Origin of the sequence: Candidatus Methanoperedens sp. BLZ2, assembly GCF_002487355.1 — an archaeon.
Lineage (GTDB): Archaea > Halobacteriota > Methanosarcinia > Methanosarcinales > Methanoperedenaceae > Methanoperedens.
In genome coordinates this window covers 1-42,752 of record NZ_NTMG01000051.1, presented here as the reverse complement: position 1 = coordinate 42,752, position 42,752 = coordinate 1, and the positions used below count along the sequence as shown (strand labels likewise).

Below are 42,752 nucleotides of genomic sequence, written 5' to 3'. Positions count from 1 at the left end.
AAATATGAAGGGATATTCATAAGGATAGTTTCAGCAAAAAAGATTACACTCCCTAATTAAGCACTCCAGATCTTGCCCTTCCTGATTTATGGCATCGATAAATTGTGATGATCTTCAAGCATAAAACAAGAAAGCCCTCCTTCCAGCATAATTTCAAAGTAATTGCGTTATTAAGGATTATTGTGCTGGTTTCTTTGGGTTTGATTTTGATGAATATACCAAACAGTTCTGCTGTGGAGAACTTTGTTCTAACTCTACATTCGCTTTTTTCGTACCTATGGTAGTAATCTGAGACAATGGGAAACGGTCATAAACTCTTATTTTCAATCCGGGTTTAACTTATTTTTGAATTCCTTTATCCACTCAGGATGATAACATCCTTTGAATTCAAACCCAAGCGCTTTTAGTTCATCATTCTGGGCATCTGACCCAAATACTTTATATGATTCGACTGGTGCAGGTAAAACACCAAGCACCGATGCCTTAGAAACAAGAGCATCCAGGTCTTCATCATTGAGCAAACCTTCCCAGTTCAATGATATCGGGGTGACCCACAGAAATTTAGAGCCGTCATCTCTTTCAGCTGCCGAAACTATGAAACCTATTACTGGTTCTTTTATTATTGTTGTTACAATATTCGATATGTCATCTTTGTGTTCCGGTTCATTAGCCGTCCGCTCAGATTTCTCTCGTATTATGCTTTTCTTTGTTTGGGTCATAATTATCTTCTTTTCTTTCGGACTGATGTTCAGCTATTATTAATTCCAGAGGATTTATTGATTGGATAGAGCAGGCGAGATGTATTGATAGGAATGGCAAAAATGCCCGTATATAATGATTATAATTATCATGTAATAAATACATTTCCATCATATAAAATGAGCATAATAACTATTATAGAAAGAAAATGAAATAAAATTGTTAAGGGTTCGGAGTGCGCAGTACCACCCAATCTCCCAATTCAGTGTGCAGCCAGGGATGCAAAGGTGCAGGTCAATGAGCGCATCGGTGGGTTAGATACGATAATTGACGCCGGGAGTGGGAGGATGGGTTTTTATGAAGTTGCTGAAATGATTGAACATGCGTCCGGATAACCCGAAACGATATCTTTACAACACAAGCATTTATTAAACATCACTAGCGATATTGCTCGAAAAGAGGAGTAAAAATGCGACCTGTCTGTCTATTCATTTTTCTTTTAGTGGTTCTAAGCGGATGTGTGGACAAGAGCAGCAATCAGTATCCCTTGCACAGGGATATTACTGTAACAATTTTTTGGATCGGAGAAAATGCAACTGATGAAAATAATTATATCCAGAACAGTCAGAGTGCATGGGATAGTAACTGGAAGGATCATTTTGGTGGAATAGACGATCCTTATGATAGAAAAGGTTTCTATCCAGGAAATTTTATTCCGAAGGAAAACCCGTTTTATTTTGCGCTACCTTATAATGATTTTGATATAAATGGCAGCAACAAATCGAAAGAGTCGTTTTGCGAACCAATTTGCAAAAATAAATGGATAAAGATAACTAAAGGCGATAAAACTGTTTATGCACAATGGGAGGATGTAGGTCCATTTGAAATAGATGATATTGACTATGTTTTTGGCAATAGTAAACCAAAAAATGATATTAATGATAACGCCGGATTAGACGTTTCACCTGCGGTCCGAGATTATTTAGGATTGGAAGATATAGACAAGATAAATTGGCAATTTATCGAATCCAGGAATGTGCCAGATGGCCCATGGACAGAAATAATTACTCAATCCCGGATTGCCTGGGATTCTGGAATTGACGGCGAACATTAAAATATTAAAATAAAAATAATATAGGCGGATTTATGAGTAAAACAAAAATATTAATCGGAATTACGATTTGTTTAATGTTTTTAACTATGGTGGGAGCAGCAGAAAGACCAACAGTGATAATTACATTTGATGATGGATGGTTGTCTGTTTATAATAAGGCATATCCAATAATGCAAGCTAACAATCAAAAGGGTGTAGACTTTGTCATTATTGATCCAATATTAGGAGGATGGTCAGACTTTACTCAGCGGTCCCAATTAAACACATTATATGCGGCAGGCTGGGATATATCAAGCCATACATACTCGCATATAGCTCTCACAACAGCGAATAATACAACATTAAATTATGAATTGGCTGCAAGTAAGGACTGGTTGAATGCAAATGGATATCCAGGAGGTGCGATGTTGTTGGCGTACCCGTATGGGGACTATAACTCTAACGTAATAGCAGCATTAAAAGCCAACGGGTATGTTGCAGCAAGAACAATTGAAGCTTCAACAAACAATATGCATTATAATTTGAGCAGTCCGGATATATTTAGCCTTAAGAGTTATGAGGTTATAGGTGGACAGGACAATGATACTACAATTATAAATCAGATCGATAATACAATTGCATCCAATGGATTATTGATATTAGCATTCCACAAGATAGTAGATACTCTGTCTGCAAATGCTACAAATGCAGAAACAGAATTCACGACATCAGATTTTCAGAAGGTCAGCAATTATCTAAAGAGTAGAAATGTTGATGTACGTACATTATCAGATTATTTTGGGGTAGTACCAATAATCACTAATTCTCCGGTTGCTGGTATTCCAGCAGCACCAAAAAATACCAGGTCCGACTATACTATTGAGAGAGTATACTATATACCTGCTGAAACACAACCAATAGAGGTTGCCACGCCAAAATCTGCTGAAACACCGGATCTTAATATTCAAATATCCAGTGGTGGTTGGGTAGCAGTAAATAACCAGGAGAATATTACAAAAGAACCAGAAAAAAGTATTTTTGAAAAAATTGTAGAATTTCTCAGGAGGTTCTATGCTTGACAGAGGTATCATTTCTCATTAACAAGAACTAAATCGCAAGATATAAGTATAATTATAATCATACAATATATTGAGGGCAGGTTGAATAACTTTTTTCCATAACACTCCCACACAATCAACCTGTCCATTTAATTATCCTTCTAATAAAATTATATTAAAATTTAAAATAGTTATGTGTATGAGATGTATATTCTTCGCCCAATACCCCAATCCATCGCGCCGTTAGGGATGCAGGGGCGGCGGGTGGATGGGCTCACCCATCTTTTATTAAGGTATCAGGGATAAAAAAGATAATGTATATAAATCACCATTATAATGCCATACGAATTCAGGTCATAAAATATACCTAATTATCTAAAGAAGCAATTTGAGGAAAATGAAAATGACAAACCCGCTTGATATAGCAATAGAAATTATAATCCGGTCGATAAATCCTGATAAAATCATTCTTTTCGGTTCACGCGCGCGAGGCGATAATAAGAAAGAAAGTGATTATGATATATGCGTAATTAAAAAAGATGTCTCGCATAGAAGAAAACTTGCCCAGCAGATTTATAGGTTTCTCTATGGTGTTGGAGTACCTATCGATATTATTGTTGAAACCCCGGAGCGTTTCGAAGAACTGAAAGATAATCCTTTCATGATATATAAAGAAATTTCAAAATATGGGAAGGTGGTTTATGAAAAACGTAGCCAAGGCTAAAGTATGGTTGAAAAGGGCAAAAAGCAATTTGCAGATAGCAAGAGCGGGAAAAGTCTTCGAGGATATATTATTTGAAGACCTCTGTTTTGATTGTGAGCAAATTGATTGAGGAACACAGCATAGAAGTTCCTGATGATATCAAAGATTCAATTTTTCAATTCTATTAAAATCATTAAGAAAATCATTATGCGGGGAATGGGATTTGAACCCACGAACTCCTGCGAGACAGGATCTTAAGTCCTGCACCTTTGGCCGCTTGGTTATCCCCGCACAAGGGAAGTGACGTTAAATATCTCTTGGGTTACTTTAAACTAACGCTTCCGTAACAGCGCTTCCTGGCATAACATAACCGTAATCCTTATCTAATATTGCTATATAATACTAAACTCAATAACGTAACTAAAGGGAGTGTGAATAGTATGGCCCGAAGAAGAATTGAAAGACCAAGACTGGAAGATCAGGAAAAGCATTACAGAGAAGAACAGGAAAGATTAGAACAAGAGAAGGGGGAAGGATACATAACAGAAGGACCTCAAGAGCCGGAAAGATTCGAAGAAGAGAAATACGAATCTGAGGAACCAATAGGGGTAGAGAGCGAATCTGAGGAACCAATAGGGGTAGAAAGCGAAGAAGGAAAAGAAGTTTTCAAGACAGAGGCTCGCAGGGATATCCCAACATCTACATCTTCTTGGTGGGAAGAGAGAAGAACAATAATAGAAAGACCAAGTCCGGAAGACCAGGAGAGACGTTATAGAGAAGAGCAGGAAAGGTATGAACAGGAAAGACAGACTGAAAGCCTATATAATAAACCGATACAAGAGCTATTAAAAGAAGGAAAGAATATTGAAGAGATCATTTCCATAACGGAGCAAGAGAGGCGGGCAAAAGAGGTGAAAAAAGAAGGTGAAGAAAAGAGAGATATCTCTCAGGTAATGTCAGGTAGCTATGCCGCAGTTTCAAGAATAGTAGAGGACTTCTCAACTAACCTGCAAAAGCCATGGATTGAATCCACAGTAGAGCTGTACAGTAAGGCGGCTGAACTCTCAATAAATGCTACACCTGAGAATTATAAGTCATTCTATGATGAATGGATCAGGACGTACCAGAACACCTTTGGTAAACTTTATCCGGGCATGACGCAGCAGTTTGATAAAGAAACACTTGAGAAACTGAAGGAAAGCGCAGAGGAATCAAAAAATCTCTTCCAATCATGGATTGACCTGTTAGATGAGAATTCCAGGATGACGCAGGAATTGCTCCAGGGCACACCTGATCCAGGGAAATATAGAGAACTCTATAATACGTGGACAAGAACGTACGAAAAAATATTCCAGGATTTTATCGAAATGCCGACTAAGGGAAGTACAGCAGTTATCTTTGAGAACTATGGAGGCATGCCAAATATCTATTTCAGGAACTTTGCACAGATAGCAAAACTCTGGAATGATTCCTACCAGCATTTATTCCGCCCATGGGTTGATTCAATGCCATCGTTTTCCGAAAAAATGGCAGAGCTATCCAGGGGAGAAGCCAGACCGGAAGCATACAAGGAATTTTATGACCTGTGGATCGATACGTACAGGAATACCTATGACAGGCTATTCAATATCGAGTCTGTCAGATCCGCTTCAAAGGAGATAACTGATAGTTTTACGAAGATTATGGAGGTTAACCTGAATACCTATAACTCCTGGGTAAGTATGTATGAAAGGGCTTTTGATGATTTCTTTACGTATGTACCTGTAATGAGTCCGATAAAACCTGTGGTGGAACCTGTAAAGAAAGCAGCCAGAGCATATACGGATATGTTTTCCAGCATATCAGATATGTGGATGAGACCTGTATCTGGTTCTACAAGCACGGCTTAGGCGCGAAAGGCATTGAACTCACTCAATGGGTTCAATGTATATTTTTTAAAAGAGGTCAGCATATATGATTATGTATAATATGACCTAATTAAGGTCTATGTCTTTGCCTTTTGTCACTTTCTCGCGAAATGTATTCATTCCTCTTACTAATATCTGCAGGAACAAATGCGGATATTGCGGGTTCAGGCGCGAGATGTATCATCCCGAAGCAAAACTTCTCTCACCCGACGAAGTTAAGGATATACTTTTAAAAGGCGCGCGCGCGGGATGCTCTGAGGCGCTTTTCACATTTGGGGAGCGTCCCGGGGAAGTTCCGGGGTTCAGGGAATGGCTTTTGGAATTTGGTTATGAGGATATAATCGATTATCTTCTTGACCTGTGCAAACTTTCGATCAATCTTGGCCTTTTACCTCACAGCAATCCAGGCATACTTGGAATGTCGGAATTTGAAAAATTAAAACCATATAATGCAAGCATGGGACTGATGCTTGAGACCCTTGCAGATATCAAAGGACATGAGGGCTGCGCCGGAAAGAATCCCAGGCCTCGCATTAAGACTATTGAATATGCAGGAGAACTCAAAATCCCGTTCACGACAGGGATACTGGTGGGGATAGGTGAAACATGGGAAGAACGGATGCGCTCGATCAGTAAAATAAAAGACTTACATGAAGAATTCGGGCATATCCAGGAAATCATAATCCAGAATTTTATCCCCAAACAGGGAACCAGAATGGCAGCATGTGCTGCTCCGGGATTAGATGAGATGATACGGACGGTAAAGATGGCACGTAAGCTGCTCCCATCGGAAATAACCATACAGGTGCCGCCCAATCTTATTCCTCCCCGGGATCTGGTGAAATGCGGCGCAGGCGATCTTGGGGGCATATCGCCGGAAACCATCGATTTTATTAATCCCGGGGCGCCATGGCCGAATTATCTTGAATTACAGGCAATGGTGGATGTTCCCCTTCGCGAACGCCTGCCCATATATCCCGGATATGTAAAAAAAGGATGGTACAGTGAAGATATCAAGGATCTATTGCACCGTCTTTCTGATGCAGAAGGATTTCGGAAAACTTATAAGTAAGTATCTCATTAAAACTGCAAATTCTGGTGGTAATATTCAAAAATTGCAGACCAAACAGGAATTACGAAAGATTTGTGATGACAGCACAGAACGCATCGAGGCAGGAAATTGCACAATTGATGATGCATTTACGCTTTTAAATAATCCGGATATTTTATTTTCACTTGCTGACAAACTTCGGAAAAAAACCGCGGGGGATAAAGTTACCTATGTCATCAACAGGAATATAAATTTTACAAATATGTGCATCGGTACATGCAAATTCTGCGCATTCAAGAAAGAAGAAGGGTATGTCATGCCGATTTCTGAAATTCTTGAAAAGACAAAAGAAGCTGCAAAGATCAATGCTACTGAAGTATGTATCCAGGGAGGACTTCTTCCTGATTGGGATGTTTTTAATTACTGCAACATACTTGAGAATATTAAGAATGAATTCCCGGATATGCATATCCATGCTTTTTCTCCAATGGAAGTTTATCATGCTTCGCAAAATAGCAATATGAGTTATAAAGAAACAATTTCAAATTTAAAAAGATCGGGTCTTGGTTCGATGCCCGGCACGGCCGCCGAAATACTCGTTGACCGTGTAAGGGAAAAAATCTGCCCTGATAAACTTACAGCGCATGAATGGATAGATGTCATAAAGACAGCCCATAATTCAGGGATACCCACAACTGCAACAATAATGTACGGGCATATTGAGACATTGCAGGAACGGATCGAACATATAATGTTGATAAGGGATATCCAGAAAAAAACAGGCGGTTTCACTGAATTTGTGCCGCTTCCTTTTATGCCTTCCAATAATATACTTGGAATGGGCAAAAGAGTTTCCCGGGGAATTGAAGATTTGAAACTACACGCCCTTGCCAGGGTAATTCTTTATCCATCTGTCAGGAATATCCAGGCAAGCTGGGTAAAACTTGGCAGGGAACTTGCACAAAGTGCCCTGACATGCGGAGCGAACGACCTTGGCGGGACATTGATGGAAGAACAGATATCAAAAAGCGCCGGGTCTACAAGTGGTGAGTATATGGCGCCTTCTGAGTTTGAGATATTGATAAAACAAATGAACAGATTGCCGCAACAGAGGGATACTCTTTACAGGCATATCGATGTCGCATAAGGACTTTGTTCTTACATAATACTTTTTTTATAAAAAATTCCAGTATAATATTAAATTGACTTTTTTTGCTCTCACTTAAATATGATGTTTATAATTATGATGAGTTTATACTTATGAGACTAAGTCTACCCTTATTGGGTATAATTTTTTTTTGCAGCTTTTAATTATAAATACTTTTCTTATATACAATATATTTAAACGGAAGATTTATATTTAATGACCACATTTAAAGATAAGGTGAAATGTTATGAAAAGTCTTTCAGTTAATGTTCTTGACAAAGCGGATGAAGAGTTTGCCGATACACTTATTGAGCTGGGATTAAAAAGAAATGTTGCAAAAGTACTTACTTATTTGAAAAACGTTAAGGATGTAACTTCCAGGGATCTTGAAATGGGCTCCGATCTTAGACAACCCGAGGTTAGCATAGCTATGCGCGAGCTTGAAGAGTTGGGCTGGATAGCAGAAAGAGAGGAGAAAAAACCTGGAAAAGGCAGACCATATAAGATATATCAACTAAAAACAGACATTGAAGCCATCATTGAACATCTTGAAACACAGAAGAAAAAAGAATCACAGGCAATGATGGCAAGCATAAAGCGCTTGAAGGAATTGACCAAATAAAAAATCCCTGTTTGGTGAATTCTTTTCTTTTTTAATAATTTTAAAGTTTGAAAGGCATAAGAGCTATCTTTTGAATGGATAATCAAGAATATCCATGCATTACCATATAATCCTGACCAAAGACTGCAACCTCAAATGCGAATATTGCGGAGGGGGAAGCGATTCATTACCCGGGGAGATCCAGTACTCAATAGACGAACTTAAACAGTTCATTTCTCTTGATGAAAAACCAATACTTGAATTCTATGGGGGAGAGCCTCTCCTTCGCATTGGAACTATGGAACAGATCATAGATTCATTGTCCGCAAGATTTGTTATCCAGACTAATGGTCTTCTCCTTAATAAACTAAAATATCATTATTTAAAAAAGTTCCATTCGATCCTGCTATCAATAGATGGGACAAAAAATGTGACAGACAGGGCGCGTGGTACAGGAGTCTATGACAGGATCATGGATAATATAAAGCTGATCAGGCAAAGGGAATTTGCAGGAGACCTTGTCGCCAGGATGACCGTGGCTCAGGGGACTGATATTTATGAAAATGTCATGCATCTTCTTACCCAGCCGGGTTTTGACCATGTTCACTGGCAGCTTGATTTTGAAATGTTCTGGGAAGCATGGGAACATACAGTGCCCGGCCTTCAGGAGTGGATAAACTCTTATAATTCCGGGATCTCTTCACTTATTAAATGGTGGGTGTCTAAGATGGAGAGAACTGGCCAGGTTGCCGGGATCGTACCATTTATAGGTGTGATGAATTCTCTTCTTAATGGTACGGATTCGCACCTTCGATGCGGTTCCGGAACCGATTTTTTTACAATAATGCCAGATGGCAGGATTTCTGCCTGTCCGGTTTCAATTGATTTTGATTTTTCAGTCATAGGATCAATATACGATGATGTCCCGTCATCTCTTCCTGGTAAAGCAGAAGTTGGTGAACCCTGCACATCATGCGATATTTTTCGGATTTGTGGAGGTAGATGCCTTTTTGTTAACCGGTCGCAGCAGCTGCTAAGAGAAAACGGATATGAAATGATATGCAGCACCGTCCGATACCTGGTAAAGGAATTACAGGATGCTTTGCCGCAAATTCAAGAGCTTATTTATGCTGGAGTTATTGAAAAATCGGATTTTGACTATCCGGAATTCAATAATGGGTGCGAGATCATACCCTGATAAGCACATAATTACAGAAAAACAGACGCTGTAATATATGCTACTGCCAGATAGCGAAGAAATTTGCCCGTAAATACAAGGACCGAAAAAATCTTGAAATTCAGGCGCAGTAATCCGCCAACCACTGTAATTACATCTCCTATGAAAGGAAGCCATGTAAATAACAATACAAATGAGCCATATTTAGTGAAAATTTTTTCTCCCTTTTCAAGTTCTTTCGGATCAAACCTCAGGTATTTTTCGACAAGTATTCTTCCCTTAAAACCGATGTAATAGCTTGTACAGGCTCCAAGAAAGTTACCAACCGATGCTACCAATACCAGTGCAGGTATGTTGAATTTCTTCTGGACAAGATAAATCAGGATACCTTCGCTTCCGAAAGGAAGAATGGTCGATGCCAGGAAACTTGCCAGGAAAAGACCATGATAACCATAATTAAGCAGCATGCTTTCAAGGGATTCAAACATAGGCTGGAATATACCTGCCGGATATAAAAAACATGGTATTTAATTAAAGATAAATACTCTTATGTTGTTCAATCTTCTATAATTCGGGAGGACTTGATCTGGAAGTCGATGAAATAATCCGTTTATTGAATGAAGATTTCGTAAGGGAAATTGAAGCCTCATTGATCTATGTAAGAAATGCTTTTATCATGCCCAGATGCGATCCCAGCAGGGTGACCGAAGCGATAGCTGTAGATGAAATGAGGCATATGAACTGGCTTGCCGAACTAATAGTGAAACGGGGTGGAAAGCCCGGTATGGAACATAAAGAACTTGATTTTGGCGGGGATGACCTTTATGGACAACTCAAAAAGCAGATCGCGCTTGAGACTGAAACCATAGAAATATACAAACATCAGATCGAAAGTATTGATGATCAGGAAGTTATTGGCGTGTTAAAGCATATACTCGATGAAGAAAAAAGGCACAGGAAAGAGTTCAGGATGAGACTTGAAAAAATCAGTCAGTAAATTCCAATACGACGATTATTCATGGATACCTTAAATGGTTTTGAGGAACTTTCAGTTGATAAAGAGCATTCCCAGGTCAAAGTTCCCATAATGCATGTGGAATTGGTTCTCAATGCCAGGTATTTCATAAAGGGTGGGGAGATCGGGTATTGCGGGTTGTTGATAAATAGTATCAAGGGAAGAGGTTTAACCGGAAGGCTTGTGGCTGCGGCTGCAAAGAAATATATCGGAAGGACTATTTTTTGTTTTTTATCGAAGACTTGTGAAGGAAAAAACCTGATTACAGTTCCTGCACTATTTGAAAAGGAACCCACATTTGATGAAAAATTCGATTTGAGTGACCTGATCATAAATACTTACTTTCATAACGATTTTAAAAGAAGTGCGCAGGAAGTACACACAGAGCATTTGACCGCATCAACAGGAAAACAAATATTAAATAATAGAGACGATCTAAAGAAAAGCCTGCTCGAACTTCCAGAAAAAGGTATTGAAATATTGAAATCGTATAGATGATAACCACAAACTTATGAAGAATTTCAATATGGTTCACTTTCCATAAAGTGCTTCCAGATCGGATAAGAAAGCACAGCTGCTTTCACAGGTATATGGCTCCACTCGCCCGGGATTTCATTTTAACCTTCTGAGGTACTTCTAACCACGGGGTCATTTCTTTAGCCTCTTGTATTGGAGCTTCCAGCTGCAGAGTTAATTCTTTAGCTTTTTGTAAAAATACCTTTCCTTTATCTGTTGTAGTATATTTGTCAGATTTGTTCTCAAGGAGTTCTTGTTTTTCCAACAGGTTAAGATATTTCCCTGCCAGCGTGAAATTAATGTTTGACCTATAAACGATAGCTGTTTTGTTTACTCCATTTTTCGCTACATCCAATATTTTAACAACAATATCAATTCTGCTTCGCCTCATTTTTTTACCATCCTTATTAAGTTATATACCTCACCGTTTTTAGTTGTGAGTATGATTATGCTCATGGTAAATATATCTTTCTGTTTTTTCTTGAATTAATTGAAAAAAATCAGTAAAGGAAAAAATATTACTTCCTCAAAGATAACTCCTTTAAGAGTTCATCTTTTGAAACTCTTCCAACAAAAACAACATCCTTATCAATAACCACTGTTGGCACCGACATAATATTTAGTTCGGATGCCTTTTGCTTTCCTTCAGGATAGGATGTGTTGATCTCTTTGAATTTCACGGTTTTTGGAAGTGTCTCCATTAAAAGAGCCCTGACTTGATGGCAGGTTAAGCAGGTATCTGAATAATAAAGTTCAACCGTAGTCATTTTCATCCTTTTATTGTTCTTTCCTTCTTAAATGATTTACCCATGAGGCAAGAATTGCTATTATTATTTTTTCCATTAAGGTTTACACATAAAAATATCAGTTTGAATTTTTTAAAAAAAAGGCTGCAAAAGCAGCCCTGACAGGTATCACACATTTGCCTGTCAATACCGATTTCCTGGGAGTATTTACGCAACAATAATCGTAGCGGTCGAACTGCCGGTATTTCCTCGGCTATCTTTGACCGTAGCTGTTATTGTATATGTTCCAGCATTAACGGGTGTAAATGCAACGGTATCAGGATTTATTATATCCGGTACGAAACTTATCGGTAATCCTGTTATCGGATCAGCACCCGACCATACTATATTTCCTGTTAATCCTGGTGCATAGTTTGGAGTGACAGTCAGAGTGATAGCTGTATTCACAGTTCCAGTCGCTGGAGCCGTAATAACCACTGTCGGAGCAGCTACAGTTGCTGGTGTCACACTATACGGCCTCATCATCTCATTGTCCTCATGGTCGATGATGTGGCAGTGCCAGACATAACCATGGCCGCCGTTGGGGTTGAATGGATAATACAGGTTCGGATCTGTGATCGGTTTATCAAGTGGCGCGAATCGCACAGCAATACGTGTCACTTCTCTGGGATATGCAACTACAGTGTCCTTCCATCCGGCTTCGTTGGGATTCGGCGGGACAGCAGTACCCTGCAAAGCTGGCAGAACATCCGGGTTGCCGCCAACATAACCTCCTGTATTAGCCACGTTGTAATTTGATGGCGGGCCATAGGCTGGTATATAAGCTCCGGGCGCATAAAGCACACCGTCGAATGTTCCTCCTGGGAACAGTGCATTGTATGCTGCCAGATATTGTGTCTTATTGAAAGGCTGCCTGTTCAAGAGCTGGAACTGCACCAGATGCAGGTGTATCGGATGTGCATCCCTTGTCAGGTTGATGATCTCCCACACTTCAGTTGTACCCTCTTGCACTATTTCAGAGTAATATGTTGTAACACCCCCAACAGTAAACGGCGAGAAGTCCGTTATTCCGCCCGGAAGTGTCCTGACGCGAGGTGGCGACATTGGCGCTGTTCCGGGCCACAAACCGGTCCACCTGGTATTGTTGAGTATGACCTCAAGAGGTCCAAGAGGCCCCATGACCTCATTCAGGGTCATCTGGCGCTTTTTGGTAGGAGTCACATTTAGAGCCAGGGTTCCAGTAAGGGGATTCACTAACCGCACGATCTGGTTCGGTAAACTACGAAGGGTCGCACCAGCTGCTGCTGGATTGAAGCTGCCATCTGTTACCAGCGTTGGACTCACCCTGAACTGGATGATCTGGCCAGTCGTCTTTGGATCCGGGTTCTTTCCTGCCGGGAATGGTGCCTTGGCGCTGTTTGTCATGATGATAGTCTTCCCTGCAAAGGCGGTAAAGTCTATAATGACATCGGCGCGCTCACCCGGTGCAAGAAGCAGCTGGTTTACTGCTACAGGCGCGTCGAGAAGACCACCATCAGTGCCTATCTGCCAGAATACCAGCTTCGGTCCGAGGTCAAAGAGATAGAAACGAGCATTCGAGCCGTTCACGAACCTGAAACGATACCTGCGCGGCTGCACCGCGAGGAATGGCCATGTCTTTCCGTTCACAACAATTGCATCCCCGAAGAATTCCGGGATCCAGAAAGGATGTACAGTAGGATTCAGGCCAAGATCCGGGAAGAACCACTGACCTGCGGTGTCAAACACCCTGTCCTGTATTGCCATCTCTATCTCATTGGGACCAGCAGGAAGAGGAGGACTTACTGCGGTCTCAAGAGCATCCCTTATGAAATAGAAACCGACAAGACCTGCAAAAACATTCAGTCGCGTGACGCCCAGGGCGTGGTCATGGAAAAACAGCGTTGTGCTCTCCTGGACATTAGGATATATATATTTGGCGGCATTAAGTGCTGCTCCAGGTTCCGAGAAGTATGCATGCCCTTGTAATCCATTGGGAGTCCACCATGCATCCGGGCCGCCATCAACCTGTGGTGGCACCTCTCCGCCATGCAGGTGCGTAACTACAGGAACAGGACCCTGGTATGGCGCCATCGGCATATTTTGCATGTTCATAAGCGGGTCAGCCCAGTGCAGGGTCTGGTCAACTGTCAGGTACTTGTAGAGGTCGGGTGTCAGGTTATTTACATAGGTCACCTGGGTGGGTGTACCTTTTGTAGCCTCTATGGTAACTGTCGGATAATTTGCTATCCCATTCAAATCATAAGCCCATACATTTGTCAATCCAACTGCTGGACCGACAATAACCCCCGGAGCAAGTATAGTCCCTGTAGAAAGAACCTGCTGGCTGAAGGGTTTCAATGTAACAGTTATCGGATTATTTCCATTCACCCTCGGAATTTGATTAAGACCACCCGCAGGTCCGAATACTGGTAATGCATCTATGTATTGAAGTATGTTCTTGCCCGGAAATGGCACCTGGGGAACAAGGGTAGACGCTGTAGCTGTATCAACCAGCTTCGGGTTCAGAGCTATAGCGGCTGCTGCCACACCTGCCATTTTTAAAAATGTTCTCCTATCCATTCTTACAAAATGATTCTTTCTTACCTCAACTGAATTCGTGAGGCCACTCTCTATTATTTCGTCTTCTTTCATATTTGTCACTCCAATTTTCACTAATTTCCCAGCTTTTATGAATGTGGCAAAAAGATGTTTTTTGCACTAGAAGTCTTTTTACAAAATCCTATTATTGTAAAGATATAATTTGTTGGTCAAATCTAATTCCACATCCTACCATATTTTATACTGTTTTCATGATATTTATATTTAACGCATCTATTTTAAATTATGATCCAAGTAGCTTAGCTTTAAAATAAGTGAAAGATTTTATGGGGTCGCTGAGATTTGAACTCAGGTCTCATGCACCCCAAGCATGAAGGATGGACCAGGCTACCCTACGACCCCGCAGGTGCATGGCCTTAGATATCCTCAAGAGTATTTTATTCTTTCCTATAAAGTTCCTTCCTGTATATCCGGGTTAATTCGAAGACTGATATCAAGCCAGTTCGATGAATGTGTTAGCGCTCCGATCGATATAACATCAACAGTTGTACTTGCATACTTATCCACGTTTTCAATGGATATGCCGCCTGATGCTTCAAGTGTGATATTATTCCTGAGCCCTTTTTCTTCAAGTGTTTTTACTGCCCTTTGAATTTCCTTCACTGTCATGTTATCGAACATTATGATATCCACACCCATTTTTGCCGCAAGCACTGCATCATCTACTGTTTCCACTTCAACTTCTATTTTCTGCGTGAAACTTGCTGCTCTTTTAGCTGCTATTATGGCTTTTTCAAGCCCGATCACAGCAATATGGTTATCTTTTATCATGACAGCATCTGAAAGATTATACCTGTGAGGATCTCCGCCCCCCGCAGCTATTGCTTTTTTCTCAAATTTTCGAAATCCGGGTGTTGTTTTCCTGGTACCTGCGATCCTTGGCCCCCCGGCTCTTTCCACATACTCGCGCGTAATGGTTGCGATACCACTCATTCTTCCCAGGAAATTCAAAGCAAGCCTTTCTGCTCTTAGTATTGATCTTGACCCGCCATCGAGGCTGAGAATGATATCGTTTTCTTTTACCATATCCCCATCCTGGAAATCCGTAGCCGGAAAAACTTCAAAATATTCAAAGATCTGCGTGGCTTCAGCTAAACCTGCAACAATACCGAATTCCTTAGCAATAACTTCTGCGTTGACCCTGCAATCCGGAATTATATTGCATGAAACATCATCATAACCGATATCTTCTTCAACAAAACGTTCAAGTTCAGTTAATAGCATAATCAAATCCCTATAATTAATTATCCAGAGATGACTTATAGGCTACTGTTAAATTATCAGGAAACATATCAGGAAATATATATGCTTAAAATAGGAGTTATCGGCTGCGGTGCAATAGGTGCCAGGATATGTAAGGCCATAGACACCGGGAATATAAATGCACAGCTTGTAGCAATTTATGACAGGAGCAGTGAACATTGTGAGAATTTGTTCAAGTCACTTGAAAATAAACCTGTGATCGCCCGGCCTCTGGAATTAATATCAAAAGCAGATATTGTCGTGGAATGCGCTTCCCAGGCCGCAGTGAGAGAACTTGGGCTTTCGGTCCTGGAACGGGGAAAAGACCTCATGGTTATGAGTGTAGGCGCTCTCATGGACCCGGATCTGTTGAAAGAATTCATTCTGGCTGCCAGGAAAAATGATTGCAGGATTTATGCACCTTCAGGAGCCATAGCCGGGATCGACGGTTTAAAATCAGCATCAATAGCAACAATAGATAAAGTTGTTCTTTCAACCACGAAAAACCCGAAAGGATTAAGCGGCGCACCTTTTATCGTTGAAAATAATATCGATCTTAGTTCTTTTTACGAAAAGACCCTGATATTTGAAGGAAATGCAAAGGAAGCAGTCAGGTCATTCCCGGCAAATGTCAATGTAGCCGCCTCATTGAGCCTTGCAGGGATCGGAGCTGAAAAAACACATGTGAAAGTTTTTGTTGACCCTGAAGCTACAAGGAATATTCATGAAATTACGGTTATCGGGGATTTTGGAATGTTCACATCCCGCATAGAAAATGTCCCGTCGCCTGATAATCCAAGGACAAGTCTTCTGGCAGCGCTATCGGCAATCGCAACTTTGAAAAAGATAACTGAACCATTACAGATAGGGACATAAATGGCTTTTGAAGGGGTTTTTTCAATAATTTCTCATATTAAAAAAAAAATAATTTATATTATCGCTGTTTTTGGAGCAGGAGCGCTTCTATCTTTTTCATATATGGGAGAGGTAATTAAAAAAATAGAAACGGATATGTTCTGGCGTTTGAACATTCCTGATAGACCGGATTCTGCTAAACAATTGCTTGAGATTTCCAGTGACCTTGCATCGATATCAAACAGGCTTGCCGATAATAATTCCATTTCAGGGAATAATTCCATAATTGCCCAGAACCTTACAAGGGCCTCCAATGATATTTTGAACATTTCCCAGAACCTGTATTTATATAAACCGAATATTATTTACCTGACACCGATGGAAGTAATTATGCTTGAGTTCAAGATGTCCCTTATATTCGGTGTTTTGATAGTCTCCCCTCTCATACTGTATTACGCTTACAGGGGAGCAAAAGGCAGGCTAACCGATCTTCCATTTATACGTGAAAAAAAATTACTTATTGTTTTAACAATAATTGCTTCAATAGCTTTGTTCCTGATTGGCGCAGGATATGCGTATTTTTATATGCTTCCATTTTTCCTGAGTTTCCTTTATCAGGATGCCATGAACCTGGGGATAAACGCGACGTTTTCAATTTATGAATTCATTTCTTTTATTGTAATGACCACAGTGATCCTTGGAATTGCTTTTGAATTACCCGTGATATTAACATTTTTTGTTCATCTCGGGGTTGCATCCAGGAAGACTCTTGCTCATTACAGGAAGCATGCATACATCATACTTCTGATAATCGCAGCCTGGATCACACCTGACCCCACAATGTTCACCCAGGTCATGGTCGCGCTGCCGTTTATAATACTGTATGAAGCAAGCCTGGTAATAATGAAATTAACAGGAAAATAAGTTTTATTTTACAATTTCAAGAAATATTCAAGCGTGTAGACGATCACAGCGCCAAGAATAACTGCAAAAATAACTTTTACATTAAATTTCTTATGTGCATCCGGCAGAAGGTCACTTGCAGCAATATACAGGAAATCTCCTGTAACTATCGCCAGGATAATCGTATTTAATCCTTCGGGGACAAAGACTGCAAGGGAAGCGCCTATTGGATAAAGAATTGCTTCCACAAATAGTGCGATCAGGATCTTGGGTTTTGCCTGCCCTGCGCGTTCGAGAAGGAGCGTTGTAGTAATACCCTGCGGGACCTCATGAATAATCACAGATAGTGCAACTACTATTCCAGTGAGAGGATTTATTAGATAAGCAACTGCGATCCCGACCCCGTCTATTATGTTGTCCGAAGCCATCCCCAGAACAGGGAGCCAGCCTATCTTGTGAACTTCAGAGGTACATTCATATTCTCCGCATGAATGGATCATTGTAAGACGTTCAAGCAAGTAGAAAAAAAAGAAGCCGATCCCGATATATAAAGAATCTGCGGGCGGAATTTCAGGCAGCATCTCGAAAAATACAGCCCCAAGCATCGTTCCTGCTGCAAACCCGATTATGTATCTTGTACTTGACTCTTCCAGCCTGTAATAAAATGGGATCAAACCGCTAATAAGATCTGAAAGGCCTGCAAAGAATGCCAGAAGAATGGGGATCATTGAAGCTCTGGAACTACTTGATTGCTTTTATCCTTTTCGACATTATATCAAAACCCATGCGCTGCGTATGGTGCGATCATCACGAACACAAAAGACAAAAGGATCAATACTGCAAATACCATCACGATCGTATTGGATAGCCGTTCCACCTTCTCGCCATCTCCGAACACCTTTGACAGGAATGAAGTCATAACATCGCGGAACACATGCCCGCCATCAAGAGGTACTGCAGGAAGGCAGTTAAATAGCCCGGCATAGAAATTCATCCATCCGATCCACAACAGGGCATTTAACATCCAGAACACAACTACACCGAACACTGCTACCCAGCCTGTGGGCTCATAAAAATTCATTAGCATGCCGCTAAAGCCTGGAAATCCCTCACCAGCAAAACCAAATAATGGAAGACCAAATATAATTACCCACCCATATATCCCGGTCATTAACGATGGAATACTCTTCAACATATTAAGATATGTTTTTGCCTGGAATTCACCTATTCCTATCCCGATGGAATAACTTACTGCTCCCTGTTCAGGAGAATAGGATACACCAAGGAAACCTTTATTGACATTCACAGGGGAGGGATTTTTCCCGAGTTCAACACCTTTGAATACTTCAGTCGAAGCATCAAGAGAGCTGTTACTTAATAGATATATATCGATTTTCTGCCCCTGCTTTGTGGAATTCATGAAATTGATGAAATCTTTGAGTTCTTTGATCTCGGTATTATCTATTCTGGTTATTATCATGCCTTCTTTTATTCCTGCGGTCTGGGCAGCCGAACCTTCTGTTACGGTCAATACCTTTACACCTGCAAGTGTAACGTTTTTCCCGGAAGCTATCAGATTTATTTCTTTTCGTACACCGTTCTCAACCAGATTTAATTTTATATTGCTGCCAGGTGTGATCGTGCTGGCATATGAAAGAAAATCGGATGCGTTATTGACTTTAATATCATTTATTCCTGTCAATATCGTGCTCTGGTTAACACCAGCAAGTTGCGCAGGAGAGCCCGGGATAACCGATGTGACCATTACGTCTCCTACTGTTGAAATAGAGCCAAGTAATGTGAAAAACAGGAAAAAAGCAATAATTGCTGTGACAAAATTAGCCATTACTCCTGCTGTAAGCACCCGCACGCGCTCTCTGCGGGTGGCTATTCGCTTTGGTTCAGCAGGTTCTTCTGTTCCGGGTACATCCACCCGGGATTCTTCAGTCCGGGATTCTTTTTCTATATCGGTCCTTTCTTCCTTTTTCCCCAGCAGCTGTTCTTCGTCAGGTTCCGCAAAACCACCCACAGGGACAAGAGCCAGCAATATTCCCATGGATTTTACCCTGATACCTTCCACTTTACAAAGGATTGCATGGGAAAACTCATGTACCATGAGCGTTACAATCAATGCAATTGCCCCCCAGTAAAATGGGATATATTCATTAATTCCGGGGATGAGGAAAATATTGCGGGGTTCGTTGAATTTGGTGGGCTGGGGTACTGTCTGCGTCTGGAATGATGTTATCAGTGAATAATCGATGAACAGTATCAATAGAAACATTATCAGCATACCGAGAAGCATAGCAGGCAGTCCGATATTTGCAAATGTTCTCCAGAATGTTTTATGAACTGCAAGCCTGTCAAGGAATTCCTGTCCTTTCGTTGTGCGGATCATCAGTAATGGGCCATACGCAGTTATATTATATTTTGCCAGTGTCCCGCGCCTGTTAAGGATCATGACAATGAGCCAGTAGACTAAGAACAGTGGCAATAAAAGATCAGTGTAATTCAAAAATTTGTCTCCGTAAGCATTATCAGTAAATTATTAAACTCATTATACATATTAAGCTTTGGGTGACTTAATGTTTTCAATAATATATATAACCGCCGGGGATATGGCAGAAGCGAGGATGATCGGTCGCAAACTTGTCGAGGAGCGCCTTGCTGCCTGCGCGAATATTTTCCCTATCACTTCCATTTTCAGATGGAAAGGGAGCATAGATGAAACAAATGAATTCGCAATAATCGTAAAAACAAGATCAGATAAAGTAAAGGAAATCGAGAAGAGAGTAAAAGAAATCCACAGTTATGAAGTTCCATGCGTTGTGTCGTTTGTGATCGAGGAAGGTTTGACAGATTACCTTAATTGGATAGATGAGTCTGTGGGAGAACAATATGAATGACACATTTTGAGGTTTTTGAGGTTAAAAAAGAAAAAAAAAACGGTATGCTATGGGCATACTCGTTAACGTATGGAATTTAAGGTATTCCAGGCAAAGTTGGCTGGTTCCAATATACTTTTGCTGCTACAGATTGAGATGTTTTCGGATCTGCTTTTCCATTAATGTACCCTGTCGGGAACAGCTTGTTGCTTCCACCATTGTTAAAGGTATCCAGCAGGGATTTGGATGCTAACATAGCATTCCTATTGGTACCGCAGAAGTTTGTCCTGGCATCATTAAGAACTGTGCCGCCTGGGTCGCTGCCGAAAGCCTGGTTGTTAAGTATGGCCGCCAATAGCTGGAATGCAAGCTGCATCCTTGCTTGATCTACTGATGTTCTTTTATGTTTATTTGTCTCATATGATATGCTGGACCAGAACCCACCTTCCAATCCGGGTGTATTATTTACAATGAAGTTTTCAGGTGCACCGCATTGCAGGGCATTACCCGCAGCAACTACTTTTGCCCATTCTCTATCTGCCTCCACATAGTGAGTCTGCCAGTATCCTGGTGTTCTCGTTACCAATGTCTTTGCTTTACCATAGTAATGGCTCGGATCGGTCGCAGTCACAGTTTTGCTACCGTTTGTTCCGTTAGCTGTACCAATGTTCTCATACTGGCCTGCTACAGCCGTACCCGATGCATTGCATGTCATTGATTCACCAACTGCCAGTATAGTCTTCGGGCATATTACCGTAACACCTTTGTCATCAGTAACAATTACATTGTCCAGATCCACGTTACCAATGTTAGTGACAATATACGTCCATATAACAGGGTTACCTGTTGTTAAGTAAGGACCTGGCGCAGTATCAGCGTCACTGCCATTAGTGTATTTCTTAATTGTGATCGCTGGATTTGTCATTAGTATCGAAAGACTGGCTGCAGTCCAGGTCAATGAAGCAGGAAGATCTGTTCCGGAAGTATCGTCCCGTGAAAATGCCTGGACAGTCAAATTCGTTTCTCCAGGGGGGATATTAACAGGCAAGTTCAGGGAATCCCACTGCGGTCCATCTACACTTGCAAGTAAATCACTGTAAACTGTTTTTATTCCCCCGGTAACGACTTCAATGGAATTCGGTCGACCATTACTGGATATACTCCCAAAAAACATGGCCAGGTTAGCAGTCCGGGAGACTGTATCCGGAGTAAAGTTTAAAGTCTGGAGAACTGTGCTTTTCCTTGGTTCAGGGAAATCAATAAACGCTAAATCAATCCCATCTTTGAGGCTGATTTCAGCGTTATCTACGCCATTATCATAGATTACCAATATGCCGGCCCCATTGTTCTCATCACCCCCAAAGTCCATATCCTCTATTTTAAGAGAATTTAGTCCCTGACTTACAAGATTTAATCCTGTTATGTCCTTTCGATAGCTTGAAAAATAATAATTTATATTGTATGTGTAAAAAAAGGCTGGTCCCCCAATTAGCGTCCCTGTTACTGGAGTTCCATTTACGGTAACGATATTATCACCAATAGTTTTATTATCGCCTCCACCTGACCAGTAAAGCAATACCTGTTTTACAGTTCCGGGAACATTTATATTAATCGTTCCAGGTTGTGTCTCCATACCGGTTCCCGCAACCACAACCCCAGAACCCGGAGAAAGTGATATGCTCGGATCACCTAAAGTTTCTGTTCCATCAGCCAAAACGTTAGTAGCTGAAATTCCAAAAAAGAGTAACATCAACATTGTTGTTAGTGATACTCTAATTAAATAGCCATTCTTCATAATTAAACCTACCTCTAAATCAAATTGAACTCTTAGCTATATAAATTTATTGAATTTATTAAATAATAATTATAATTATAATGCTCATTAAAATTATTTTACTAATTATGACAGTTAAAAAAATCCTATTTATCTATTTTAATCGGCTATTTCTAATTAACCTTGAAATGAAGATTCCTAATATCGAACCAGATAGGTATATTAATATCGGAAATTATGTTATAATGGGGAATGTTAATGAGAATGCTCATAGTTTCAAATCGGCTGCCTTTCACTGTTATTGAAAAAGAAGGTATGTTCGAATTTAAGGAAAGCGTAGGCGGCATGGTGTCAGGTCTTTCAGCGTATATTGATTCAATGAAAACCTCTTCGTTTATAGAGTTAAAATATATCTGGATCGGATGGCCCGGGATAACAATTGAAGATATAAAACAGAAAGAACAATTAAAGTTAAAAGCGCTTTCTGATTTCCATGCATATCCCATTTTTCTTTCCGAAGAAATCATGGATAAATTCTACCATGGATTCTGCAATAAAACCATCTGGCCGCTATTTCATTATTTTCCGTTTTATACTGTATATGATGAGGATTCATGGAAATGTTACAAGCATGTAAATGAAATGTTCTGCGAAGCTATTATGGAAATCATAAAACCGGATGATATCGTCTGGGTCCATGATTATCATCTCATGCTTCTTCCCGGACTCCTGAAAAAAAGGTCCCCTGAAAATCCGGTTGGATTTTTTCTCCATATTCCTTTTCCTTCATTTGAAATTTTCAGGATGTTGCCCAAAAAATGGCAGAAGGAATTACTGGAAGGGATCGTGGGAGCTGATCTGGCCGGATTCCATACGCATGAATATACCCAATATTTTTTAAGATGTGTTCTGCGCATATTGGGTCATGAGCACAATATGGGCAAGATTATCACGAAGAACAAGATCGTAAGAGCTGATACATATCCCATGGGTATTGATTTCCCGAAATTCAATAATCATACAAACAATATGCAGGTTCAGAAAGAAGAAGATAAATTCGACAGGACGCTTGCAAACTACAGAATAATTCTTTCGATTGACAGGTTGGATTATACTAAAGGTATTATCAACCGTCTTCGCAGCTATGAAATTTTCCTTGAGAGATATAAACAATGGCATAAAAAATTAATACTTCTATTAATAGTTGTTCCTTCACGCATAGGAGTAGAACACTATCAGCAGAATAAAAAAGAAATAGATGAACTTGTCGGCAGGATAAATGGAAAGTTCGGCAGCATCGACTGGACGCCAATATCCTACCAGTACAAGTTCCTGCCATTTGGCTCTCTTATTGCCCTTTATAAAAGAAGCGACATTGCATTGATTACGCCCTTAAGAGATGGTATGAATCTCGTCTCAAAAGAATATATTGCAGCAAGAACCGATAAGACAGGTGTTCTTATACTGAGTGAAATGGCAGGTGCTTCAAAAGAACTTGGAGAAGCCATAATTATAAATCCCAATAATACGGAAGAGATAATTGAAGCATTAAAAGAGGCGCTGGAGATGCCCCGGGAAGAGCAGATCAGGAAGAATCATATCATGCAGGAAAGGCTTAAATGTTATGATGTTGTGAAATGGGCGCATGATTTCCTTAATGATCTGATTTCCGTAGGTGAAGAACAAAAAAGATTCGATGCAAAATTATTAAATCGTAAAGTCAAAGAAGAAATGAAAGTGGATTTCAATAAAGCCAGAAGGAGGCTTATTTTATTGGATTATGATGGAACACTTGTTCCTTTTGCTCCAAGCCCTGAGATGGCAGTACCGAACCAGGACATTCTGAATATTCTTATTAGTTATTTAAAAGATATGCGAAATGAAATTGTTCTGTTAAGCGGCCGGGACAAAGATACGCTTGGGCGATGGTTTGAATTGCCGAATATAAACATTGTGGCTGAACATGGGATATTGATCAAGGAAAAAAATTGTGATTGGAGCATAGCTAAACAATTGAATGATCAATGGAAAACCAGGATACTCCCTTTACTCAGGTTATATGTGGACAGGGTCCCCGGATCTTTCATAGAAGAAAAAGGTTTTTCTATTGCATGGCATTATCGCAAAGCTGACCCTGAACAAAGTTCTCAGCAAGCAAAAGACCTGATGGATACTCTGGTAAATCTTACTGCAAATATTGATGTTCAGATAATGCAGGGCAATAAAGTTGTGGAAATCCGCAACACAGGCTTTAACAAGGGCACAGCTGGAATGCACTGGATATCGAAAAATGAATACGATTTCATACTTGCGATTGGCGATGATTTCACAGATGAGGATCTATTCAGAATCCTTCCTGACACTGCTTATTCAATCAGGGTCGGGATTACTCAATCATATGCAAGGTTTAATCTTCATAATTATGTGGAAGTTATAGAACTTCTCAGGCAAATGGTTGAAGTTAACGTGATATCGGATATCATTAATAAAGAGATTTATAATGAAATTCCCAGCTAAAGATTCGTTAACAGAAGATGAATTGAAATCCGGTCTTAAGAATGTGATAATGGACGGCCTCACAACACAGGCAATAGCGACGCTGACGGGAGGAGTGTTCCTTGTTGCTTTTGCATTAAAACTTGGTGCTTCAAACCTGACTATCGGTATTCTCGCAGCCATCCCGCCTCTTGGACAGCTGATCCAATTACCTGCGATATATATTGTGGAAAAATACAGGATCAGAAAAGAAATATGTATCCTGAGTACGGCACTAAGCAGGTCATTCTGGCTGCTGATAGCTCTGATCCCTTTCTTAGTTTTTATCAAGAACCCCCTGACCCTGCTCATCATTGCTTTAATAATAAATGCGGCATTATCTGCCGTCGGAGCCTGTAGCTGGAATTCATGGATGCGCGATCTTGTTCCCATGAATAAAATGGGATCTTTTTTCGGTAAACGAATGATATATGCAAGTATAGTGGGAATTTTATTCAGTCTTGCTGCTGGAATTTTTATAGATTACTGGAAGCGCCTATATCCTGATAATGAGTTATATGCATATTCATATGTTTTTTTTGTCGGATTCCTGGCAGGTATGTCAGGACTGTATTTTCTTTCAAAGATACCTGAGCCTCGTATGATAATCATCAAAGAAAAAATCAATTTTTCCAGACTGCTTTTTCAACCTTTCAAGGATACCAATTTTAAAAACCTGATTATTTTCCTTGGATCGTGGAATTTTGCCGTAAACCTGGCAGCTCCTTTTTTCACAGTTTACATGCTTAAAAGATTAAATCTTGATATGTCAACTATTATAATTCTTATGGTATTGAACCAGGTCACCAGTATTGCATTCTTACGTTTGTGGGGAAAATATTCCGACAGATTCAGTAATAAATCTATACTCAGCATAAATGGTCCTTTATTCATAGTATGCATTCTTGCATGGACTTTTACAGCAAGACCTGATAAGCATATATTTACCATGCCACTATTGGTGGCCATCCATATCCTGATGGGTATTTCCTCAGCAGGAATAACTCTTTCATCCGGAAATATCGGGCTCAAATTAGCACCACAAGGACAGGCTACGTCATATTTAGCAGCAAACAGTTTTGTTAATTCGTTAGCAGCAGGTATTGCACCGGTGCTTGGTGGATTATTTGCAGATTTTTTCGAACTCAGCGAACTCTGGGCGCAAATTGGCTGGAGAAGTCCGGTAAGTACTCGTGCTTTTAATGCGCTGTATTTTCAATCGTTGGATTTCTTTTTTCTTTTTGCATTCCTGATCGGTTTTTATTCCATACACAGACTGGCACTGGTAAAAGAAGTCGGAGAAGTTGAGGAGAAGATCGTGATAGATGAAATTATTTCTGAAGTAAGAAGAGATATGAGGTCATTTTCCACTGCAAGCGGTTTACGAAGCACGGTGCAATTTCCATTTTCTGTTTTGAGGGGCACAATCGGGAATGTAAGAGCTATAAATAATTTTAAAAGTTCACTCAGCAGTTTCAATAGAAGGCGGGTAATTAAAAATGCTATGTTCAAATCCGCATTTAAAAAGCGCTTAAGGAGCATCTCGCGAAAGGAGGTAACCGAGGAGACTAACAAAACTCTATAGGGAAATTTTCCGGTTTTCTAATTCTTTATATATATTTAAATATTTTTCGACCATTCTGTCTGCTGTGAACTTATTTTTAATATGATCAAGACAGTCTTTTGGTTCTATTTCATCTATTCTCTTTATTGCTTGTACCAATTCTTTTATGTTTAGCTTTCCATCTTTATTACGCGGCTGAACAGAAAAACCGGTTTTGCCATTTATAACTATTTCAGGAATTGCCCCGCATTCAAATGCGACCAGAGGCGAACTACAGGCCCCGGCTTCAATAGGTACCAGACCAAAAGGTTCTCTCCATAATGATGGAAAAATTACTCCTGCAGTTACATTGAGCAGCTTGACTTTTTCTTTATCGCTTACCTCACCAGCGTATTCCACTACACCTTTTTGTAAGCGCGGTTCTATGCGGTCCTTGAAGAATTCTTCTTCCTTACCAGGATGTTTTCTTCCGGCTATAATAAGTTTCATGCCTGATTTTTCCGCTGCATCGATAGCATATTCTATACCTTTATGCGGGTCAATCCTGGAAAGACACAGGAGCGTGTCATTTTTTCTCTTCAATCGTTTTTTGGTTTTATAGCTGGAAAGATCAATCCCGTTATGTACGATATCTTTGTAAGGCAATCCTGCATCATCGTGTATTGTCTGTGATTTGCTAATAGCAACAAAACGATGATGTTTTCTGTTTTTTGCATATTTATATAGCATAATATTTCCCCAACCCATGTCTTTAGCGCTCATACTATTGTGTATTGTGCTCAGTACATGGACTCCCGATCCATTTAATGAAGAAGTTACAAGCGGATCACAATATACATGAGAATGTATAACTTCAAATTTCTCTTCAACTTCTAACGCTTTCCGTAAGCTTAGCAGATTATCAGTTATATCATCCCAGGAAATGCTATTTTTACCATTTTGTCCATTGTTTTTATTATTGTTATTATTATTATCCTGTCCAAGAACAGAACAGGGATATGTTGGTACCAGTTTTGCCGAAGTTTTCGAATCTCCTGTGGCAAATAAGGTTACATCATGACCCCATTCCACTAACTTCTCGCATAACCAATAAACAATTTTTTCTGCCCCGCCATATTTTGATTCATGCGGGGGAGCTATCCTGTACCAGACTGAAGGAGCAACTATTGCAATTCTCATTTCTGTCTTTTCCCCACTAAACTCTTAAATTCTTTTATTATTTCTTAAACTAAACTCCCTAGTCTTATGTATGTAACTTCACATATTTATGCAACACGGATAAGACTATATATCAAAGTTATCCAAATAAGAAGTTATGCGCATTGCCATGTTTTGCAGTGGTTTGCTGCCTACGCCCCCGGCAAACAAAGAAAACATAATTTATGCCCCGCTTCATCTGACAGCCGCCCTGGCATCTGAGATGGCAAAACGTGGTCATTCTGTGACACTCTTTGGAGCTAAGGGCACAAAATCAAAAGCAACGGTCGTTGATTTAAATCTACCGCCACTGTTTAATCATCCACAAATAGGTGATTCAATAGATTTTAAAAATCATAGCACTATAAATTTTTATGAGCAGGTATTTATCTCGGAGATTTATCGTAGAGCTGCGGAAGGAGAATTTGATATTATTCATATTCATCCGGTTGATATGGCAATCAACTTTGCAATCAATAGCAAAGTTCCTACCGTTTTTACCCTGCATGATCCCATTTCCAACTGGCGACGCTTTATTTATTCCATGTATAGAGAGAATAAAAACATCTATTATGTATCAATAAGTGATTCCCAGCGCTTGCCGCTTAAAAATATAAATTTTATAGATACAGTATATCATGGTATCGATCTTGAAATATATCCATTTAGTGCCCGGCAGGGAGATTACCTATTATCTGCTTCAAGGTTTGTGCCAGAAAAAGGAATTGATGTAGCAATTAAAGTTGCTCAGAGAACAAATTTGCCACTGAAAATTGCTGGTGAGCCTGCTGTCAGTACAAATAGTTATTGGATGAAAAAAATAAAACCTGCAATTGGTGGTATAATCAGTTATGAAGGAATACTTCCCGTTTCCGATATGTCCCGCTTATATAAAAGTGCTGCAGCCCTTCTTTTCCCGATAAAATTAGAAGAATCGTTTGGCCTGGTAATGATCGAGGCTATGGCATGCGGCACACCTGTGATCGCTTTTAACCGCGGCTCAGTCAAGGAGATTATAAAGGATGGCATGACAGGTTTTATCGTTGATGACCTGAATGGGATGGTCCGGGCAGTTAAAAAAATTAACTCTATCGATCGAGAAGCATGCCGCCGCCATGTTGAAGAGAACTTCAGCCTCCAAAAAATGGTGGATAAATATGAGCTGGTATATGAGAAAATCTTAAAACAGGAGAAGAAGTAATAGCAGGATTACTTGACCATCTGATTGAACAAAATAATTCTATTCTGATAAGCTCTGTCGCTGCATATGAGAAAAAATATCGAGGAGTTTCCAAGCCCCCTCTTTGCATATTAGCCATATAATAGGAATTTCATTGGCTCATATTGTTAAACTTTTTGCTGTCTTCTTACTTTTTTTGAGTTGCTCCACAGTTATTTCAGGATAAACCTGCTCTTTTACCAATCTCAGAATATCAAATGTACTCACATCGAGAAGTTCCGCTGCTCTGCCAAGCGAGATCCTGCCTTTCTGGTATAGTTCCATCACGTAGTCTCTTGCACCCAGATAGAGGAACTGCCTTAATGCTGTAGATTTATCTACATGTTCTTCTTTTGTTTTAAGATTCGCAAGATCTATGACGTTTTTTGGTATTCTTAATGGATAAGATACTGTTTCCATATTCAATCCTCCAGATTTTCTTTTGCATTATTATAATTTTTTTGGCTAACATAGGGTTTGAGTTTATTTAGTGCACCCATAGCTTCATCTTTTGAGATGAGTTTCAATTCAACCAGCCTTATTATCAGGTCGGCAGGGATGATAAAGGGTATATTGTATAAATCTCTTATTGAGGCATGTGATAATGCGCAGCAACGCCATCGGAGGTGGGTGGCTTTGCCTACCCCAGCTTCCCCAGCAATATCTCCCGCGCCGCTCTCGCATCCGCCCTTCCTTTCGTCTTCTTCATAACAGATCCCACAAGCGAGTTGAGCGCCTTTTCCTTCCCTGCTTTAAAATCAGAAACAGCGACCGGATTCTCTTTGATGGCTTCTTCTGCCGCCGTTGAAACGATATCGCCTTCCACTTTCAGAAGACCTTTTTCTTTCACGATCTCTTCGGGCGAGCCGCCTTTATCAAGGAGAGTCCTGATAATATCAACTGCTCCATCCTCTGTTATTTTCTTGCTCATGAGCAGCTCTATAACAGAAAGCATATCCTCTTTCCTGAAAGCCTCGATAGTCAGGTCGCGGTAATTCAGTTCACCTTTGAGAACATCGCATATCCAGACTGCTGATATTTTCGGATCGGCGATTTTTGCGACCTCTTCGTAGAATATCGCAACTTTGCGCTCAGATGTGAGCGCCTTGGCATGGTCATCCATGATACCGTATTGCTCCACGAATCTCATCCTTCTTGCATCAGGCAGCTCTGGCAGCATTTCCTTTATCGCAGGCGCCCAGCCTGATATCTTGAGCGGCACAAGGTCAGGTTCCGGGAAATATCGGTAATCATGCGCTTCTTCTTTGGAGCGCATGGAAAGCGTGATCTCGCGCGCCTCGTCAAAATGGCGGGTTTCCTGGACTACCACGCCGCCCCTCCTGAGCACGTTCTTCTGGCGCACGATCTCAAACAAAAGCGCGCGTTCTGCGCCTTTGTGCGATGAGATGTTCTTTATCTCGGCGCGCTGGCCGCCCATGATGGAAATGTTGGCGTCAACCCTGAGTGCGCCTTCAAGATCCCCGTCGAAAATATCAAGATATTCAAGGATATTCCTCAGCTTGTCAAGATATCTGCGCGCCTCTTTCGGGCTTCGCATATCAGGATCGCTTACAATCTCGATCAGGGCCATCCCTGAACGGTTGTAATCGATAAGCGTATATTTTGATTTGTCGATCGTTCCTTCATGCACAAGCCTGCCTGGGTCTTCTTCCATGTGAGCCCGCGTTATTCCCACCCTGTGTTCTCCATCTTCACCTTCAATCATTATGTAGCCGCCGCTTGAAATGGGAAAATCATACTGCGTTATCTGGAAGCCTTTGGGAAGATCAGGATAATAGTAGTTCTTCCTGTAAAACTGTGTATGCTCTTCCACCTTGCAGTTAAGGGCAAGCCCGATTTTTATGGCTGCTTCAACTGCTTTCCTGTTGATCACAGGCAGCGATCCCGGAAGTCCCAGGCACACGGGACACACATGCGAGTTAGGCGGATCGTTATGGTAATCTGTGCTGCATCCGCAGAACACCTTTGTTTTTAGCTTGTTCAATTGCACGTGAACCTCAAGCCCTATCATTACGCCATCAGGATTTTCGTACATTACGATCCCTCCGGCTGCCTTGTGTGGAAATCCGTATTCTCTTCAAATGCAAAAGCTGTGCGCAAAATCGCGGCTTCATCAAAATGTTTCCCTATCACCTGCATCCCGATAGGGAGACCTCCTGAAAAACCGCATGGCAATGATATGGAAGGAACACCTGCAAGGTTGATTGGAACAGTATCAACATCAGCAAGATAAAGCGATATCGGGTCATCGATCTTTTCACCGAGCTTGAATGCCGGATATGGCATCGTCGGTGCAATAAGAACATCCGCATCCCTGAATGCGCGCTCAAAATCCTGTTTTATAAGAGTCCTGATCTTCAGGGCTTTTAAGTAATATTTATCATGATATCCTGCCGAAAGGGCGTATGTCCCCAGGAGGATGCGCCGTTTGACCTCATCGCCAAAGCCTGCTGCCCTTACCTGTGAGAATGTCGTATGCCAGTCAGAATCCTCTGTTCGAAGGCCATATCTCATCCCGTCAAACCTGGCAAGGTTGGATGATGCTTCGCTCATTGCAATTACATAGTAAGCAGAAAGTGCATATTTTGTATGCGGCATCTTTACCTCAACACTTGTCGCCCCAAGTTCTTCAAGCGTATTGATGGCATCCCTTACTGACTTTTCAACATTCTTGTCAGTCCCTTCTGCAAAATATTCTTCAGGAACCCCGATTTTCAATCCCTTCACATCGTTAATAAGCGCAGAGGAATAATTTGTTTCCCTGTCAACAGATGTTGAATCACGGGGATCGTGGCCTGAAATTACATCAAAAAGAGTCGCAACATCACGAACGCTTGTTGCAAATGGTCCTATCTGCTCAAGCGAATTGGCATATGAAATAAGCCCGTAACGGGATATAACTCCGTAAGTTGGTTTTAATCCCACAACGCCGCAAAACGATGCAGGGCAGCGGACTGAGCCGCCAGTATCAGAACCAAGTGACAACGGCGCTTCGCCTCCTGCCACTGCTGCTGCGCTTCCGCCCGATGAGCCGCCAGGGACTCTTGTCGTATCCCATGGATTAAGTGTCGGTCCATAGAAACTTGTCTCTGTGGATGAGCCCATTGCGAATTCATCCATGTTCGCCTTCCCGATGATGATCGCACCCGCTTCCTTTAATTTTTCAATAACATGGGCATCATAAGGGGGAATATAACCTGTCAATATCTTTGAGGCGCATGTTGTCGCAATACCTTTTGTCGAAATATTGTCCTTTATTGCTATTGGTATCCCGGCAAGCGGCCCGTCATGCCCCTGTGAATCGATCTCCTTTGCACGCAAAAGTGCGCTTTCTTTTGCTACTGTTATAAAAGCATTCAATTTGCTCTTTTCGATCTTCTCCAGGTATTCGGTAACGATTTCTTCGGAGGAATCGGCATGAATCCTTTCTATAAGTTCATTGATCGATGCCATTTACATCATCCTTGGGGCCTTGATGAACCCATCCTGGTTCTTCGGGGCATTGGAAAGCGCTTCTTCCTGCGACAACGATGCTATGGGAACATCTTCCCTGAAAACATTGCTCATAGGCATTACATGATATGAAGGTTCCACACCCCCGGTATCAGCTTTATCAAGCTCCCCGAAATAATCAAGGACAGAATTGAGCTTTGGTGTGTATTTTTCCCTGTCTTCTTCGCTTAATTCAAGGCGCGAAAGCCACCCGATATGCTCAAGGTCTTTTTTAGTGATCATAATACCTCCTGCAATCTTAATTTAATGTAATAAGCCTTACCATTGTTTTGCATCGGGTTAATGAAAATCAAACATTTCACATTTTCCATCGTTCATCCACCGGAAAACATTCATTTATCCACATCAGCACAGCATTTTCATAGATTATCTTATATTCTCTTGAAAGAACAGGGAGCTCCCCGAAAAAATTCCTGTGCACTATTTCCATTTTAAGAATATCGCGCCTTGTCTCAAGTTTATGCTCACGCAATATCTTGCCTATGGGAATATCAGCCCGCATCAGATCGGCCCTTACAGCCTCTGGCATCCTGTTAATAGGCGCCAGGGATTTTGCAAGCACATAAACAATGTCATCGACCTTCAATGTAACAAGACGATCATTGACATCTTCCCCTGTTTCAATATCAAGAAGCCTGGCAATTTCCCTTGTTGCCTTTATGACACCCTGGGAAATCGTTTCAACTTTTACGCTTTTTCCGGTAAGCACCTCAAGAAGCTGCGTGACCGAGCCATCCGTGCCTGCGCATATCCTGAGGCAGGCAGGAATATCAGGTCTCCTGAGGACATCCTGCAAATTCAAACTCCTTGAACTGCTTTCTTTGCCATTTTGAGGCGTTCTTTGGCCGTGTAGCCTGTTGCCTCTTCAAGAAAAATCCTGAAACGCTTGTTGGTGTCAAGAATCTCTTCATCTTTTACTATTTTATTGGATTCTGAATCCACGATCAGTTTTTTATTTTCGACATAGAGGGTTAAACGACTGAAAGCACCATAAGTAATGGTTAATTTCCCATTATCCTCTTTTATTTCGGCCGCAAAATTTTTCTCAAGCGCGCTTTTTATTCGCCCGATATCCGGGGAAAACCCTCTTTTAAACGAGTACTCCTGAATAATATCACCTTCGTATCACAAATGTTCATGTAAGATAGGATTACTAACTAATAAAGAATTTCATTTATCGGAATAGTAAATGTGAATATACTTCCCTGCCCATATTTGCTTTCCACTGTGATTTCACCGCCGTGCAATTCCACGAGTTTCTTTGAGATCACTAACCCAAGTCCGGTTCCCTTGTTATTTCTTACATATCCGGAATTCAGATGTTTAAATTTATCGAACAATTTTCCAAGTTCTTCTTCCTTTATGCCTATCCCTGTATCCGATACAGAGAACCTGACCATATTTCCTTCTTTCCTTGCGGAAAGTTTTATAACTCCCCCATCTTCTTTACTGAATTTCAAAGCATTACTGAGCAGATTGAAAAGCACCTGCTTGAATCTTCGCTCATCAGCCCGGATAAAATCCAGTCCGGGTTCGATATTGTTAATCATGGTTATATTATGTTTTTCCGCCTGTTCCCTCAAGATACCAAATATCTCAGTTATGGATTTTTCCAGGCACATTTGATCGATATCCAATTCCATCTTTTCAGCTTCTATCTTACTAAGATCAAGAATATCATTGATCAGGTCTAACAGGAATTTACCACTTGAAAGGATATTATCGACATAATGTTCTTGTTTTGCATTTAATTCTCCTGTTTTCTTTTGCTTAAGAAGCTGCGAAAATCCAAGAATAGAAGTCAAAGGAGTTCGGATATCATGGCTCATGATTGCCAGGAATTCGCTCTTTAGTTTATTTGCATACATCAGGAGTTTATTTTCAAGATGTATTTCTTCTATCTTCCTTCGCTCTGTAATATCGCGAAAAATAATCACTGAGCCAATGATATTTCCCTTTTCATCCATATTAGGGGCGCGACATTCCTCAATAAGTCTTTTTGTCCCGTCCCTGCAGATCAATTCTATTTCACCTTTCAGGGGCTTTCCCGACTTGTCCGGCTTGTCCCCGATATTCCAGCCTGTCAACGACCGGGCAGCAGGATTCATGAAAATTATATGGTCTTTCGGGTCTGTGGCGATAACTGCATCCCCGATGTTTTTTAGCGTTGTAGAAAACCATTTCCTGCTCTCTTTTAATTCCTTTTCTATTTTGTGTCTGTAAAGAGCAATCTCGATATTAATGTGCAATTCCCTTTCATTAAAGGGTTTAATGATATATCCGAAGGGTTCTGTTATTTTTGCACGTTCCAGTACAATATCATCCAAATAAGCGGTAAGATATACAACAGGGATATTAAAATGTGATCGAATATATCCAGCTGCTTCTATCCCGTCCATCTTTCCTTTCAGCACGATATCCATCAGTACAAGGTCAGGAGGATTTTCTTTTACTTCATCAATTGCCTTCTCGCCTGAAGATACTATGGATGAAACCCCATATCCTAATTTTTGCAGGCTTCTTCGGATATCCTCAGCAACAATCCTTTCGTCTTCAACAATCATTACCTGTGTTTGCGGCATTATTTTCCATCTTTAAATCTGATTTTAAATTCTGTTCCATTATTCTGGTAAAGATCTATCGTCCCTGATAACTGGTCTTCTGCCAGCATTGAAACTAAATGTAATCCCAATGTTTCGGTTTTCCTGAAATCGATATCTTCGGGAAGACCAATACCATTATCACTAACTATCAATTCATATTCATATTCATGTCCATTTATATTAGTAAGAACGATTTTTATTTCGCCATTTCTTCTATCCGGAAATGCATGTTTTAAAGAATTTGTAATAAGCTCGTTGATTATCAGCCCGCAAGGAATTGATGAATCTATTCCAAGTGCTATATCCTCTATGTTCAAATTCATTGAAATGTTGTTCCCCCTATCTCTATAAGACTGGACTATGCCATTACTAATGCTCGTTATGTAATCCCTGGCATTTATTCTTGAGAAGCCTTCGGATCTATAGAGTGTTTCATGGACAAGAGACATGGCCAATATTCTGTTCTGGCTTTCTTTGAATATATCAAGATATTTTTCATCTTTAATGGTGCCAGCCTGGAGTTTCAAAAGGCTGGAAATGATCTGCATATTGTTTTTGACCCTGTGATGTATCTCGCGTAAAAGTATCTCTTTTTCTTTGAGAGATTCTTCAATTTTCTCCCCTGCTTCTTTGCGTTCGGTAATGTCGCGCATAAATACAAAGAGCTTTCCAATTCCAGCATTTATATAATTGACACTGGCTTCAATTTCAATAATTCTGCCATCTTTGCGTCTGTGGCGCGTTTCGAAACGGTCCCAGCCAATCTTCATTATTCGTGAAACACGTTCACCTATCACTTCTTCTGTGTCTATGGCATCGACATCCTTTATGTTCATATTTAGCAATTCATCCCGGCTATAACCTATCATATGGCAATAAGAATCATTGACATCCAGAATGCATCCCCGTGTATCAACAACATAAAAACCATCCAGAGCGGTCTTGAGTAAAGTTTTGTATTCCAATTCTGCCTGTTTGCTCCGGGTGATATCCTTTATCGTCCCCATGCTTGCTATCCTGCCGCGATATGTTATGAGCCCGACGTTCATCCTGACAAGTATTCTGTTTTTTCTATTATCAAGAACATAGAATTCATACTCGCTAGGAACATCTTCTCCTGCCTGCCTTTTTTTATAGCGGTCCGCAACCATCTTAAAGTCTTCCGGAGAAATAAACTCCTGAAAATCCTTTCCGATAATTTGGTCAACTGCGCAGCCTGCCATTCTGGCAAATGTCTCGTTTGCAAATTCGATCTTTGCATCCTGTATAATAAAGATGCCATCCTGGCTGTTTTCAATTAAAATCCGGTATTTTTCTTCGGATTGTTTCAAAGCCTCTTCTGATATTTTGCTCTCTGTGATATCCCTTACGATCTCGATACCTGCTGTGATTTTTCCTGTTGAATCCCTTAATGGCGAAGCTGTAATATCGAAGTAAGATGTTCCGTTTTTCCCGGGTACACTTCTTTGTGCCCTGTGGACTTTGCCATCCTGGAATGAAATAGCAACAGGACACCCTTTGCAGATGTGGTCCTTTTGCTCATATACCCTATAACAATATTCACCTGCATGGTCCCCCATCCAATCTTTAACAATTTTATTTTGATATAATATCTTAAAATCGGTATCCTGTGTGCTAACCCCATCTCCTATAGCAGCGATGATTGCTTCTGTCTTGGCTTTCTCCTCCCTAAGCCGAACTAAGGTTGCGCATGCTTCTTCTTCTGCTTGCTTGCGCGTAATACAAAGGGCAATATTATCAGCCACGGATGCCAGGGCAGAGACTGTAAAATCCGTTAATGGCTTGCGGGCGAATATCCCCATTACCCCTACAAGCTCTTCCTCGATGATCAGAGGATACCCGGCAAAAGCTGCGATGCCCTCACCCTTTGCCCACTCCTTGTCGTGAATGCGGGGATCGCTGCTAATCTCATTGGTCAAATGCGGTATGCGCTCTCTGGCAATGAGACCTATTTTGAACTTGCCGACAGGTATGCGGCTGTGAAATCCATCTGTATGGGTATACATCCCTGCGCTTGCCTGCATCTCCAGCATGTTCTTTCCTTTATTAAGCGTCCAGATCCGTGCTAAAGCCGCGTCAAGATTTCTGACCATAGACTCGGCGCATAGGTTCAAGGTTTCCTGCAGGGTGCCGCCATGGTTAAGCGCAAAGCTAACTTCCGACCCTAAAACCGATAGGCAAGCTTGCTGGCTCAGTTTTTGCCTGGATTCCTCAAGCTCGTTAATTTTATTTTCCAGCCTCTTGCTGATTCTGGCATTGTGAACCACGGATGCCGCCTGGGATGCAGCAATAGTCGTAAAATCAATTTCCTCTTCTGTAAACTGATGCACCTGTGCCATGTAAATATTTAATAATCCTATGACTTTTAACCCCTTTATCATGGGGGTAAAGATTGATGAAAATCCAGGCACTTTTCCCGGATGTAACAAGGGCTTACCTTTTGGCTCCTCCAATACATTTGGAACTATGTAGGATTTCCCGGTCTTTAACACAATGCCGAAAGGGCTATGTTTTAGCGATGTGCCTGCTTTTTTCTCTGCTTTATGTACCCTTTCGGGATAATCCTGCCCCAATCCGTATCCGGCAACCATCCTTAGTTCATCGGTAGCTTCATCAACAAGCAGAATGGTACCCGAGTGCGCCCTCATTGTTTCGCAGGTGATTTTCAGGATATCCGGAAGGATTTTGTCAAATTCAAGAGTGTTATCAATAGAAGCAATATGTGATAGTGATTTTAATTTTAGTTTTTGTTTTTCATCCACGTGCACTGGACCTCCGGATCATAACAAGGTGATTTTTACAGCAATAGTGAGAAAAACTATCATGCAATTGCAGTTCTTTATTCAGTTCATTTCTGTTTTCATGTTTGTTGCTGACCATTTGACTCGCAACAACCTGTTCGTATTGGCATTTAATATAATGCCTGTGATATACCGGCCTTTTTATTATTGAGTGGATAAATCAATATACGATTATATGGTAAGTATTGTGTAGACGATTGCACAATATATTCACAGGCATTACATATTAGAATAATGAATATGAGGTTTAATAAAGTTTGTCATCTTTCAAATTCTGAAACAAAAACTTCTATTCAAGGTAAGTCCTGTTGATCTTGCCTTTCCTGACATTTTCCAGTGAAGTCCGTATAATTTCATTACAATTATTCAATATCGGGTTCCCATGCCCTGAATAGATTCTCTTTACATTCATTCGCCTGAGTTTTTCCAGTGCCATTACAAATCTTTTTTCATAAGAGCCATCGGTGCATTGTATATGAATATTCGTATCACCAACAAAAAGAATCTGTTCTTCTTCACAGTAAATGCATATCGAATCGTTGCTATGTCCGGGTGCATAGATTATCTCAAAAATCCGGTCACCCATTTTTAATACTTCTCCATCCTTTAACAAATGATCCACACCTTCTAATGAAGGTGAGAAAGCGAACACCTGCGGATTAAAAATATCACGAATCCGTGGTAAAAGGTTTGCATGATCATAATGACTGTGGGTAAGGATTACCTGGTCAATTCGCTTTTTACCTACACCGGTCGAAGCGTTATTTATTATTTCTATTATGGCTGGATCCCTTCCGACATCTATCAATGTATTAACATCATTAAAGGCATTCCATGTACCTGTAATAAGATATACGTTGGAGGTGTATATCGTGCTGCCGCCGGAAAGGTTCTGGATCTTCATTGTACGATTCCTAATGGCCGGAATTTTCACGGAGCATCTGTGCCATTTGCCTGCGCTGTGTAATATCGTCAAAAACGATCACGATGCCAACTATGTTATTATTGTTATCTTTTATAGGCGTACCTATAATATCAACAGGCAATACTGAGCCTTCTTTTGTTTTTAAAACTGTGTTTACATCAAATCCGTAAAAAATACCTTCTCTTATTATCTGTGATACAGGATTTTCTACCTGGCGGCCGGTATCTTCGCAGATAATATTGAAGACGGTCATAAGAGGCTTCCCCATAGAATCTTCCTGCTTCCAGCAGGTCAGGCACTCTGCAGAAGGATTCATGATCGTAATATTACCCTCTGTGTCGGTGGCTATTACGGCTTCGCCAAGACTTTTTATTGTAGCAGAAAGCAGTCTTTCACTCTCCATTAACTTTTTTTCCATTTTATACTTATAGAGGGCTATCTCGATATTGATATGCAATTCCCTTTCGTTAAAGGGTTTGATAATATAGCCGAAAGGCTCTGTTATTTTTGCTCTTTCCATTATTTGTTCATCAGTATAAGCCGTAAGATAAATAACCGGGATATTTATACGACGATGTATATGCCCGGCAGCTTCTATCCCGTCCATCTCACCTTTCAGAACGATATCCATCAATATGATATCCGGGTGGTATTTTTCTGCATCTTCAATAGCCTTGTTTCCAGAAGATACTATCGAAGATACCTCATATCCTAAATTTAGAAGGCTTCTTCGAATATCTTCTGCAATTATTCTTTCATCTTCGACAACCATTACTTTTGTTTGAGACATCATTTTCTCCAATATGATCATAAATTCAGTTGTTTATTTCGCTCTGGTATCCATTCCTGGTAACTGGCCTTGCGCCAGCATTGGAATGCTCATCAATCTCATACAATGTCTCCTCTCGCACCCTTAAACTTGTTGATAGTTGATCTGGCATAGGCACTAAAAGCGATGAAAATAAACTCCAAGTGTCTGGCTCTTTCATTTTATCCTCCTTTCCTGACATTTTCCAATGAAGTCCGTATAATTTCATTGCATCTATTAAATATAGGATCCCCATGCCCGAAATAAATCCTCTTCACATCCATTCGGCTGATCTTTTCCAGGGCCTTTACAAACCCTTCCTCATAAGTGCCATCGGTCGATAAGATCTGGATATTCATATCACCCACAAACAGGACTTTGTCTTCTTCACAGTAAAGGCATATTGAATCGTTGCTGTGTCCAGGCGAATAAATAATCTCGAACATCCGGTCACCAAGTCTTAACATCTCTCCATCCTTCAATAGATGGTCCACACCTCTTAAAAAGGGTGAAAAAGCGTACACTTTCGGATTAAAAATTTCACGTATCTGCGGCAAAAGGCTTGCGTGATCATAATGGCTATGAGTAAGGATTACCTGGTCTACTCGCTTCTTACCCATACCAGTTGAAGCATTATTTATGATTGGAATTATAGCCAGGTCCCTTCCGACATCTATCAGTGTATTAACATCACTAAGGGCATTCAAGGTTCCTGAAATAAGATACACGTTAGAAGTATACATCTTACTGCTGCTGGAAAGATTCTGGATCTTCATTGGATTTTTCTGAATATCTGTGCATTTGATACCACGGGTTCGAACAAATCCTCAAGTTCATTGGGTATTTTCTGTGTCTGCTCAGTGACAAAAAATCCCCCTTCCTGCAACGCACCGTGAAACATCTTTATTACGTTGATTCTTTCCTCTTCCTTGAAATGGAGAAGTACATTTTTACATACTATCAGCCCCATATCCTTTCGAATAGGCTCAAGGCTAAGCAGATCGTGCTTCTGGAATGAGATACACTTTCGGATCGCTTCGATGACCCTGAAATGGCCGGATTTACCAGCAGGTTCAAAATATTTGTCGAAAATGCCTTTTGGGATTCGCTCGACTGTTTCCATAGGATATATCCCTTCAATGATGATCTTTCCAAACAAGTTGCTTCCATCGATGTCTGTCGCATGGATTTTAACATTTCTAAAAATCATATCGCCCATATTTTCCCTCAGAATAATAGCCAGGGTATATGGTTCAGGCCCCATTGCACATCCTGCATCCCATATATTGATATACTTGCGTGTTCTTAAAGCTGGAACCACATGGTCGCGGATCATTTCTATTGTCTGTAAGTCCCTGAAAAAAAATGTAAAAGCCATATCAACTATGTATTATACATTTCCTGGATTGCAGGGATCTGTGCCATTTCATCTTTGCTCAATACCCGTCCCATATCCAGCAGGAGAAGTAATCTGTTGTCGAGTTTACCTACGCCTTTTAGATAACTGGAATCAATCTTTGTAGAGACAAGTTCCGGTGCAGCTTCCACGCTTGATGAAGGAAGCCGAAGCACTTCGCTCACCGAGTCTACTACGAATCCTACCACTGTATCATTGATGCTTGTAACAATGATCCGGGTATTCTCATCATGTTCACTGCTTTCCATTCCCATTACCACATTTAGATTTATTACTACAATGATCTTGCCGCGAAGGTTGATTATACCCCTTATATAGCTTGGGGATTGCGGAATCTTTGTGATATTGGTCATGCGGATTATTTCCTGCACATTCATTATCTCGATACCGAAATCTTCTTTGCCGGTATTAAAGACGACGAGCTGGAGCTCGCCGTCTGATTTTTTTTGTACATTTTCTTGTGATAGTTCTGCCATGTTTTCCTCCTATTCTGGCGCAATCTTGCCAGAAAGAGGCGCTATCTTCTTACCGGATTCACCAGCATGACCGGGTTTAACAGAAAAACTCTGTTCTTTCTTTTCAGGTATTTTCTGTTTAAGTACAGGTGTTTCTTTTACTGAAGAAGCCGCTATTTTTTCTGCTTTCACAGGCGCAGATTTCAAATTCGGTTTTAATTCACGTTTATCAGGTGTCTTTGCCTGTTTTTTGACTATTGATCCAGCTCCAGCTCCTTCAGGGTCTTGTGCAATTGTATTATCCAGCACGAATCGGCCTACGATCTGCTTCAATTCTTCGCCCAACACAGATAACTGCTCGGCGCTATTGGACATCTCGCCGGTCGCTTCAACCTGCAATTCGATTGCCTTTATCTGTTGTTCAACTGCTGCCAGTTGCTGCTCTGTTGCAGCAGATGCTTCTTCGGTAGAAGCCGCCGATTCAACTACAGTTTTTGAAATATCATCTACGGAACTTGTGACCTCTTCCACACCTACGGATTGCGCCTCGGCAGACGATGCTATTTCCTGTACCTTCGCCGAGATATTGGTAATCTTATCCACGATACCCTTGATCTCTGAGGCAGTCTTATTCAATGCTGCAGAGCCGTCAGCTACCTGTTTAGCGCCAATATCCATCGATGCCACTGTTTTTGCCGTACCCTCCTGGACTTCATGAATGAGGGTTGATATTTCGCCTGCTGCCTTTCGGGATTCTTCTGCGAGTTTCCTGACCTCATCAGCAACCACTGCAAATCCACGACCATGTTCTCCTGCACGTGCAGCTTCTATGGCAGCATTCAATGCAAGAAGATTTGTCTGGTCGGCGATATTGGTAATCAAACCTACTATCTCACCGATCTTGTTTGACTTCTGGTCAAGATTTTTTATAACATTCACGGATTCGTCGACAGCTCCTTTTATATCACTCATTTTTGATACGAGCTGGCTGGTAGATTCGCCCACTTTTTCAGCAGAATCAGTCAGGTCTTTTGTGTCAGTTGCTGCCTGCTGGCAATTGGAAGTTACTGCTTCCACACTGGCTGTCATATCAGTCATTGCATTTGTTATGCCTTTAATCTTTTCTGATTGCAGCTCACTGCCATGGGCTATTTCCTGTGTGGTTTTTGCAACCTGTTCCGAAGATGAGCCCATCTCTTTTGCTCCGCACATGATCTGTTCTGCCTTGGAACTCATTTCTTTGGTCGCTTCTGACATTTCCTGTGATGAGATTGCTACACTGTTGGCAGAGCTATTGATTTTGCCTATGATACTGTTTAAATCATGCCGCATCAGCTCAATATTATCGACAAATGCTTTGAGATCGCCCTGGCATGAAACTTCAATTGGCTTTGTCAGGTCACCTTCAGATATTGCGGTCACTACTCTTGAAGCATCATTAATCGGTTCGATAACAGCATCAAGCGTTTCATTTACACCCTGTACTATTTTCATAAAGTCGCCCTGGTGCCTGGATGCATCAGCACGTGTATCAAGTTTACCTTCAACAGCTGCCTTGGCAAGCATGTTGGCATCTGCAACAAGAGCGTTCACGGCATCAATACATGTATTGAGATTATTCTTTATCTCATTGAAATCGCCCTTGTATTCATCCTTGATCT

General features: G+C 40.8%; 42 protein-coding genes and 2 tRNA genes. 17 read left to right on the top strand and 27 right to left on the bottom strand.

The window, feature by feature from the left end; translation table 11 throughout:
• Positions 1-323: 323 nt before the first annotated feature.
• Entirely contained in the window at positions 324-719 is a 396-nt protein-coding gene (locus tag CL181_RS09220; protein ID WP_097299016.1) for a hypothetical protein, read from the bottom strand.
• A 449-nt stretch (positions 720-1,168) separates the two neighbouring features.
• Here CL181_RS09220 and CL181_RS09215 point away from each other — a divergent pair, with 449 nt between their 5' ends.
• The 4 genes from CL181_RS09215 to CL181_RS21150 all read left to right on the top strand — a co-directional run bounded on the left by CL181_RS09215 (position 1,169) and on the right by CL181_RS21150 (position 3,683).
• Positions 1,169-1,813, top strand: a complete 645-nt coding sequence (locus CL181_RS09215; RefSeq protein ID WP_176505135.1) for a hypothetical protein — start codon at positions 1,169-1,171, stop codon at positions 1,811-1,813.
• Between the two features lie 32 nt (positions 1,814-1,845).
• The gene (locus CL181_RS09210; RefSeq protein WP_097299015.1) at positions 1,846-2,871 is read left to right on the top strand and encodes a polysaccharide deacetylase family protein; all 1,026 of its coding nucleotides are present in this window, start codon (positions 1,846-1,848) and stop codon (positions 2,869-2,871) included.
• Positions 2,872-3,253: 382 nt separating this feature from the next.
• A complete protein-coding gene (locus CL181_RS09205) occupies positions 3,254-3,574 on the top strand; it encodes a nucleotidyltransferase domain-containing protein (protein ID WP_097299019.1) in 321 nt (106 codons plus the stop codon).
• The gene (locus CL181_RS21150; RefSeq protein ID WP_255251514.1) at positions 3,552-3,683 is read left to right on the top strand and encodes a hypothetical protein; all 132 of its coding nucleotides are present in this window, start codon (positions 3,552-3,554) and stop codon (positions 3,681-3,683) included. Before CL181_RS09205 ends, CL181_RS21150 begins: the two co-directional genes overlap by 23 nt.
• Positions 3,684-3,761: 78 nt before the next feature.
• Here CL181_RS21150 and CL181_RS09200 read toward each other — a convergent pair.
• A tRNA-Leu gene (locus tag CL181_RS09200) sits at positions 3,762-3,844 on the bottom strand.
• A 149-nt stretch (positions 3,845-3,993) separates the two neighbouring features.
• On the opposite strand from CL181_RS09200, the gene CL181_RS09195 reads away from it, so the two are divergent.
• The 5 genes from CL181_RS09195 (at position 3,994) to CL181_RS09175 (ending at position 9,457) form a co-directional block, all read left to right on the top strand.
• On the top strand, positions 3,994-5,442 hold the full coding sequence (locus CL181_RS09195) for a poly(R)-hydroxyalkanoic acid synthase subunit PhaE (RefSeq protein WP_097299014.1): 1,449 nt from the start codon (positions 3,994-3,996) through the stop codon (positions 5,440-5,442).
• Positions 5,443-5,539: 97 nt separating this feature from the next.
• A complete protein-coding gene (gene cofG, locus CL181_RS09190) occupies positions 5,540-6,532 on the top strand; it encodes a 7,8-didemethyl-8-hydroxy-5-deazariboflavin synthase subunit CofG (protein ID WP_097299013.1) in 993 nt (330 codons plus the stop codon).
• A 43-nt stretch (positions 6,533-6,575) separates the two neighbouring features.
• Positions 6,576-7,658, top strand: a complete 1,083-nt coding sequence (gene cofH / locus CL181_RS09185) for a 5-amino-6-(D-ribitylamino)uracil--L-tyrosine 4-hydroxyphenyl transferase CofH (RefSeq protein ID WP_255251513.1) — start codon at positions 6,576-6,578, stop codon at positions 7,656-7,658.
• Between the two features lie 247 nt (positions 7,659-7,905).
• A complete protein-coding gene (locus tag CL181_RS09180; RefSeq protein WP_097299011.1) occupies positions 7,906-8,280 on the top strand; it encodes a MarR family transcriptional regulator in 375 nt (124 codons plus the stop codon).
• A gap of 94 nt (positions 8,281-8,374) precedes the next feature.
• Positions 8,375-9,457, top strand: a complete 1,083-nt coding sequence (locus CL181_RS09175; RefSeq protein ID WP_097299010.1) for a TIGR04084 family radical SAM/SPASM domain-containing protein — start codon at positions 8,375-8,377, stop codon at positions 9,455-9,457.
• Between the two features lie 11 nt (positions 9,458-9,468).
• Here CL181_RS09175 and CL181_RS09170 read toward each other — a convergent pair whose 3' ends face one another.
• On the bottom strand, positions 9,469-9,924 hold the full coding sequence (locus CL181_RS09170; protein ID WP_097299009.1) for a YqaA family protein: 456 nt from the start codon (positions 9,922-9,924) through the stop codon (positions 9,469-9,471).
• A gap of 125 nt (positions 9,925-10,049) precedes the next feature.
• Between CL181_RS09170 and CL181_RS09165 the strand changes: the two genes are divergently transcribed.
• Both CL181_RS09165 and CL181_RS09160 read left to right on the top strand, forming a co-directional pair.
• On the top strand, positions 10,050-10,433 hold the full coding sequence (locus CL181_RS09165; RefSeq protein WP_217993135.1) for a ferritin-like domain-containing protein: 384 nt from the start codon (positions 10,050-10,052) through the stop codon (positions 10,431-10,433).
• A 21-nt stretch (positions 10,434-10,454) separates the two neighbouring features.
• Positions 10,455-10,949 (top strand): hypothetical protein, encoded by a 495-nt coding sequence (locus CL181_RS09160; RefSeq protein ID WP_097299007.1) that lies wholly within the window; start codon positions 10,455-10,457, stop codon positions 10,947-10,949.
• Between the two features lie 82 nt (positions 10,950-11,031).
• Here CL181_RS09160 and CL181_RS09155 read toward each other — a convergent pair whose 3' ends face one another.
• From CL181_RS09155 to nadC, 5 genes are all read right to left on the bottom strand, one after another.
• Positions 11,032-11,358, bottom strand: a complete 327-nt coding sequence (locus CL181_RS09155; RefSeq protein WP_097299006.1) for a winged helix-turn-helix domain-containing protein — start codon at positions 11,356-11,358, stop codon at positions 11,032-11,034.
• Between the two features lie 127 nt (positions 11,359-11,485).
• A complete protein-coding gene (locus tag CL181_RS09150; RefSeq protein ID WP_176505134.1) occupies positions 11,486-11,734 on the bottom strand; it encodes a thioredoxin family protein in 249 nt (82 codons plus the stop codon).
• Between the two features lie 186 nt (positions 11,735-11,920).
• Positions 11,921-14,386, bottom strand: coding sequence for a multicopper oxidase domain-containing protein (locus CL181_RS21375; protein ID WP_217993134.1), 2,466 nt, complete (start codon positions 14,384-14,386; stop codon positions 11,921-11,923).
• A gap of 234 nt (positions 14,387-14,620) precedes the next feature.
• A tRNA-Pro gene (locus tag CL181_RS09135) sits at positions 14,621-14,695 on the bottom strand.
• 45 nt (positions 14,696-14,740) lie between these two features.
• Positions 14,741-15,577, bottom strand: coding sequence for a carboxylating nicotinate-nucleotide diphosphorylase (nadC, locus tag CL181_RS09130; protein ID WP_097299003.1), 837 nt, complete (start codon positions 15,575-15,577; stop codon positions 14,741-14,743).
• 30 nt (positions 15,578-15,607) lie between these two features.
• On the opposite strand from nadC, the gene CL181_RS09125 reads away from it, so the two are divergent.
• Both CL181_RS09125 and CL181_RS09120 read left to right on the top strand, forming a co-directional pair.
• Positions 15,608-16,471 carry an aspartate dehydrogenase gene (locus tag CL181_RS09125; protein WP_141398856.1) on the top strand — a complete coding sequence of 288 codons (864 nt, stop codon included), beginning with the start codon at positions 15,608-15,610 and terminating at the stop codon, positions 16,469-16,471.
• Positions 16,472-17,374: a twin-arginine translocase subunit TatC gene (locus CL181_RS09120; protein ID WP_097299001.1), complete on the top strand. Its 903-nt coding sequence runs from the start codon at positions 16,472-16,474 to the stop codon at positions 17,372-17,374. It abuts the gene before it with no gap.
• An 8-nt stretch (positions 17,375-17,382) separates the two neighbouring features.
• Here the strand turns inward: CL181_RS09120 and CL181_RS09115 are convergent, their stop codons facing one another.
• Both CL181_RS09115 and CL181_RS09110 read right to left on the bottom strand, forming a co-directional pair.
• A complete protein-coding gene (locus CL181_RS09115; protein ID WP_097299000.1) occupies positions 17,383-18,081 on the bottom strand; it encodes a ZIP family metal transporter in 699 nt (232 codons plus the stop codon).
• Positions 18,082-18,128: 47 nt separating this feature from the next.
• Positions 18,129-19,868 (bottom strand): site-2 protease family protein, encoded by a 1,740-nt coding sequence (locus CL181_RS09110; RefSeq protein WP_097298999.1) that lies wholly within the window; start codon positions 19,866-19,868, stop codon positions 18,129-18,131.
• A gap of 70 nt (positions 19,869-19,938) precedes the next feature.
• Between CL181_RS09110 and cutA the strand changes: the two genes are divergently transcribed.
• Positions 19,939-20,259, top strand: a complete 321-nt coding sequence (cutA, locus tag CL181_RS09105; RefSeq protein WP_097298998.1) for a divalent-cation tolerance protein CutA — start codon at positions 19,939-19,941, stop codon at positions 20,257-20,259.
• Positions 20,260-20,335: 76 nt separating this feature from the next.
• On the opposite strand, the gene CL181_RS09100 is transcribed toward cutA, so the two are convergent.
• Positions 20,336-22,033, bottom strand: a complete 1,698-nt coding sequence (locus tag CL181_RS09100; RefSeq protein WP_141398855.1) for a hypothetical protein — start codon at positions 22,031-22,033, stop codon at positions 20,336-20,338.
• A gap of 237 nt (positions 22,034-22,270) precedes the next feature.
• Between CL181_RS09100 and CL181_RS09095 the strand changes: the two genes are divergently transcribed.
• Both CL181_RS09095 and CL181_RS09090 read left to right on the top strand, forming a co-directional pair.
• Positions 22,271-24,529 (top strand): bifunctional alpha,alpha-trehalose-phosphate synthase (UDP-forming)/trehalose-phosphatase, encoded by a 2,259-nt coding sequence (locus tag CL181_RS09095; RefSeq protein WP_097298996.1) that lies wholly within the window; start codon positions 22,271-22,273, stop codon positions 24,527-24,529.
• Complete coding sequence (locus tag CL181_RS09090) at positions 24,513-26,132, top strand: MFS transporter (RefSeq protein WP_097298995.1); 1,620 nt, start codon at positions 24,513-24,515, stop codon at positions 26,130-26,132. The genes CL181_RS09095 and CL181_RS09090 overlap by 17 nt, the downstream gene beginning before the upstream one ends.
• On the opposite strand, the gene CL181_RS09085 is transcribed toward CL181_RS09090, so the two are convergent.
• Positions 26,127-27,290, bottom strand: a complete 1,164-nt coding sequence (locus CL181_RS09085) for a glycosyltransferase family 4 protein (protein ID WP_097298994.1) — start codon at positions 27,288-27,290, stop codon at positions 26,127-26,129. The two genes, CL181_RS09090 and CL181_RS09085, sit on opposite strands and share 6 nt — an antisense overlap.
• Before the next feature lie 136 nt (positions 27,291-27,426).
• On the opposite strand from CL181_RS09085, the gene CL181_RS09080 reads away from it, so the two are divergent.
• Complete coding sequence (locus CL181_RS09080; protein ID WP_097298993.1) at positions 27,427-28,509, top strand: glycosyltransferase family 4 protein; 1,083 nt, start codon at positions 27,427-27,429, stop codon at positions 28,507-28,509.
• Between the two features lie 138 nt (positions 28,510-28,647).
• Here CL181_RS09080 and CL181_RS09075 read toward each other — a convergent pair whose 3' ends face one another.
• The 15 genes from CL181_RS09075 to CL181_RS09010 all read right to left on the bottom strand — a co-directional run.
• On the bottom strand, positions 28,648-28,947 hold the full coding sequence (locus CL181_RS09075) for a UPF0175 family protein (RefSeq protein ID WP_097298992.1): 300 nt from the start codon (positions 28,945-28,947) through the stop codon (positions 28,648-28,650).
• Between the two features lie 220 nt (positions 28,948-29,167).
• Positions 29,168-30,583, bottom strand: coding sequence for an Asp-tRNA(Asn)/Glu-tRNA(Gln) amidotransferase subunit GatB (gene gatB / locus CL181_RS09070; RefSeq protein ID WP_097298991.1), 1,416 nt, complete (start codon positions 30,581-30,583; stop codon positions 29,168-29,170).
• Positions 30,583-32,001, bottom strand: a complete 1,419-nt coding sequence (gene gatA, locus CL181_RS09065) for an Asp-tRNA(Asn)/Glu-tRNA(Gln) amidotransferase subunit GatA (protein WP_097298990.1) — start codon at positions 31,999-32,001, stop codon at positions 30,583-30,585. The genes gatB and gatA overlap by 1 nt, the downstream gene beginning before the upstream one ends.
• Positions 32,002-32,283, bottom strand: a complete 282-nt coding sequence (gene gatC / locus CL181_RS09060; RefSeq protein WP_097298989.1) for an Asp-tRNA(Asn)/Glu-tRNA(Gln) amidotransferase subunit GatC — start codon at positions 32,281-32,283, stop codon at positions 32,002-32,004.
• A 76-nt stretch (positions 32,284-32,359) separates the two neighbouring features.
• Positions 32,360-32,857, bottom strand: a complete 498-nt coding sequence (locus CL181_RS09055) for a chorismate lyase (protein ID WP_320410173.1) — start codon at positions 32,855-32,857, stop codon at positions 32,360-32,362.
• A 2-nt stretch (positions 32,858-32,859) separates the two neighbouring features.
• A complete protein-coding gene (locus tag CL181_RS09050; RefSeq protein ID WP_097298987.1) occupies positions 32,860-33,171 on the bottom strand; it encodes a DUF5611 family protein in 312 nt (103 codons plus the stop codon).
• 47 nt (positions 33,172-33,218) lie between these two features.
• Positions 33,219-34,643, bottom strand: a complete 1,425-nt coding sequence (locus tag CL181_RS09045; RefSeq protein ID WP_097298986.1) for a response regulator — start codon at positions 34,641-34,643, stop codon at positions 33,219-33,221.
• On the bottom strand, positions 34,643-37,447 hold the full coding sequence (locus CL181_RS09040) for a PAS domain S-box protein (protein WP_176505132.1): 2,805 nt from the start codon (positions 37,445-37,447) through the stop codon (positions 34,643-34,645). The genes CL181_RS09045 and CL181_RS09040 overlap by 1 nt, the downstream gene beginning before the upstream one ends.
• A gap of 328 nt (positions 37,448-37,775) precedes the next feature.
• Positions 37,776-38,390 (bottom strand): MBL fold metallo-hydrolase, encoded by a 615-nt coding sequence (locus CL181_RS09035; RefSeq protein ID WP_097298984.1) that lies wholly within the window; start codon positions 38,388-38,390, stop codon positions 37,776-37,778.
• A 10-nt stretch (positions 38,391-38,400) separates the two neighbouring features.
• Positions 38,401-39,204, bottom strand: coding sequence for a response regulator (locus tag CL181_RS09030; protein WP_217993133.1), 804 nt, complete (start codon positions 39,202-39,204; stop codon positions 38,401-38,403).
• Positions 39,205-39,226: 22 nt separating this feature from the next.
• A complete protein-coding gene (locus CL181_RS20275; protein ID WP_176505131.1) occupies positions 39,227-39,400 on the bottom strand; it encodes a hypothetical protein in 174 nt (57 codons plus the stop codon).
• Between the two features lies 1 nt (position 39,401).
• Positions 39,402-39,995, bottom strand: coding sequence for an MBL fold metallo-hydrolase (locus CL181_RS09025; protein ID WP_097298983.1), 594 nt, complete (start codon positions 39,993-39,995; stop codon positions 39,402-39,404).
• Positions 39,992-40,597, bottom strand: coding sequence for a protein-glutamate O-methyltransferase CheR (locus CL181_RS09020; RefSeq protein ID WP_097298982.1), 606 nt, complete (start codon positions 40,595-40,597; stop codon positions 39,992-39,994). Before CL181_RS09020 ends, CL181_RS09025 begins: the two co-directional genes overlap by 4 nt.
• Before the next feature lie 5 nt (positions 40,598-40,602).
• The gene (locus tag CL181_RS09015) at positions 40,603-41,112 is read right to left on the bottom strand and encodes a chemotaxis protein CheW (protein WP_097298981.1); all 510 of its coding nucleotides are present in this window, start codon (positions 41,110-41,112) and stop codon (positions 40,603-40,605) included.
• A gap of 9 nt (positions 41,113-41,121) precedes the next feature.
• On the bottom strand, positions 41,122-42,752 hold a 1,631-nt coding region (locus CL181_RS09010), incomplete at its 5' end, for a methyl-accepting chemotaxis protein (protein ID WP_141398854.1).

Excerpts from the sequence above, each read along its gene's own strand:
- nadC (WP_097299003.1), bottom strand. The coding sequence starts at position 15,577 with ATGCTATTAACTGAACTTGAACGTTTTGTTGAAGAAGATATCGGTTAT.
- CL181_RS09080 (WP_097298993.1), top strand. The coding sequence starts at position 27,427 with ATGCGCATTGCCATGTTTTGCAGTGGTTTGCTGCCTACGCCCCCGGCA.
- cofG (WP_097299013.1), top strand. The coding sequence starts at position 5,540 with ATGTCTTTGCCTTTTGTCACTTTCTCGCGAAATGTATTCATTCCTCTT.
- CL181_RS09195 (WP_097299014.1), top strand. The coding sequence starts at position 3,994 with ATGGCCCGAAGAAGAATTGAAAGACCAAGACTGGAAGATCAGGAAAAG.
- CL181_RS09175 (WP_097299010.1), top strand. The coding sequence starts at position 8,375 with ATGCATTACCATATAATCCTGACCAAAGACTGCAACCTCAAATGCGAA.
- CL181_RS09090 (WP_097298995.1), top strand. The coding sequence starts at position 24,513 with ATGAAATTCCCAGCTAAAGATTCGTTAACAGAAGATGAATTGAAATCC.
- CL181_RS09085 (WP_097298994.1), bottom strand. The coding sequence starts at position 27,290 with ATGAGAATTGCAATAGTTGCTCCTTCAGTCTGGTACAGGATAGCTCCC.
- CL181_RS09155 (WP_097299006.1), bottom strand. The coding sequence starts at position 11,358 with ATGAGGCGAAGCAGAATTGATATTGTTGTTAAAATATTGGATGTAGCG.
- CL181_RS09045 (WP_097298986.1), bottom strand. The coding sequence starts at position 34,643 with ATGCCGCAAACACAGGTAATGATTGTTGAAGACGAAAGGATTGTTGCT.
- CL181_RS09205 (WP_097299019.1), top strand. The coding sequence starts at position 3,254 with ATGACAAACCCGCTTGATATAGCAATAGAAATTATAATCCGGTCGATA.
- CL181_RS09180 (WP_097299011.1), top strand. The coding sequence starts at position 7,906 with ATGAAAAGTCTTTCAGTTAATGTTCTTGACAAAGCGGATGAAGAGTTT.
- CL181_RS09095 (WP_097298996.1), top strand. The coding sequence starts at position 22,271 with ATGAGAATGCTCATAGTTTCAAATCGGCTGCCTTTCACTGTTATTGAA.
- CL181_RS09160 (WP_097299007.1), top strand. The coding sequence starts at position 10,455 with ATGGATACCTTAAATGGTTTTGAGGAACTTTCAGTTGATAAAGAGCAT.
- CL181_RS09015 (WP_097298981.1), bottom strand. The coding sequence starts at position 41,112 with ATGGCAGAACTATCACAAGAAAATGTACAAAAAAAATCAGACGGCGAG.
- CL181_RS09100 (WP_141398855.1), bottom strand. The coding sequence starts at position 22,033 with ATGAAGAATGGCTATTTAATTAGAGTATCACTAACAACAATGTTGATG.
- CL181_RS09220 (WP_097299016.1), bottom strand. The coding sequence starts at position 719 with ATGACCCAAACAAAGAAAAGCATAATACGAGAGAAATCTGAGCGGACG.
- CL181_RS09035 (WP_097298984.1), bottom strand. The coding sequence starts at position 38,390 with ATGAAGATCCAGAACCTTTCCGGCGGCAGCACGATATACACCTCCAAC.
- gatB (WP_097298991.1), bottom strand. The coding sequence starts at position 30,583 with ATGTACGAAAATCCTGATGGCGTAATGATAGGGCTTGAGGTTCACGTG.
- CL181_RS09025 (WP_097298983.1), bottom strand. The coding sequence starts at position 39,995 with ATGAAGATCCAGAATCTTTCCAGCAGCAGTAAGATGTATACTTCTAAC.
- gatC (WP_097298989.1), bottom strand. The coding sequence starts at position 32,283 with ATGATCACTAAAAAAGACCTTGAGCATATCGGGTGGCTTTCGCGCCTT.
- gatA (WP_097298990.1), bottom strand. The coding sequence starts at position 32,001 with ATGGCATCGATCAATGAACTTATAGAAAGGATTCATGCCGATTCCTCC.
- CL181_RS09115 (WP_097299000.1), bottom strand. The coding sequence starts at position 18,081 with ATGATCCCCATTCTTCTGGCATTCTTTGCAGGCCTTTCAGATCTTATT.
- CL181_RS20275 (WP_176505131.1), bottom strand. The coding sequence starts at position 39,400 with ATGAAAGAGCCAGACACTTGGAGTTTATTTTCATCGCTTTTAGTGCCT.
- CL181_RS09210 (WP_097299015.1), top strand. The coding sequence starts at position 1,846 with ATGAGTAAAACAAAAATATTAATCGGAATTACGATTTGTTTAATGTTT.
- CL181_RS21150 (WP_255251514.1), top strand. The coding sequence starts at position 3,552 with ATGAAAAACGTAGCCAAGGCTAAAGTATGGTTGAAAAGGGCAAAAAGC.
- CL181_RS09030 (WP_217993133.1), bottom strand. The coding sequence starts at position 39,204 with ATGATGTCTCAAACAAAAGTAATGGTTGTCGAAGATGAAAGAATAATT.
- CL181_RS09150 (WP_176505134.1), bottom strand. The coding sequence starts at position 11,734 with ATGACTACGGTTGAACTTTATTATTCAGATACCTGCTTAACCTGCCAT.
- CL181_RS09120 (WP_097299001.1), top strand. The coding sequence starts at position 16,472 with ATGGCTTTTGAAGGGGTTTTTTCAATAATTTCTCATATTAAAAAAAAA.
- CL181_RS09170 (WP_097299009.1), bottom strand. The coding sequence starts at position 9,924 with ATGTTTGAATCCCTTGAAAGCATGCTGCTTAATTATGGTTATCATGGT.
- cutA (WP_097298998.1), top strand. The coding sequence starts at position 19,939 with ATGTTTTCAATAATATATATAACCGCCGGGGATATGGCAGAAGCGAGG.
- CL181_RS09125 (WP_141398856.1), top strand. The coding sequence starts at position 15,608 with ATGACTTATAGGCTACTGTTAAATTATCAGGAAACATATCAGGAAATA.
- CL181_RS09215 (WP_176505135.1), top strand. The coding sequence starts at position 1,169 with ATGCGACCTGTCTGTCTATTCATTTTTCTTTTAGTGGTTCTAAGCGGA.
- CL181_RS21375 (WP_217993134.1), bottom strand. The coding sequence starts at position 14,386 with ATGAAAGAAGACGAAATAATAGAGAGTGGCCTCACGAATTCAGTTGAG.
- CL181_RS09020 (WP_097298982.1), bottom strand. The coding sequence starts at position 40,597 with ATGGCTTTTACATTTTTTTTCAGGGACTTACAGACAATAGAAATGATC.
- CL181_RS09075 (WP_097298992.1), bottom strand. The coding sequence starts at position 28,947 with ATGGAAACAGTATCTTATCCATTAAGAATACCAAAAAACGTCATAGAT.